The organism is Paraburkholderia saeva, assembly GCF_907164555.1.
Lineage (GTDB): Bacteria > Pseudomonadota > Gammaproteobacteria > Burkholderiales > Burkholderiaceae > Paraburkholderia > Paraburkholderia saeva.
This window is the reverse complement of the sequence record NZ_CAJQZC010000001.1, coordinates 630,468-687,622: the sequence shown is the minus strand read 5'-3', so window position 1 is coordinate 687,622 and position 57,155 is coordinate 630,468. Positions and strand designations below refer to the sequence as shown.

Here is a 57,155-nt window from a genome sequence, read left to right as displayed (position 1 = left end):
GCAGCATGTGATATTGCGCGAACACATCGGCGAGATGCCAGCGCGAGACGAGGTCCGGATGCGTTGCCATCCAGCCCGCGTCCTCGTTCGCCGCGCCTGGGAACAGCATGGCCCACGGCGAGGTGGGGTCGGTCACGCGCCCCCACAGTTCGCCATTGATGAAGTTGCCGAGACGGCCGGCCGCGAGACCCGTCGGCACCATCGGCGCGACGAAATCCGTGACCTGCAGCCACGTGCGCTTGCGCTGCCACGCGAAGAGCGTCATCGCGAGCGTCACGCCGAGAAAGCCGCCGTGAAACGACATGCCGCCTTCCCACACCTTGAAGATGTCGAGCGGATGCGCGAAATACCAGCTTGCCTTGTAGAACAGCACGTAACCCAGCCGGCCGCCAAGAATCGTACCGAGCACGCCGTAAAACAGCATGTCGTCGATGTCCTTCGCGGTCCAGCCCTGCGCCGCGACGTGCGGCAGGCGTAGCCGCAACCGGCCGACGACGATGGCTGCAACGAACGCCACCAGGTACATCAGGCCGTACCAGCGCACCGCGAGCGGTCCCAGGTGAATGGCAACGGGATCGAAATTGGGGTGAATGAGCATGTGTTTTTATAGGTGGTTCAACTGCGGATTCTGTATCAGCGCCTGCGCGCACGGGGTAACACCGGGTCCGCCGGTGCCTGCGGCTCTGCTTTTTGCTTTGCCTGCGGGTTCGATTTCGACTTCGTCAGCGGTTTCGGCTTCGTCCGCTCTGACGCCGCGCAAGCGGCAAGGTTCGCCACATAGGCGCGCACGATGTCGATAAAGCCCGTGAGCACCGGGCTCACCTCGCCCGTGCGCCAGACGAGGCCCGTCTCGATAGCCGGCACCGATTCGCGCAGCGGACGGTACACGACGCCGGTGCGCCGCAGGTTACGCAGCGATTGCGGCACCAGTGCGACACCCATGCCAGCCGAAACGAGGCTGACGATCGTCTGCATCTGGATGGCTTCCTGTCCGATGCGCGGCGTGAGGCCCGCGACGCCGTAGCAATCCATAATGATGTCATAAAAGCCTGGCGCCAGACGCCTTGGGAAAATCACGAGCGGCGCATCGGCGACGTCGCGCAGGCTGACGGGCGCGTCGCGCCAGTCTTCGTCGGGATGTCCGTCGAGGCGCGCCGCGACCTCCGATGACATCGCGATCACAAGCGGCTCACGCGCGATCGGCAGCCACGACAGCTGCGCAAGATGGCGCGGGGGCAAGGGCGCGATCACGAGACCCGCATCGACCCGGCCCGCGACGAGCTCGTCGATCTGCACGTCGCTCGTCGCTTCGGCGAGCTGCAGGCGCACGCGCGGATGGTGCGCGCCGAAATCGCGCAGCAGCTGCGGCAGCAGGCCGTAATCCGCCGTCGAAACAAACGCGAGCGACAGCACGCCCGCCTCGCCGCGCGCGAGGCCCTGCGCGAGCGGCCGCAGCCCTTCCGCGCTCGCCAGCAGCCGGCGCACTTCCGGCAGCAGGTCGGCGCCCACCTGGGTCAGCTCGACCGAGCGCTTCGTGCGCGCGAAAAGCTCGACGCCGAGCGTCTCTTCCAGCGCGCGGATGGCCTGCGAGAGCGGCGGCTGCGTCATCGCAAGGCGAATGGCCGCGCGCCCAAAGTGCTTCTCCTCGGCGACGGCGATAAAGTAGCGCAACTGGCGCAGATCCGGAGTGGCGGCTTGCATCGATTAATACTTTTTTCGACCTTATCCAGCCTGAATAATATATTGGACACGCGCCACGAGAAACTGCATTCTTGCGCCACGTGCTGGAAACATCCGCCCTGCATCTCCCGGACTGCGGATTTCCCCAACAATACACAGCGCCCCGGGCACGATTCCCGGACAAGACAATACGGAGCTCCCCATGTCGTACAACCGTCGTTCGAAGAACATCACCCAGGGCGTCGCGCGCGCGCCAAACCGGTCGATGTATTACGCGCTCGGCTACGAGAAGGCCGATTTCGACAAGCCGATGATCGGCATTGCAAACGGCCACTCGACCATCACGCCGTGCAATTCCGGCCTGCAGCGTCTCGCCGACGCCGCGGTGGAAGCGGTCAAGCTGTCCGACGCGAACCCGCAGATCTTCGGCACGCCGACCATTTCGGACGGCATGTCGATGGGCACCGAGGGCATGAAGTACTCGCTCGTGTCGCGCGAAGTGATCGCCGACTGTATCGAGACCTGCGTGCAGGGCCAGTGGATGGACGGCGTGGTCGTGATCGGCGGCTGCGACAAGAACATGCCGGGCGGCATGATCGCGCTCGCGCGGCTCAACGTGCCGGGCATCTACGTCTATGGCGGCACGATCCGCCCAGGCAACTGGAAGGGCAAGGACCTGACGATCGTCTCGTCGTTCGAAGCCGTGGGCGAATTCACGGCCGGCCGCATGTCGCAGGAAGATTTCGACGGCATCGAGAAGAACGCGTGCCCGTCGTCGGGTTCGTGCGGCGGCATGTACACCGCCAACACGATGAGCTCGTCGTTCGAGGCGCTCGGCATGTCGTTGCTGTATTCGTCCACGATGGCGAATCCTGACGACGAAAAGGTCGACTCGGCCGCTGAATCGGCACGCGTGCTGGTCGAAGCGGTGAAGAAGGACCTGAAGCCGCGCGACATCATCACGAAGAAGTCGATCGAAAACGCCGTCGCCGTGCTCATGGCAACAGGCGGTTCGACGAACGCTGTGCTGCACTTCCTCGCAATCGCGCACGCCGCCGAAGTGGAATGGACCATCGACGACTTCGAGCGCATGCGCAAGAAAGTGCCGGTGATCTGCAACCTGAAGCCGTCGGGCCAGTATGTGGCGACGGATCTGCACAAGGCCGGCGGCATTCCGCAGGTCATGAAGATCCTGCTGGACGCGGGTCTGCTGCACGGCGACTGCATGACGATCACGGGCAAGACGATCGCCGAGGAACTGAAGGACGTGCCGTCGAAGCCGCGCGCGGACCAGGACGTGATCTTCCCGATCGACAAGGCACTCTACAAGGAAGGCCACCTCGCGATCCTGAAGGGCAACCTCGCACCGGAAGGCGCGGTCGCGAAGATCACCGGCCTGAAGAACCCGGTAATCACGGGCCCGGCACGCGTGTTCGACGACGAGCAGAGCGCGATGGAAGCGATTCTCGCCGACAAAATCAAGGCCGGCGACGTCGTGGTGCTGCGATATCTCGGGCCGAAGGGCGGACCGGGCATGCCGGAAATGCTGGCGCCCACGTCCGCGATCATCGGCAAGGGCCTCGGCGAATCCGTTGGCCTCATCACGGATGGCCGCTTCTCGGGCGGCACGTGGGGCATGGTGGTCGGCCACGTCGCGCCGGAAGCGTTCGCGGGCGGCACGATCGCCCTCGTGCAGGAAGGCGACTCGATCACGATCGACGCGCACAAGCTGCTGCTCGAACTGAACATCGACGCGGCCGAACTGGAACGCCGTCGCGCGGCATGGCAGCAACCGAAGCCGCGTTACACGCGCGGCGTGCTGGCCAAATTCGCTGCACTTGCGCTGCCGGCCAACAAGGGCGCGATTACAGGCTGATGCGGGAACGCAGGCGGGCGGCATGCCGCCCGCCTGCTGGAAAGGCTTCACGCAGCATAAAGGGGCACACGACGGGTCGTGTGCCCCTTTGCTTTTATAATGCGTCGACAAGAAGTCAAACCAGAGTCCGGCATACGTACCGGCGGAGACCAGAATGAATCGGAAGTCGTTTGCATCAATGGCGCTCGCGGGCGCAATGGCAGCCGGCGGAACGGCACATGCACAGGAACCGCCGGGCGATGGGCTCGCCCTCGCGAAGGCGCAGAACTGCATGAGCTGCCACTCGGTGAACCGTCCGTTCATGGGGCCATCGCTGCACGACGTGGCGGCCCGCTACGCGACGCGCAGCAATGCGGCGACCTATCTGTCGCACAAGATCATCGAAGGCAGCACCGGCGTATGGGGACCGGTGCCGATGCCTGCCAATACGCAGCTTTCGCCCGATCAGGCCGTCGCGCTCGCGACCTGGATCCTTTCGCTGAAGTAAATCGGCCGCGCGGCACGTCCAGCACCTGGGCAGGCGGTGACGCCGGCCACGCTCAGGACTGGCGTTTGCGCTCTGCTTCCACCGCTTCGCGCACCCAGTTGCTCATCTGCGCTTCGAGCACCGCGCCCACTTCCTTCGCGATCTGGCCGACGAGCCACGTCGCGTGGACCTGCATCGCCGCGCGACAGCGTTCCTCGATCACTTCCTGTCCCGGTCCACGCAGGTAGGCCGTGAACTTTCCGCGCAGGTGCTCAGTGAGGGCGTCGGGGTTGAGGGTGGCTGGATCCGGCGCATGCGCCGGCGCTGACGGCGTTGAAGCCGCCGCCGCGGCCATAGTGAACGGTGCGGAAACCGTTTCGACTGGTTTGACGGCCTCCGCGGCCGGAGCAGCCGCTTCCACCTGCACGTGAGCAGCGTGCCGGATGGGCGCCGATACGGCAGGCGCCTCCGCTACCGGCTCGTGCCCGATGGGCGTGGACGATTCGACATCGGCTGGCACGGCTGGCTCTTCTTCAGGCACATGCAAATGCGGCGCCGGCTTTGACGGCGGCACTTCGAATACGTCATCGAGCACCGGTACATCGTCGTCGGCTTCGTGCGCGTGCGCTGGCGCCGTGGCTTTCGACGCGGGCACTTCAAATACGTCTTCCAGCACGGGCACGTCGTCGAGCGTATCGACCGGCGCGGCCGGTGCCGGTACGTGATGGCTGCGCGTGGGACTGCCGGTGGCGAGCACTTCGGTCAGAAGCGGAATCGCCTCGTCGGGGCTGTCTTTGCTGTCGCTGGAATGGGACACGAATACACTCCGTCGCTGGATCGGACGAGCCGATATGGGTCGAAGTCGAGGCGCCGCGGGCCTGCGTCGAACACAGAACTCAGGCGCCCTGCTTGTAGTTGTTCAGAGGATAGCCGCGATCGCGGTAAAAGCGATAGCGTTCCCGACCGGCCGCCAGTTCATCGGGCTCGTTGCCGATCACTTCGAGCAGCCGTTCGAACCGCGCGAACTGCGCCGGCACGCCGGCGCCCAGGTTCAGCAGCACCTGATGATGCGGCGCAAGGTCGAGGTCCGTGGTGAGCACGATCGGCGTCGTGGCAGCGAGCGTGCTGTCGGCCATGCAGTGCGGCACGAAGTCGAGCGGCGAGAACGTCCACAGCAGCTCGTCGAAAACGCGCAGCCGCGCGGCATCCGCCAGCACGACCGTCGGCTGGCCCGCCTGATACGCCTTGCGCAGCAGGCGGCACGCATACAGCAGCGCGTCGCCGACGTTCGAGTGGAAGTCGATCCGCGTCATGCCCGGCTCCATGCCACCACGCCTGTACTTACGCCCGTGCTGCGACGCGTCATTGCGCCGCGCGGTCGATCAGGAACTGCGCGAGAAGCGGCACCGGACGGCCCGTCGCACCCTTCGCCGCACCGCTCTTCCATGCCGTGCCGGCGATGTCGAGGTGCGCCCACGGATAGCCGTCGGTGAAACGCGACAGGAAGCACGCCGCTGTCACGCTGCCCGCCGGACGGCCGCCGATGTTCGCGATGTCCGCGAAATTCGACTTCAGCTGATCCTGATACTCGTCGTCGAGCGGCAGACGCCACGCCGGGTCGGACGCTTCCTTCGATGCGTCCAGCAGTTCGCCCGCGAGCGCGTCGTCCTTCGAGAAGAGACCGCTGTTGTGATGGCCGAGCGCGATGATGCAGGCGCCCGTCAGCGTGGCGATGTCGATCACGGCTGCCGGCTTGAAGCGCTTCGCGTACGTGAGCGCGTCGCACAGGATGAGGCGGCCTTCGGCGTCCGTGTTCAGCACTTCGATCGTGAGCCCGGCCATGCTGGTGACGATGTCGCCCGGCTTCGTTGCAGTCGCCGACGGCATGTTCTCGACCGCCGGAATGATACCGACGACGTTGATCTTCAGGCCCATTTCCGCGACCGCACGCATCGTGCCCAGCACCGAACCGGCGCCGCACATGTCGTACTTCATTTCGTCCATGCCTTCGCCCGGCTTCAGCGAAATGCCACCCGTATCGAACGTGACGCCCTTGCCGACCAGCACCACCGGCGCGGCTTTCGCGGCGCCGCCCTGGTACTGCAGCACGATGAACTGCGCCGGTTCGACGGAACCCGCCGTGACCGACAGGAAGGAACCCATCTTCAGCGCTTCGCATTGCTTTTCGCCGAGCACTTCGACCTTCAGCTTCCAGTCTTTTGCGAGCTTCTTCGCCGTGTTCGCGAGGTAGGTCGGCGTGCAGACGTTGCTCGGCAGGTTGCCGAGGTCGCGCGTGAGGTCCATGCCGTTGGCGAGCGCGGCGCCCTGCTTCGCGGCGAGTTTCGCGGCCTTTTCATCGACGGTATCGACGCTGAAGACGATGCGCTTGAGAGCCCGCACGCTGGTGTCGGGCTTGCTTTTCATCTGGGTGAAGCGGTAGGTCTGTTCGCGCAGCGCGAGGATCGCGGCGCGTACGTTCCAGTCGCTCGTGCGTTCCTGCACCGGCAGTTGCGCGAGCGTGAACGTGACCTGCGTGACCTTCGTGGTGAGAAGTGCGCGCCATGCGGCGCGCACAGCGTCGCCGTAGGCTTTCTGCGAGAACGCATCCTGTTTGCCAAGACCGACGAGCAGCACGCGCGAGGCGCCGATGCCGGAAACTTCGTGCAGGAACAGCGTGGTACCGCTCTTGCCGTCCATATCGCCCGCCTTGATGATGCGGGTGAGGAGGCCCTTGGTTGCCGCGTCGATTTCGAGTGCGGCCCCTGAAAGCGTTTGCGACTCGAACACGCCGAGTACGATGCAATCGGATTTTCCGGTCAGGAAGCCGTTTGACGAGCCTTTGCTCCAATCACAGGCTTTTATGCTAAAGTCCATCGCGCTTGTCCTCGGATAAAATCTGGGCTTAGGATGAAAGCCGCAATTATCCGCTATTTTTCCTGCGGCGGCTGCAAGGAAGGCGTTACGGCACACAACCCGGGCGACTTCCCGGGCACGCCCTCTCTTCATCAACAATGATCTTCGAACGCTCCCTCCAGCGCGAACTCGCGTATACGGCTGGTGCCGTGTTCATGGTTCTGCTGACGCTAGTGCTGACGACGATGATGATCCGCATCGTCGGCTTTGCCGCGTCGGGCGAGATCGATCCGCGCGACGTCCTGGTCCTGATCGGCCTCACCGTGATCGGCTATCTGGCGATCATGCTCGTCGCCACGCTCTTCGTGTCGATCCTGTTCGTCCTTACGCGCTGGTACAAAGATTCCGAAATGGTGGTGTGGCACGCGTCCGGCGTGAGCCTCACGCGCCTCATCAAGCCGATCGCCGTGTTTTCGACGCCGATCGTGATTCTCATCATGTTCTTCGTCTTCGTCGGCTGGCCGTGGTCGAACCAGCAGAGCAAGCTGATCCGCGCGCGTTTCCAGCAGCGCGATGAAGTGTCGATGCTCGCGCCGGGCCAGTTCCGCGAATCGCCGGCAAGCCACCGCGTGTTCTTCATCGAGAAGATGTCGCCCGATCAGGGTCACGTCGAGAATGTGTTTGTGACGAGCACCGAAAACGGCAAGGTCAACGTGATCGTGTCGAAGAACGGCCACACTGAAACGCAAAAGAATGGCGACCGCTTTGTCGTGCTTGAAAACGGCCGGCGATACGACGGCGAACCGGGGCATCCGGATTTCCGCATCATGGAATTCGAGCGTTACGGCGTGAAGATCCAGAGCCAGCCCGTGGTAAACACACCGACGACCACCGGCACGCCGACGCTCGACCTGTTCCGCAATCCGACGAATGAAAACCTGGCGGAATTCGCGTGGCGCGCCGGCTTGCCGCTGATCGCGATCAACCTGATGCTGCTGGCGATTCCACTGGCGCACCAGAATCCGCGACGCAGCCGCACGATCAATCTGGTGATGGCAGTGCTGATTTATCTGACGTATTCGAATCTGTTGAACGTGGTGCAATCCTGGATCGAGCAGGGCAAGCTCTCGTTTGGGGTCGGCATTATCGGGCTGCATATCATCGTGGCAGGGATTGTCGGCTTCCTGTTCTGGCTGCGCGTGCGCAACCGTCCACTGTTCACGCGGGCGATGTTCCAGCGTCCGTCGCAGGGGGCCTGACCGATGCGTATTTATGAGCGGTACTTCGCGCGGCAGATCTATCTCACGTTCATTTTCATTCTGTTCGCGTTTTCGGGCCTGTTCTTCTTTTTCGACCTGATCAACGAACTGAATTCGGTCGGCCACGGCAACTACAAGTTCAGCTACGCGGTGCTGCGCGTTGCGCTGCAGACGCCTTCCCGATTCTACGAAATCATCCCCGTCGCCGCGTTGATCAGCGCGATCTATGTGTTTGCGCAGATGGCGGCGAATTCCGAGTACACGATTTTCCGTGTCTCCGGCCTCGCGACGAATCAGGCGCTGCGTTCGCTGATGAAGATCGGCATTCCGCTGGTGTTTCTGACCTACCTGATCGGCGAAGTCGTGGGTCCGTACACGGATCAGCTGTCGGAGCGCGTGCGCCTCGAGGCCCTGGGTTCCGCGGTGTCGAGTAATTTCGAATCGGGCGTGTGGGTGAAGGACACGTTGACTGCGCGCACGGATGGCGAGCAGGTCACGCGTTTTGTGAATGTCGGCGAATTGCGGCCGGACGCGACGATCAGCAACGTGCGCATTTACGAATTCGATTCGCAGTTTCGTCTGGCCAATGTGCGGATTGCGAAGACGGGCAAATACGCGCCGCCGGGGCACTGGCAGTTGACGGACGTCACCGATACCCAGCTGATCGACGTCGTCCCGGGCGGTGCGAAGCCCACCGATGCGTTGAACCCTGTGTATCGTGCGAAGCAGGTGACGTTGCCTGAGTATTCGCTGCGTTCCGAACTGACGCCGCAGATTCTTTCGGTGCTGCTGGTTTCGCCGGAGCGGATGTCGATGTTCAATCTATTCCGTTACATCCAGCATTTGACGGAGAATCATCAGGACACGCAGCGGTACCAGATTGCGTTGTGGCGCAAGCTGCTGTATCCGTTTGCGGTGTTCGTGATGCTGGTGCTTTCGCTACCGTTTGCGTATCTGCACACACGTGCCGGCGTGGTGGGTGTGAAGGTGTTTGGCGGAATTATGCTGGGGATGAGCTTCCAGCTCTTCAACACGCTGTTCTCGCACATTGGCACGTTGAATACGTGGCCGGCGCCGTTGACGGCGGCGACACCTGGGTTGATTTATCTTGTGCTGGGGTTGGTCGGATTGAAGTGGGTTGATCGACACTAGCGTGGTGGTTTTTGCCGGAAACTGCACGATGGCACTGCACGGTATTGTTCTCTTCGGGCATGGCGCGCGCGACCCGCGATGGGGCGAGCCTTTTGAACGCCTTGCGGCGAAGTTGTCTGCTTTGCATGGGGATGCCGGGCCTGTTGCGCTGGCCTTTCTTGAGTTGATGTCGCCGGATTTGCCTTCTGCTGTTGCTGCGCAGGTTGCTGCAGGGTGTGAGGTGATTACTGTCGTGCCTGTGTTTTTTGGGCAAGGTGGGCATGTCAGGCGGGATCTGCCTTCTATTGTTGACCGCTGTCGCGGTGAGTTTCCCTCTGTTGTTATTCGCTGTTCCGCAGCGGTTGGGGAGGACGATGCTGTCCTCGATGCTGTTGTTGGGTTTTGCCTTCGGCAGGTTTTTTAGTTTTTCTGTTTTTTCTTTTTTTCTGGTTTGTCTTTTCTTTGGCCTTTTCCTGGCCGAATGCAGTTTTCTTTCGCTTTTCGCCTTTGATCTTTCGCCTTTGATCTTTGGCCTTTCCTTGTATTCGCGTCGGTCTATTTGTGTTGCCCCTGTGCGGGGCGGCACCTACTTTTCTTTGTCTTCCAAAGAAAAGTAGGCAAAAGAAAGGCGCTTCGAAAACTTGTCTCTTCCCGGTGTGTCACTCGCGGGGAATGGCAACCCATGAAGTGTCACCCCCTCACCCCGCACGCTATAGGTCCCCGCGCGATCGCTTCCCTCACGCATTCCGCGTTCGTGACAAGGCAGTCATCCACGCCGCTTCGCACTGCGTGCGTCGCGGTTGGGGCAAACACGGGGGAGGTGGGGCAGTGGATGGCGGGTGGCGGGTGTTGGCTGCTACGCCGGTCGGCGACGCGAAGCGGAGACGGGTGGATGAGTGCTTTGTCACGGGCGGTGTTGTGCGAGGAACGAAATCGCGCGGGGACCCATGCACCATGATGTGTGGGGGCGACACTTCATGGGTTGCCATTCCCCAGAGATGATGCGCCTTGAAGAAATGAGTTATCGAAGCGACTTTCTTTTGCCTACTTTTCTTTGGCAAGACGCCCCGAAGGAAGTCCCCTTGGGGGACAAAGAAAAGTAGGTGCCGCCCCGCACAGGGGCGACGCTAATAGACCGACATGAACACAAGGAAAGGCCAAAGCAAAAAAACTAGGCCGCATGCAATGCAGAAGAAGAAGAAAGAACCACATCGCGCGGCAACAAGCGCCGCTCAGCAAAGGCCTCGCCGATCATAAGAAGACTCGGCTGACCTTCATCAAGCCACTGCTGAGCATCACCAGCAGCAAGCGCCTCAAGGGTCAACGTCAACGACCTCTCCCGCACCGTGCTGCAAGCTTCAACAATAGCAACAGGCGTAGACCCGACGCGCCCAGCGTCAATCAACCGTTGGGCAATTTCAGGTGCACTATCCCGCCCCATGTAGAACACCAGCGAATCCGCCTTCACCTGCTCGCGAATTTCGTCAGTATCCGCCGCGCGACTATGCGTCGCCAGCGCAACACTGCGCGACACCCCACGCAGTGTCAACGAGCGCTTCAACGTCGAAGCGCCGGCAAGCGCAGCCGTAATCCCCGGCACCACCTCGTACTCGATGCCCGCCGCCTCCAGCGCCCGCATCTCCTCATCGGCACGACCAAAGAGCATCGGGTCGCCACCCTTCAGACGCACCACCACATCGTGCTCCAAAGCCGCATCCACAATCTGCTTGTTGATGAAGTGCTGCGCCGTCGAACGCTGGCCACAACGCTTGCCCACAGCAACCCGGCGGGCCTGTACCGGCGCGTAATCCAGCATCGAAGGCTCAACCAGCGCGTCGTGCAGCACGACATCAGCCATGCCCAGCAAGCGGGCGCCGCGCACCGTGATAAGGTCCGCCGCTCCCGGTCCTGCACCAATCAGATACACCTTGCCCATTTGCTTCAATCCCGTTCGTTCAGTTCGTGCCAGTACGACCGCGCTCAAACGCGTTCACTCAAGCACTAAATGCACGAATCATGCCGGCCGCGACCGTGTGATGCGTCGCCTCGTCAATCAGCACGAATGCCCCCGTTCCCGGATGCGAATCGTAGGCGTCAGCCACGATCGGTTTTTGCAGCGTCAGCGACACGCGGCCAATATCGTTCATCGTCAGATCATGACGGTCCGTAGCATGCGACAGCGTATGCACGTCCAGCACTTCCTTGATCGCACCAATACGCGCGAACACCGTGTTCGTGGTCTGCTTCAGCAGATACTTGCGCTGCGTCGACAGCGGCGTCTCGTCAAACCAGCACAGGTCGGCTTCAACTTTCTTCGCCGGCGCAGGCGCCGCTTCGCGCAGCACAAACGTATCACCACGTGATACGTCGACATCTTCCGCGAGGCGGATCGTCACGGTCTGCCCCGCGAACGCGCGATCGACCTGCGCAGTGCCGCCCGGCACCGGCGCGATGATCTCCGCGACGGTCGCTTCACGGTTCGCCGGCAGCACGACGATCGTATCGCCCAGCTTCACTTCGCCTGCCTCCACACGGCCCATGTAGCCGCGGAAATCGTCGGCCTGGCTGCCGTCCTGGCGCGCCACCCATTGCACCGGGAAACGCAGCGCCTGACCCGTCGGAATCTCCACCGGCAGTGCTTCGAGCACGTCCAGCAGCGGCTCGCCGGCATACCACGGCATACGCTCGCTGGCGGTCACGATGTTGTCGCCCTTCAGCGCCGACACCGGCACGAAGCGCACATCGGTAAGGCCCAGTTGACGCGCGAGTTCGACGTACGCATCGCGGATCTCGTTGAAGCGCGTTTCGCTGTAGTCGACCAGATCCATTTTGTTGATCGCAACGATCGCATGCTGCAAGCCCAGCAGCTTCACGATCGCGCTGTGACGCTTGGTCTGCGGCAACAGTTGCGCCACGCCGTCCACGAACGTGACGCGCGTCGCGTCAACGAGAATGATCGCGGCATGCGCGGTCGACGCGCCCGTCACCATGTTGCGCGTGTACTGCTCGTGGCCCGGCGTATCGGCGATGATGAACTTGCGCTTTGCAGTCGCGAAGTAGCGGTACGCGACGTCGATCGTGATGCCCTGCTCGCGTTCGGCTTCGAGACCGTCGGTCAAAAGCGACAGGTCGATTTCGTCGCCCACGGTGCGCTTGTTCTTCGCACGCGACAGCGCCGAAAGCTGGTCCGACAGCACAGCCTTGCTGTCGTACAGCAGGCGCCCGATCAGCGTGCTCTTGCCGTCATCGACACTACCTGCAGTAATGAAACGCAGCACGCCGAGGTCTTCTGGTTGATGAATACTCATGATTGCATTGCCCTCGTGTGCCTTAGAAATAACCTTGCTTCTTGCGTGTTTCCATCGCGGCTTCCGATGCCTGGTCGTCCATCCGCGTCGCACCGCGCTCCGTGATTTCGGTCACGGCCGTTTCAGCGATGATCTTCTCCAGATCGTCGGCGTCGCTTTCCACCGGGCACGTGCAGCTGATGTCGCCTACGGTACGGAAACGCACGAGCGCGGTTTCGCTCGTTTCGCCTTCGCGCATCGGCGTAAGCGGCGTCACCGGCACGAGCAGCCCGTTACGGCGCACGATTTCACGATGATGCGCATAGTAGATCGACGGCAGTTCGAGCTTTTCGCGCGCAATGTATTGCCACACGTCGAGTTCGGTCCAGTTCGAGATCGGGAACACGCGCAGATGTTCGCCGTTGTGCAGACGCGCGTTAAAGAGGCTCCACAGTTCCGGACGCTGCGCCTTCGGGTCCCACTGGCCGAATTCGTCGCGAAACGAGAAGATGCGCTCTTTGGCGCGGGCCTTTTCTTCGTCACGACGCGCGCCGCCAATCATCGCGGTGTAGCCGTATTGCTCGATCGTTTCGAGCAGCGTCACCGCCTGGGCGGCGTTGCGCGAATCAAGCTCGCGGCGCAGACGCACTGTGCCGCGTTTGATCGAATCCTCGACATGCCCCACCACCAGTTGCGCGCCGATTTCCTTCGCGCGACGGTCACGGAAGTCGATCACTTCTTCATAGTTGTGGCCGGTGTCGATGTGCACGAGCGGGAACGGCAGCACGGTCTTGCGGCTGGCGCCAAGGCCAAACGCCTTCAGTGCCAGATGCAGCACGACGACCGAATCCTTGCCGCCCGAGAACAGCAGCGCGGGGTTGCTGCATTCGGCAACCAGTTCACGCAGGATGTGAATCGACTCGGCTTCGAGCCAGTCGAGGTGATCCATCCGGTTCGCGGTGTTGGCGAGCGGAGCGTTCAGTGCGGGATCGAGCGTCGTGCTCATGGTGTGTCCTTCCTTTGTTCCCGTCACAAGTGGTGCTTGCGACGCGGTATTCAATCGTTCAATTGATCTGTTTCTGCTGCCCGGGCCGCGCTTCAGATGGCGGAGCTTTGCCCGCTGACGACTGCAACCGGAATCGTCGTGATGTGCAGGCCGCATTCCTTCGTATCGCACGACTCCCACCACCAGCGCCCTGCCCGGCTGTCTTCACCGGGACGGATCGCGCGTGTGCAAGGTTCGCAGCCGATGCTCGGATAGCCGCGCGCATGCAACGGATTGACCGGCACGTCGAACGCCTTGAGGTACGCCCACACATCGGCTTCGGTCCAGTCCGCGAGCGGATTGAACTTGGCGATGTTGCGTGCGCCATCGTGTTCTTCCTCATGCAGTTCGGCACGCGTCACCGACTGCTCGCGACGCTGGCCCGTTACCCAGGCGCTCACGTCCGACAGCGCGCGGTTAAGCGGCTCGACCTTGCGGATTTCGCAGCAACGCTTGCGCAGATCGATGCTTTCGTAAAACGCGTTCAGACCATGCTGCGCGATGTATTCATCGACCGCGTCTGTCTGCGGGTGAAACTGTTCGATGTCGTAGCCGTAGCGCTCTTTCACGCGATCGAGCATGCCCAGCGTTTCCGCATGCAGCCGTCCCGTGTTGAGCGAGAAGATGCCGATCTTCACGTTGCGCGACAGGATCGCGTGCGTGAGCAGCATGTCTTCCGCGGCGAGACTGCTGGCAAGCTTGACGTTCGCGTGACGCGCGCCGATCGAATCGAGCAGCGTATCCAGCCGCTCGATCTTCGCTGCGAGTTCTGGCGTCACTGAGACAGTGGCGTCGCTCATGCCGAAGCCTTCTGTGCGGCCGCAGCTTCGCGACGACGGAAGAGCGGCAGCGGATCGTCGACTGCACCCTGATACTGCACGGTGAAATCGTCAAATGCCTTCATGGCGTCGCTGATGTCGCGGTCTTCGCGCACCGCAAATGCGTCAAAACCGCAGCGGTACATGAGACGAACCTGGTCGCGCAGCACGTCGCCGATCGCGCGAATTTCGCCCTTGTAGCCATAGCGTTCGCGCAAGAGGCGCGCAATGCTGTAACCACGGCCGTCGCGGAATACCGGGAAATCGATCGCGATCAGCGCGACCTTTTCGAAGTCGCCGACGATGTCCGCCGGATCGCTATCCGGCTCAAGCCATACAGCGATTTCACCGGCGTTACGCGACGCAGTGAGGGCATCGCGCGAAGCCGTCCACAATGCGAACGGCACGATCACCTTGCCGGCCGGCAGTGCTTCCACTGCGGGCAAGGTGCCGTCTTCCGCTGCACGCACAACCGTCCAGTCATCGCTAACGATCGCGCGGTTCTTGATAATCGAAGCCATCTGCAGAATCCTTTAAGCCTGTATCGCGGGTTAAGCGTGAGCCGGTTGGCGCGATGCGTACACGCGCTCCTTGAACGGCGTCATACCAATGCGGTTGTACGTGTCGATGAAACGCTCGCCGTCGATGCGGTTTTCCACGAACGTATCGATCACTTTCGACACCACGTCCGGCATTTCTTCCGCCGAGAACGACGGGCCGATCACGCGACCCAGATGCGCACCCGTTGCACCCGAGCTCTGCTCGCCGCCGAGCGTCACCTGGTACCACTCCGAGCCATCCTTGTCGACGCCAAGCACGCCGATGTTGCCGATGTGGTGGTGACCGCACGCGTTGATACAACCCGAGATGTTCAGCGACACGTCGCCGAGATCGTAGACAAAGTCGAGGTCGTTGAAGCGTTCCTGAATCGCCAGCGCAATCGGAATCGACTTCGCGTTCGCGAGCGAGCAGAAATCGCCGCCTGGGCATGCAATGATGTCCGTCAGCAAGCCGATGTTCGGCGTGGCGAAACCTTGTGCCCTGGCCTGTTCCCACAACTCGAACAGATCGCGCTTCTTCACGTTCGCCAGAATCAGGTTCTGTTCGTGCGACACGCGAATTTCGCCGAGCGAATACGTGTCGGCCCAGTCAGCCACCGCTTCCATCTGCGCATCCGTGGCATCGCCCGGGGCGATTGTCGTCGGCTTCAGTGAGAGCGTGACCGATGCGTAGCCCGACACCTTGTGCGGGCGAACGTTGCGCTCGACCCACCGCGCAAACGCACGGCTTTCGAGCAGATGGTTTTCGAACGAAGCGTCGGTGTCCGGCAGCTTTTCATAAACCGGCGGCGCGAAGTACTGCGACACGCGGTCGAGTTCAGCCTGCGTGAGCGTCGAAGGACCATCCTTCAGATGCTGCCATTCTTCCTCGACCTGCTTTGCGAACTTCTCCGGGCTCAGCGCCTTCACGAGAATCTTGATGCGCGCCTTGTATATGTTGTCGCGGCGGCCGTAGCGGTTATACACGCGCAGAACGGCTTCGCAGTACGTCAGCAGATGCTGCCACGGCAGGTCTTCGCGGATGACGGCACCTACGATCGGCGTGCGACCGAGGCCACCACCGGCCAGAATGCTCGCGACCACTTCACCTTGCGCATTCTTCTTCAGATACACGCCAAGGTCATGCACCTGCACGGCGGCACGGTCTTCCGTCGAACCCGAGACGGCGATCTTGAACTTGCGCGGCAGCCACGCAAATTCCGGGTGGAACGTCGACCACTGACGCAGGATTTCAGCCCACGGACGCGGATCGACGATTTCGTCAGGCGCGACGCCAGCGAACTGGTCAGCCGTGATGTTGCGGATACAGTTACCCGAGGTCTGGATGCCGTGCATCTGGACCGATGCGAGCTTCGCGAGAATTTCCGGCGTTTCCTCAAGCTTGATCCAGTTGTACTGGATGTTCGAGCGCGTCGAAAAGTGACCGTAGCCACGGTCGTGTTCGCGTGCGATGCGCGCCAGCATGCGCATCTGGTCGCTGCGCAGATTGCCGTAAGGAATCGCGATGCGGTGCATGTACGCGTGGCGCTGCATGTAGAGGCCGTTCTGCAGACGCAGGGGACGGAACTCTTCTTCGCTCAATTCGCCCGACAGCCGGCGACGAACCTGATCGGCGTATTGCGCGACGCGTTCGTCAACGATGGTCTGGTCGTACTGATCGTATTGGTACATTCGGGGACCCCATTTTTTTCGTTACCGCACAGCGCTCCGGTTGCGCCGCGCCCTGTCTACCGGTATCTGTCAGGGCAAATGGAAGAAGGTTTTAGACGCATCCTTCATTTGCTTATGACAAATACAGATATCCATATTGGAAAAGTTGGGGGAATCGTAATAAACTCCCCTTATATTTCAAACGACTTAAAAATTGTTTTCATATGCGAAGAGGTTATAAATGAACCTGCACCAGTTTCGCTTCGTGCGCGAGGCGGTCCGGCAGAACTTCAACCTCACGGAAGCCGCCAAGGCCTTGTTTACGAGCCAGCCAGGCGTCTCGAAGGCCATCATCGAGCTGGAGGACGAGCTGGGCGTCGAAATCTTCACACGGCACGGCAAACGCGTCCGCTCGCTGACCGAACCGGGCCGGATCATTCTTCAGTCGGTTGAAAAGATCCTGCAGGAAGTGGAGAGTCTGAAGCGGGTCGGTAAAGATTACGCGGCGCAGGATCAGGGCAATCTCGTCATCGCCGCCACGCACACGCAGGCGCGCTACTCACTTCCGGCCGCGATCGCCGAATTCAAGAAGCGCTTTCCCAAGGTTCACCTTTCGATTCTGCAAGGCAGCCCGACGCAGGTCGCCGAAATGGTCATCCACGACCAGGCGGACCTCGCGATCGCCACCGAGGCAATCGCCAACTATAAGGAACTGGTCTCGCTGCCCTGCTTTTCGTGGCATCACATCGCCGTCATGCAGCCGGATCACCCGTTGCTGGACCGCAAGCAGCTTTCCCTCGACGACCTCACGCAATATCCGCTGATTACCTACGACAACGCGTTCGCGGGCCGCACGAAGATCAACGAGGCGTTCCGTCTGCGCGGGCTGCATCCGGATATCGTGCTCGAGGCGATCGACGCCGACGTGATCAAGACCTACGTCGAGTTGGGTCTCGGCGTCGGCATCATGGCGGATATCGCGTTCAACGCGGAGCGCGACCGTCATCTGCGTGCGATGCCTGTCGGCCACCTGTTCGGCAGCAACGTGACGCGCGTGGCGCTCAAACATGGCGCGTATCTGCGCAGTTATGTGTACACGCTTGTCGAGCTGCTCTCGCCGAGCCTGAACCGCCGGCTGATCGAGCAGGCGCTGAAGGGCGAGCACGAGTCGTACGAACTCTGAAGTGCCCCTCTGTCCTGTTTAAAACAATTGCCGCTTGAATTCCGCCATGGAGACCCCATCGATGAGCCTCATGTCGTACAAAAAGAACCTGCGTTGCGTCACCACTGTTGCAGCACTCGCAATCAGCACGGTCGCCCACGCCGACATCAAGGTCGGCATTGATCTGTCGAGTACCGGCCCCGCCGCTACCATCGGCATCACCAGCAAGAACGCGATGCTGATGTGGCCGAAGACGATTGCCGGCCAGAAAGCCGAATACATCATCCTCGACGATGGCTCCGATCCGGGTGCCGCTGTACGCAACATTCGCAAGCTCATCAACGAAGACCATGTCGACGTGATCGTCGGCCCGAACGTCACACCCGCGGCGCTCGCCGCGCTCGATCCGGTCGCCGAAAACCAGACACCGATGATCACGCTGATCGGCTCGGCAAGCGTCGTCGAACCGCAGGAAGGCAAGCGCGTGTGGGCCTTCAAGATGGCGCAGACCGACAGCGCGATGGCCGACGTGATGACGCGCTACATGTCGAACCACAACGTGAAGACGGTGGGTTTCATCGGCTTCGCGGACAGTTACGGCGACAGCTGGCTCAACGAATTCACGAAGTTCGCAACGCTGCGGCACATTCAGGTCGTCGCAATGGAGCGGTTCAACCGGACGGACGCGAGCGTCACCGGTCAGGTGCTGAAGCTGATGGCAGCGAAGCCCGACGCGATTCTGGTGGCGGGCGCAGGCACGCCGACCGTGCTGCCGCAACGCACGCTCGTCGAGCGCGGCTTCAAGGGGCCGATCTACCAGACCCACGGCATCGCCACGCCGGAATTCATCAAGCTGGGCGGCAAGGATGTCGAAGGCACGCTGTTCCCCACGCAACCGGTTGTCGTCGCGCGTACGTTGCCGGCGGATCATCCGGCGAAAAAGGCCGCCATGGCGTTTGTCACCGCTTATGAAGCGCAGTACGGCCCGAACAGCGTCACGCAGTTCGCGGGCGATGCGGCGGGCGTCTATCCGCGCCTTTCGGATGCCGTGGCGCGCGCGCTGAAAACGGCGCAGCCGGGCACGCCGGAGTTTCGTGCTGCGCTGCGTGTTGAACTCGAGCACGCGCATGAACTCGTCGTGCCGAACGGCGTGGTCAATACCAGCGCAAAGGATCACGTGGGCCTCGATCAGCGCGCGAGCGTGATGGGCATCATCAAGGATGGCAAATTCACGTATCTGAGCCAGTAAGGCTGGATGGCGGGCGGTGCGCATCGTTCACACCGCCCGCCGGACGCGTTGCTGATACAGTGAGCGTCTTCACTCCGTATCGAAATCATGCGCACCACACGAGCCATCCACGCCGTCGAGCGGTTGAAAACCCGCACCGGCAATCCGCAATTCGCGGCGATCAGCCTCTCCGGCGGCCTCTTCTATCTCGTCGACAAATCGTCGGGCAGCGACAAGAAAGTCTCCGATCCGCTGACGCTCGACGACTTCGTCAAGTTCGTCGACGCATTCGGCCCGCAAAAGCCGCGCAAGGCGAGCAAGCTCGATCTCGCGTTCGAAGAGCAGATCAGGAACAGCAAGCGTTAAGGCGCAACAGCGCCGCGATGCAGTGCATCGTTTTCGATGATCGTCACGCCTTGCCTGTCATCTGACGCCGCAGCAACGAGCGCGCGCGCGACGTCATCGGCGGCAATCGAGCGCCATTTGAGCGGCAGGATCACTCCCAGGCGACGCGCGATGCTCTCCAGCGGCCGGCTTTCCGCACGCTCGCCCATCAGAAAAGACGGCCGCACAATCGTGACTGCCGGAAAGCCCAGACCCAGTACGGCTGCTTCGACTTCACCCTTCACCTGGCTATAGAAGGTGCGCGCATGCGGGCTCGCACCAATTGCGCTGACGAGCGCATAGCGCGACGCGCCATGCCGGCGCGCAAGCGCACCAACCCGCAACGGATACTCGTAGTCGACCTTGCGAAACGCGGCCCGCGTGCCGGCGGTGCGGATTGTCGTGCCTAACGCGCAGATCACGGCGTCGACGGCAAAGCGTTCGTCGATGCCGGGCGTGCTGTCGAGCCGGTCGAAATCGACGACGTGCTCGATTACACGATTCGCGTGGCCGACGATCCCCGCGACTCCCGCTCCCGATGAGCGCCGTACGAGCAGGCGCACTTCGCCAACGCGCGGATCGCGCGCCAGCAGCTTCAGGCACGCACCGCCGACGAGCCCCGTTGCGCCGACCAGCAGCACGGTGCGCTTGCGCGATGCGGAACTCACGGCAGAATCGACGGATGCAAAGTTAGCCGGCATGCACGAACCCATGGAAAGACGAGGTGCTGCATCTTACCGTGCGTTCATGGCAGATGGACGAAGCCTTCAGCCGTTCCCGATTTCCTGATACTGCGCATTCATCCCGCTGCTCCTGAGCACCGTCTCGATGAAGCGCATGCCTTCGACACCATCGTCGACTGTGGTCAGCAAGCGGCTTTCAGGCGGCACCGGTTTGCCCGCATCGAGCGCCTCGATCTGCAACGCTGCATCGAGATACAACTGCGCGAACGCTTCGAGATAGCCTTCCGGATGGCCCGGCGGCACGCGCGTCGCGTGCGCGGCAATTGCGCTCTTGACGCGCCCGCGTGTCAGCCGTTCAGAAGCGCCGCCCAGCGGCGTGAACCACAGATCGTTCGGATACTCCTGATCGAACGCGAGCCCTGCCTTCGTGCCGTACACGCGCAGGCGCAGTGCGTTCTCCGCGCCGCTCGCCACCTGGCTCGCCCACAGCATGCCGCGCGCGCCGTTCGCATAACGCAGCATCACCTGAACGTGATCGTCGAGCTTTCTGCCCGGCACGAACGTGTGCACTTCCGCTGACAGTTCCTTCGGAAGCATCCCCGTCACGAACGCAGCGAGGTGGTACGCGTGCGTGCCGATATCGCCAAGACACCCCGCCGGACCCGATTGCGCCGGGTCGGTGCGCCAGCCCGCCTGCTTGTTCGTGCCCGTGTTTTCGATCGGCTCGGCCAGCCAGTCCTGCGCGTACTCGACCTGCACGACGCGGATATCGCCCAGTTCACCTGCATCGACGAGTTCGCGTGCGTGCCGCACCATTGGATAACCCGAGTAGGTGTGCGTCAGCGCGAACAGCTTTTTCTTCTCGCGTGCGAGCTTTGCGAGCGCCTCGGCTTCCGCCAGCGAAATCGCAAGCGGCTTGTCGCAGATCACATGAATGCCCGCTTCGAGAAACGCTGTCGCGACCGGCGCATGCAGATGATTCGGCGTGACGATCGCGACGGCATCGATGCCGTCGTCGCGGGCCGCTTCGGCCCTTGCCATCTCGCGCCAGTCCGGATAGCTGCGCGTAATGCCCACTTCCGCGGCGCTTGCCTGCGCGCGCGCCGCATCGGACGAAAGCGCGCCCGCCACGAGTTCGAACCGGTCGTCGAGGCGCGCGGCGATCCGGTGCACGGCGCCGATGAACGCACCCTGCCCGCCGCCAACCATGCCCAACCGCAATTTACGTGTCATCGGATGCTCCTTAACGCGTGACGGGCGCTGCGCTCATAGCCCCAGCACCTTTTTGATCTGCGCCTGATCGACGCCGCTGCCAGCGAAATCGTCGAACGATTTTTCGGCGACGCGAATGATGTGCCGCCGGATGAACTCCGCGCCTTCGCGTGCGCCATCTTCCGGATGCTTCAGCGCGCACTCCCATTCAAGAACCGCCCAGCCAGGATAGTCGTATTGCGCCATCTTCGAGAAGATCGCGCCGAAGTCGATCTGCCCGTCGCCAAGCGAACGAAAGCGCCCCGGCCGTTCCGTCCAGCCGCTATAGCTTCCATACACGCCGGCCCTGCCCGTCGGACGAAACTCCGCATCCTTCACGTGAAAGACCTTGATGCGCTCGTGATAGATATCGATGAACGACAGGTAATCGAGCTGCTGCAACACGTAATGGCTCGGGTCGAACAGGATGTTCGCGCGGCTATGTCCGTCCACGCGCTCCAGAAACCGTTCGAACGTCACGCCATCGTGGAGATCCTCGCCGGGGTGCAGTTCGTACGCGACATCGACGCCGACTTCGTCGAACGCGTCGAGAATCGGCCGCCAGCGCCGCGCGAGTTCATCGAACGCGGCCTCGACGAGACCCGCCGGACGCTGTGGCCACGGATACACATACGGCCACGCAAGCGCGCCCGAAAACGACACGTGCGTGTCGAGCCCGAGACGGCGCGACGCCTGCGCCGCGAGTTTCAACTGCTGGATCGCCCATTCGGTGCGCGCCGCCGGATTACCGCGCACATTCGGCGCGGCGAAACCGTCGAACAGTTCGTCGTACGCGGGATGCACGGCTACCAGTTGCCCTTGCAGATGCGTCGCGAGTTCGGTGATTTCGACACCGGCGTCCGCCACCGTGCCCAGCAGTTCATCGCAGTACGTCTGGCTCGATGCCGCTTTTTCGAGGTCGATCAACCGCGAATCGACGGGCACCTGGATACCTTTGTAGCCGAGCTTCGCGGCCCACGTCGCGAGATTGTCGAGGTTATCGAAGGGCGCCTTGTCGCCCAGGAACTGGGCCAGATAGATCGCCGGCCCTTTGATGGTTTTCATCGTGCGGCTCCTCGGGAAATGGATACAGCGTTCGACATCCAGTGCGCCGCGTCACTGCGATGCGCCCAAAGCGCCGTCGCAGTGACGCGGCAAGATGCAACCCGTCAGAACGGCGATTCAGGGAAGTAGTAGTCTTTCGCGTTCGCTTTCGTGACGAGCACCGAAGGCACGATCGTCGTCGCCGGCAGCTTTTCGCCCTTCAGGCGCGCTTCGGCAGTGAGCTTGATCGCGTCGTAGATGAACTTCGGCGAGTACGTGACGTCTGCGTTGATGATCTTGTCGCCATCCATCACGCGCTTGATCATTTCCTTCGAACCGGCGCCGCCCAGCACTTCCTTGATGTCGGTGCGCTTCGCCTGATCGATGGCCTTCAGCACGCCGACGGACATGTCGTCGTCGGCCGACCACACGGCGTCGATGTGCTTGAAGCGCGTGAGGTAATCCTGCATCACCTTGAACGCGTCGTCGCGATTCCAGTTCGCGTACTTCGCGTCGAGCACCTTCACGCCCGGACATGCCGACAACGCCTTCGTGAACGCGTTATAGCGTTCGTTATCGAGCGTGGTCGGAATGCCGCGCAGCGCGACGATGTCGCCCTTGCCGTTCAGCGATTTGCAGAAGTATTCGCCCGCGAGCCGGCCGAACGCCGTGTTGTCGCCCGCGACGTACGCATCCTGCGCGCTGGTGTCGGTCAGGCCGCGATCGACGACCGTCACATAGACGCCCTTCTTCTTCACCTGCGCGACTGGCTGCGTGAGCGAAGCGGATTCATGCGGGAAGATCACGAGCGCATTGATCTTGTTGACGGTCACCAGATCCTGCAACTGGTTCGCCTGCTCCGGCGCGCTCGCCGACGACTTCAGGATCACCTTCAGATCCGGATGCGCCTTCTCCATGTCCTCTTTCGCCTTGTTTGCCCACCAGACGATGCCGCCCGTGAAGCCGTGATCGGCGGTCGGAATTGCGACGCCCAATATGACCTTTTCATCTGCGCGTGCCGCGCCCGCCGTACCGAGAATGCCCAACGCCAGCACGCCGGCACTGATCGCCCGAATGACCTGCTTCATGTTGTGTCTCCTGTCGTAGGGCGCGTCGCGCGCCCGGTTTTTGAGGTGCCGGCAATGCGCCGGGTACTGCGGATCAAACGTTGCTGTTCTGCTTTCTTTCGATGAAATCAGCGTCGCCCGCGCTGCAGGAACGCGACGATGATGATGACGACGCCCTGCACCGCCGCGTTCAGGTACACGCTGATGATGCTCGTGAGATTCAGGATGTTCGCGATCACAGATAGCAACACCGCGCCGATCACCGTGCCGACTACGCGACCCTCGCCACCCTTCAATGCGGTACCGCCAACGACAACCGAAGCGATCGCCTCCAGTTCCCACAAAAGGCCTGTGGTTGGCGTGGCGGAGCCGAGGCGCGGCACGTATAGCACCGTCGCCACGCCTACGCAGATGCCGAGCAGCATGTACGTGATGATCTTCACACGATCCACTCGAATCGCCGCATAGCGCGCAACCTGTTCGTTCGAGCCGATCGCCTGTACATGCCGGCCGAACGCGGTGCGGTTCAATATCAATGCGCCGCCCGCCGCGACGATCAGGAACACCCAGATTGGAATGGGCACACCGAATACGCTTGCGTAATACACGGGACCGTACAGATCGGAAAGCGCGTTGTTGAGCGTGAGCGCGCCGCCGTCCGCGAGCCACGTCAGCACCGCGCGAAAGATGCCGAGCGTGCCGAGCGTCACGATGAACGGCTCGATGCGGCCTTTGGTGATCAGGAGGCCGTGAGCAATGCCGAACGCCGCGCCCAGCACGAACGCGAGCGCGATGCCGATGATCACGATCGACAGCGGCGCGAACGTGTGTCCCCCGAGTCCGCTGGAAAGCGCGTTCATCGTGTAGATCATGCTGCCCGCGATCAGCGCGGCCATCGATCCGACGGACAGATCGATGCCGCCCGAAATGATCACGAATGTCATGCCGACCGCGATGATCCCGATGAACGACGTGCGCGTCAGCACGTTGGTGAGATTGTCGACGGTCGCGAAGTCGTGGTTGAGCAGTTGGCCTCCCACGCACAGGACGATCAGCCCAAGCAGCGGACCAAGCCCATGCAGCCGGTGCGCGAGGCGCATCGCACGGCCCGGTTGCCCTGGTTCAGTGTGTGCCGGTTGCATGAGCAATCAACTCCTCTTCGGTTAGCTGGTCGAGCGTGAGCGTGGTTTGAAGCCGGCCCGTGCGCATCACGGCGACGCGATGGCACAGGCCGATCAACTCGATCAGCTCGGACGAGATCACGATCACGGCGCGCCCCTGTGCGGCGAGCCGGTGAACCAGAAAGTAGATGTCGCGTTTCGCGCCGACGTCGACGCCGCGCGTCGGTTCGTCGAGCACGATGACGTTCGGATCCGGATGCAGGAACTTCGCAAGCGCGAGCTTCTGCTGATTGCCGCCGGACAGCATGCGCGCCTTGATCGACGGGTCGCCGGTGCGAATACCGAATTCGGCGATACCCGCTTTTAGCGCCGCGCGTTCTGCTTTCACGTCGAGGAGCGGATGCGTGTAGCGATCGAGCGTCATCAGCGTCAGGTTGTCCTGCAGGTTCAGGTTGACGTGCAGCGCCTTGTTCTTGCGGTCTTCGCTCAGATAGGTGAGACCGTGGCGCATCGCGTCGAGCGGATTGTGAATGTCGACTGCGCGACCCGCGAGTTCGATGCGACCTGCGGTGCGCTTGCGCAGGCCCAGAATCGCCTCGAACGCTTCGGTGCGGCCCGCGCCGACCAGACCTGCAAAGCCCAGCACCTCGCCCGCACGCACCTCGAACGAAAGCGACTCGACCCAACCCGGCACGACGAGCCCATCGACACGCATCGCAATCGGCGCGTTGGGCGCGGGCGGCGTCTTGTCGGGGAACATGTCGGAGACGTCGCGCCCCACCATCAGGTTCGCCATCTGCTGCCGCGCGAGGCTCGACGTTTCGCCGCGCGCGACGAAGCGGCCGTCGCGCATCACGATCACCTCGTCGGTGATGTGCTCGACTTCGTCGAGCTTGTGCGAGATGTAGACGATCGTCACGCCATCGGCCTTCAGCTTCAGCATCAGCGTGAAGAGCCGCTCGGTCTCCGATGGCGTGAGCGTCGCGGTTGGTTCGTCCATGATGAGAAAACGCGCGCGACGCGACAGCGCCTTCGCGATCTCCACCATCTGCTTTTCCGCGACGATCAGGTTGCGCACCTGCGTATCGGGCGATTTCTTCAGGCCGACCTGCTCGAGATAGCGCGCAGCCTCTTTTCTCATCGCGCCTTCGTCGAGCAGCCAGCCGCGCTTTTTCTCGTGCCCAAGGTACATGTTCTCGACGATCGACAGATGATCGGCGAGATTGAATTCCTGATGGATCAGCACAATGCCCGCGGCTTCCGCATCGCGCGAACTGGTGAAATGCTGCGCCGTGCCATCGACGGAGAGCGTGCCTTCGGTCGCGCTTTCGTAGCCCGCGAGGATTTTCATCAGCGTCGATTTACCGGCGCCGTTCTCGCCGAGGAGACCATAGATGCGCCCGGGCGCAAGGTCGAACGACACGCCGTGCAGCACGCGCACCGGGCCGAAATCCTTGCGGATGTCGTCGAAGCGGATCGAGAGACTCATCGCGCGCTTTGCTCCTTCATGTGGTCACCCGTCACGCGCTTAGCCGCACCACGAGCCGGTGCGGTAACAGAACGCCCGGCACGCTGGCCGCCGGGTCCGCGAGACGTTTCAGCAGCAGCCGCGCGGCCGTCTCGCCGAGTTCGCGCATCGGCTGCGCGATCGTCGTGAGCGGTGGATCGATCTGCGCGGCCACGGAGATGTCATCGAAGCCAACGACCGCGACGTCAGCCGGCGTGCGTTTGCCGACGCTACGCAAGCCGTTGATCGCGCCGATCGCGAGCGTGTCCGATACGGCGAAAATCGCGTCCGGCGCGTTCTCGCCGGATTGCTGCACGAGTTCGGCGGCGGCCGTGGCGGCGGCTTCGTAATCGAGGCTGTAGACGTTGCGACGCCATGCGGATAACGGGGTGACGCCGGCGTCGCGCAACGCGTCGAGATAGCCTTCCTGACGCTGACGTGCATACAGGTAACCGTCATCCGAATTGATGAGCCCAATGCGGCGGCGCCCGCGTGACAGCAGATGCCGCACTGCATCACCGGCTGCACGATAGTTGTCGATGCCGACCCACGGTACGCCCATATCCGTATCGAACTCGCAGCACGCGACCCAGGGCAGCGTGCCGGAGTCTTCAGCGAGTGCGTGCTGAACCGTGTCAGGGTCGAGGCAGATCGCGCCGTCCGCGCGGTGACGGCGCAGCATGTCGAAGTAGCTGCGTTCGCGGCCGGGATCGGCGCCGGTATCGCACAGCAACATGAAGTAGCCATGCTGACGCGCGACTGCATCGATGCCGCGCACCACTTCCGCGTAAAAGGGATTGCCGAAGTCGGGCACCATCGTGAGTAGCAGGTGGCTTTCGGCGGTGCGCAGGTTGCGGGCGAGTTCGTTGACGCGATAGCCGCTCGTCTGCACGGCCGCGAGCACGCGATCGCGCGTTTCGGGCCTGACGTTCGAGTGACCGTTAAGCACGCGCGAAACCGTGGCGACCGACACGCCAGCCTGCTCGGCCACGCCGGCAATCGACATGCCGTCGGACGATCGAAGCGATGCAACGTCGCGCTGACGCGGTCTCGACACGGGTGTTAGCCCCCGAAAATGTAATCGATTACATTTTTGGTCGAGACCATGCGGAATCTCAAGGTCGAATGTGTAGGGATTTATACGGAGGGTGGTGGCGCCATCCCCTGCCCGCCTCCGCACGGAACCCGCCCCCGGTTTGGTACAATCCCGCAGTTCCCCACACCTTCCGGCTGCATTTCAACCGTCGAAAACAATCATGAATATCGAGCAAGCGCGTTTCAACATGATCGAACAGCAGATTCGTCCCTGGGAAGTGCTGGACCAGGACGTGCTGAACCTGCTCTCGATCGTCAAGCGTGAAAACTTCGTCCCGAAGGCCTACGCGAACATGGCGTTCGTCGACTTCGAAGTGCCGCTGCCCGCCGGCCAGCACATGCTGGCGCCGCGCGTCGAGGCACGCGTGCTGCAGGAACTGGCTGTCCGGAAACACGAAAGCGTGCTGGAAATCGGCGCGGGCGCGGGCTTCATGGCCGCCCTGCTCGCACACCGCGCGCAGCACGTGCTGACCGTCGACATCGAGCCGGAACTCGCCGAACTCGCCCGCACGAATCTCGCGAACAACGGCGTGCTGAACGTCGAAGTCGCCACCGGCGACGCATCGCGCGGCTGGGCAGGTGCAGCGCCTTACGACGTGATCTGCGTGTCGGGCGGCCTGCCGGTTCTGCCGCAGGAGATCCTCGACCAGCTGAAAGTAGGCGGCCGCCTGGCTGCGTTCGTCGGCACGGCGCCCGTCATGAAGGCGCAGATCATCACGCGCATCGACGAAAAGCAGTACCGCGTCGCCGACGTGTTCGAAACGTATGTGGAACCGCTGATCAACGCCGTGCAGCCGCCGCGTTTCAAGTTCTGAGCACTACTGCCCGTACCCTTGTCGACGTAACGGATTATTCCTCTGATGCAAAACCTGACTGCTTCCGCGCTCGCCGAATGGCTCGCTGACACTTCGCGCGCCGCGCCCGTCCTGCTCGACGTGCGCGAGCCCTGGGAAATCGAAACCGCAAAGATCGCCGGCAGCATGTCGATCCCGATGCGCGAAATCCCGGCTCGCAGCGAAGAACTCGAAGACGACGCGGAGATTGTCTGCGTATGCCACCACGGCGCACGCAGCGCACAGGTCGCGATGTTCCTCGAATCGCGCGGCCACACGAAGGTGTTCAACCTGCAAGGCGGCATCGACGCCTGGTCGCGTCAGGTCGACCCATCGGTGCCGACTTACTGAGTCGTCACCCGCGCCGCATGTCAAAACGGGCGTCTCCTTAACGGAGACGCCCGTTTTTCGTTGCAGACCCGCAACCACGCTGTTAGTCAGTCTCGCTCAACACTACCGCTACCGTGCCGAAGATCTCGCCGATCTGCGCTTCGCGGATGGTGAGCGGCGACGAGAACGCCAGCATGTCGCCCGTATAGCGCGTCAGCACGCCCTTCTGGAAACACCGCGCAAATACGTCGTGCGCCAGGCGCACCGTCGCGCGGCTTCAACTCCACGCCGCCGACAAGCCCGGGAGTGCGCACGTCGATCACATGGCGCTCACCCAGTAACTTGTGGATCGCCTTATCGAAGACGGGCGCCATCTGCGTCGCCCTTCCAATCCTTCTTCCAACGGTTCTCCCCGCAGCTCTTGCAATGCGGGCATCCGCGGCTGCATGCACAACGGCGCAGCGCCGATGCACCGCCGCCGCCCGCACCCAGGGCAATGCGCGCGGTTGCAGCGCGGCACGCACCGTCGCGATGCGCGGCGTCTGGTCGTGCACCACTTTCGCTCCCAAGCCGCATAACGCCACGAAATGCCTGACCGCATTGCGCCGGGCTTGCAGCCCGGTAATGAAGGATTTACCGCTTGGCATATGCCTTGCAGTAGAAGTCGGGCACCAGGCACTTAAAAACCGTCAGAGCAATACCGACGCCCATATCAGTCACCATCCAGTTGGCAAGGGGAAGCACAAATGAAACGTCGCAGTCTGCTGAAACTCGGTTCGATGTCGGGCGCGCTCGCGCTCGCGGGCCAAAGTCCTTTCGCAAACGCCCAGAGCAGCGGTCCGATCAAGGTCGGCATCCTGCACTCGCTGTCGGGCACGATGGCAATCTCGGAGACCTCACTGAAAGACACCGCGCTGATGACCATCGCGGACATCAACAAGAACGGCGGCGTGATGGGCCGCCAGCTGGAGCCGGTCATCGTCGACCCGGCGTCGAACTGGCCGCTCTTTGCTGAAAAGGCGCGCCAGCTGATCACGCAGGACAAGTGTGCCGTGGTGTTCGGCTGCTGGACGTCGGTATCGCGCAAATCGGTGCTGCCGGTGTTCGAGGAACTGAACGGGCTGCTCTTCTATCCGGTGCAGTACGAAGGCGAAGAAATGTCGCGCAACGTGTTCTATACGGGCGCAGCGCCGAACCAGCAGGCCATCCCGGCCACCGAATACCTGATGAGCGCGGAAGGCGGCGGTGCGAAGCGCTTTTTCCTGCTCGGCACCGACTACGTGTACCCGCGTACGACGAACAAGATCCTGCGTGCGTTCCTGAAGTCGAAAGGCGTGCAGGAAACCGACATCCAGGAGGTCTACACGCCGTTCGGCCACAGCGACTATCAGACCATCGTCGCGAACATCAAGACGTTCTCGCAGGGCGGCAAGACGGCGGTGATCTCGACCGTCAACGGCGACTCGAACGTGCCGTTCTACAAGGAACTGGGGAACCAGGGTCTCAAGGCGACGGACGTGCCGGTCGTGGCGTTCTCGGTGGGTGAGGAAGAACTGCGCGGTATCGACACGAAGCCGCTCGTCGGCAATCTGGCTGCGTGGAACTACTTCATGTCGGTGAAGAGCCCGGCCAACACGAAGTTCAAGGAACAGTGGGCCGAGTGGGTCAAGTCGCAGAACCTGCCGGGTGGCACGAAGCGCGTGACCAACGACCCGATGGAAGCGACGTTCGTCGGTATCCATATGTGGAAGCAGGCTGTCGAGAAGGCGAAGAGCACGGATGTCGACAAGGTGCGCGTCGCGATGATCGGCCAGAAGGTGGCGGCGCCGTCGGGCTTCACGCTCGAAATGGACGGCAACCACCATCTGCACAAGCCGGTGATGATCGGTGAAGTGCGCGCGGACGGCCAGTTCAACGTCGTGTGGAAGACGAAGACCGCCGTACGTGCGCAGCCGTGGAGCCCGTACATCGCGGGCAACGCCGGCAAGCCGGACGTCGTCACGTCGATCCCGGCGTTCCTGCGCCGCTCGCGCGTGGCCTAAGCGCCAGACGGGTTTCGGGGTAGCACTGCTGTAGCGCTGTAACGACGGCGCGGCATCGTTTCTCGTTCGATGTCGCGCCGCCCTGCCGTTTCATCTTCAAAGGTCACCATGGCGTTTCATACTTTCAGGTCCGCAGGGCGCGCATGCGTCGGCCTCGCGCTCATCGCGCTGATGCCGCTCTCCGCCCACGCGCTGAGCGCGGCGGATGTCGCGCCGCTTGCCGGCGACGACTTCGATGCCAAATCCGCCGCCATCGACAGGCTGATTGCCAGCCACGACGCACCATCGCTCGCGCTCCTGAAGGCGCTTTCCGAAGACAACGCGCTCGCGACCGATTCCGGCGAGTTGCTGATCCAGGACAACGACACCGCTCGCGATGCCGTGACGGGCAAGACCGTCGCCGCTGATGGCGCGCAGCCGGTCACGCTGAACAATATCCTGCGCTCGAAGGTTTCGGGCGCCGTGTCGGGCCTCGCGCTCGACGCCACCGATCCGGCCGCGCGCAGCGCCGCGATCGATGCATTGCTGAAGAACCCCGATGCCGCGATGAAGCCGATGATCGACCGGGCGCGCGCGAAGGAGACCGACCCTACGCTCAAGAAGCGTCTCGATACGCTCTGGGCGATGACCGCGCTGCACGACAGCGACGCGGCGAAGCGACTCGAAGCCGTGCAGCTCGTCGCCGCGCGGCACGACCTCGACATGAACGAACTGCTGCGGCCGCTTGTCGCGAAGAAGCCCGATGGCACATTCGTCGAAAGCGACGAGCGCGTGCGCGCGGCCGCGCAGGTCGGCATCGACGAACTCGATTCGATCCAGCGACGCAGCCAGATTGCGGGCACGCTGTTCGCCGGCCTTTCGCTTGGCAGCGTGCTGTTGCTCGCGGCGCTGGGGCTTGCGATCACGTACGGCCTGATTGGCGTGATCAACATGGCGCACGGCGAATTCCTGATGATCGGTGCCTACGCAACGTATGTCGTGCAGAACCTCGTGCAGCATTACGCACCGCGCGCATTCGACTGGTATCCGCTGTTTGCGATTCCCGCTTCGTTCGCTGCGGCGGCGCTCGTCGGCATCGTGCTGGAGCGTCTCGTGCTGAAGCATCTGTATGGACGTCCGCTCGAAACGCTGCTCACGACGTTCGGTATCAGCCTGATCCTGATTCAGGCGACGCGCATGCTCTTCGGCGCGCAGAACGTGCAGGTCGTGAATCCTTCGTGGATGAGCGGCGGCGTCACGGTTTTGCCGAGTCTGATCCTGCCGTATAACCGGCTGGCGATCCTGGCGTTCTCGATGATCGTCGTCGGCATTGCGTGGGCCGTGTTGACGAAAACGCGTCTCGGCCTCTTCGTGCGCGCCGTCACGCAGAACCGTCGCATGGCGGCGTGCGTCGGCGTGAAGACCGCGCGCGTCGATTCGTATGCGTTCGCGTTCGGCGCCGGCATCGCGGGGCTCGGCGGGTGCGCGCTTTCGCAGATCGGCAACGTCGGTCCTGATCTCGGGCAGAGCTACATCATCGATTCGTTCATGGCGGTTGTGCTGGGCGGCGTCGGGCAACTTGCCGGCACTGTCATTGGCGGCTTCGGGCTGGGTCTGGTCAGCAAGGCGATCGAGCCGTTCTGGGGTGCCGTGCTCGCGAAGATCGCCGTGCTCGTGCTGATCGTGCTGTTCATCCAGAAGCGTCCTCAGGGCATGTTTGCCTTGAAGGGCCGCAGCGCGGAGGCATGAGATGACATCGGTGACTTCTTCCGCTCCGGTTTCGCCGGCGGGTTCGGACTCGCCCGACGCACGCGCCGCGCTGTCCGGCTTCGCGCTCGGCCTGCCGCCGCGCCCTGCGCTGCTGTCGCGCCGTGCGTGGCAGGCGCTGATCGCGCTCATCATCGTCATCGGGCTGGGCGTGCCGTTCACGGCGCTCGTGCTGCCGGAATCAAGCGCGTTCCATCTGTCCGCGTATGCGATGACGCTGGCCGGCAAGTTCATGTGCTATGCGATCGCAGCGCTTGCGCTCGATCTTGTCTGGGGCTACTGCGGCATTCTGAGTCTCGGGCACGCGCTCTTCTTTGCGCTGGGGGGTTACGCGATCGGTATGTATCTGATGCGCGCGATTGGCCACGAGGGTAAATACGGCAGCGACCTGCCTGACTTCATGGTGTTTCTCGACTGGCACGCGTTGCCCTGGTACTGGGAAGGCACGCAGCACTTCTGGTACGCGCTGCTGCTGGTCGTGCTCGTGCCGGCGGTGATTGCGTGGGTGTTTGGCTTCTTCACGTTCCGCTCGCGGGTCAAGGGCGTGTATCTGTCGATCATCACGCAGGCGATGACGTTTGCGGCGATGCTGCTGTTCTACCGCAATGAAACCGGTTTTGGCGGCAACAACGGCTTCACCGATTTCAAGCGCATTGCAGGCTTTCCGATTACGCATCCGGGTACGCGCACTGCCCTCTTGCTGATCACGTTTGCGGTGCTCGTGCTGTCGTTCATTGGTGCGCGGGCGATCGTGACGTCGAAGCTTGGCCGCGTCGTTACCGCGGTGCGCGATGGCGAAACGCGACTGATGTTCCTGGGTTACAGCCCGCTTGCGTACAAGCTTTTCGTGTGGACCATTTCGGCCGTGCTCTGCGGGATTGCGGGTGCGTTGTATGTGCCGCAGGTCGGCATCATCAACCCGGGCGAGATGTCGCCGGGCAATTCGATCGAGATGGCGATCTGGGTGGCGGTGGGCGGACGCGGCACGTTGATTGGACCGATCATTGGCGCGTTTGCGGTGAATGGTGCGAAGAGTTTTTTCACAGCGAACTTCGCCGAATACTGGCTGTTCTTTCTGGGCGCGATATTCGTGCTCGTGCCGCTCTTTTTGCCGAATGGAATCATGGGACTGATTGAACTCGCCACACGGCGGAGGAAGCCGTGATGAACGAAAACCCGATGGTGCCCGATCTTGCTGTGCCTGACGAGTTCGATGGTGGTCGCACGTTGAGCGGCGTTGCTTCGACGGGGAGGGTCGTCACGCCTGGGGAGATCGACGTATCTCACGGCGCGATTCTCTATCTGGAAGACGTCACGGTGAGCTTCGACGGCTTTCGCGCGTTGAATGCGTTGTCGCTGTCGATCGATGTGGGCGAACTGCGCTGCATTATCGGGCCGAACGGCGCGGGCAAGACGACGATGATGGACGTCATCACCGGCAAGACCGCGCCCGATTCCGGCAAGGTGTTTCTCGGGCAGACGATCGACCTGACGCGGATGAATGAGCCGTCGATTGCGCGCGCCGGGATTGGGCGCAAATTCCAGAAGCCGACGGTGTTCGAGCAGCATCCCGTGTGGGAGAACCTCGAACTGGCGATGAAGGCCGACAAGGGCTGGTGGGCGACGTTACGGGCGCGGCTGGATGGCGCGGCGCAGGCAAGGATTGAGGAAACGCTGGCGCTTATCCGGCTGGAGAGTGAGGCGCGCAGGCTGGCCGGGGAGTTGTCACATGGGCAGAAGCAGCGGCTCGAGATCGGGATGTTGCTGATGCAGCAGCCGGCTCTTTTATTGCTCGATGAGCCTGCGGCGGGGATGACCGATGACGAGACGATGGAGCTGGCTGTTTTGCTTAACAAGTTGCGTGGGACGTGTTCCATGATGGTTGTTGAGCATGATATGGAGTTTGTTGCGGCGCTTTCTGGTGATACCGGGCGGGTTACTGTTATGGCTGAAGGACGTGTTCTTGCTCATGGGTCGCTTGATGAGGTCAAGCGGGAGGACGCTGTTATTGAGTCTTACCTTGGGCGGTAAGGGGCCTTTTTGTTTTTTTCTGGATTTGTTTGGTCTTTCCTTGTTGTCGTGTCGGTCTATTTATGTTGCCCCTTTTGTGGGGCGCGCATTTTGGGGTTTTCGTGCCGAGGCTGGGTCTCTGCTTTGGCCTTTCCTTGTTGTCGCGTCGGTCTATTTGTGTTGCCCCTGTGCGGGGCGGCACCTACTTTTCTTTGTCTTCCAAAGAAAAGTAGGCAAAAGAAAGGCGCTTCGAAAACTTGTCTCCTCCCGGTGTGTCACTCGCGGGGAATGGCAACCCATGAAGTGTCACCCCCGCACCTCGCACGCTATAGGTCCCCGCGCGATCGCTCCCCGCGCGCATTCCGCGTTCGTGACAAGGCAGTCATCCACGCCGCTTCGCACTGCGTGCGTCGCGGTTGGGGCAAACCGGGAGGAGGTGGGCAGTGGGCAGTGGGCAATGGATAGCGGATAGCGGATAGCGGATAGCGGGTGGCGGGTGTTGGCTGCTACGCCGGTCGGCGACGCGAAGCGGAGACGGGTGGATGAGTGCTTTGTCACGGGCGGTGCTGTGCGAGGAACGAAATCGCGCGGGGACCCATGCACCATGATGTGTGGGGGCGACACTTCATGGGTTGCCATTCCCCAGAGATGATGCGCCTTGAAGAAATGAGTTATCGAAGCGACTTTCTTTTGCCTACTTTTCTTTGGCAAGACGCCCCGAAGGAAGTCCCCTTGGGGGACAAAGAAAAGTAGGTGCCGCCCCGCACAGGGGCGACGCTAATAGACCGACACCAATACAAGGAAAGGCCAAAGCAATTCAACCGCTGTGGCAAAAAGAACCCCATTAGAGGCAAACCCGAAATGCTAGAAGTAACAGGACTCAACCAGTACTACGGCGGCAGCCACATCCTCCGGGATGTAAAACTCACCGTGCCGGACGGCAAACTCACTGTGCTGTTAGGCCGCAATGGCGTCGGCAAAACGACGCTGCTCAGATGCCTCATGGGCACGGTCCAGGCAAAAAGCGGCTCCATCGCCTGGCGCGACACGCCCCTCACAAAACTTCCGACCTACGCGCGCGTCGCGCAAGGCCTCGCCTATGTGCCGCAAGGCCGCGACATCTTCCCGCGCCTCACCGTCGAAGAAAACCTCCTCGTCGGCGCCGCCAGCAAAAAAGCCCCGTCAAAGATCCCCGACAAAATCTATGAACTCTTCCCGGTCCTCAAAGACATGCGCGCGCGCCGCGGCGGCGACCTCTCCGGCGGTCAGCAGCAACAGCTTGCCATCGGGCGCGCCCTCATGAGCGACCCGCAACTCCTCATCCTCGATGAACCCACCGAAGGTATCCAGCCCTCCATCATCCAGGATATCGGCCGCACCCTGCGCCAGCTCGTCGAAGAAATGGGCCTCACCGTGCTCCTCGTCGAGCAGTATTACGACTTCGCCAAAGCCATCGCGGACAGCTACTGGGTCATGAGTCGCGGCGAGATCATCGCCGGCGGCGAAGGCGCCAATATGGACGCAGACGGCGTCCGCACACTCATCGCTGTCTGACACACGCAACCGGCGCCAACCTGCGATCGATACCGCTGCCCGCATTTCCGCGCGCCTGCATGCCGGTAACGCGGTGAATGGCACGTCGTCAACGTCACGTCGTTGCGCCCGGGCGGCAGTACAATCCGTCGACAAGCCGCCGCCCCACGCGGTCACGTCGCCATCCACTTCGAACCCCCGCCCGATGTCGCTTCACGAAAATCACGCTGCCCTCGCCAGCGCGCAACCCGTCGCTCATCGCGAATGGCGCGCGCGGCTCGAACTCGGCTTCACGCGACACAGCGAACGCACCACGCTCTCGCATCGCCTTCACGACGGTCCGTTGCGCGTGCAACGTCCTCTCTATCCGGAAGATCCAGCGGTCTGTCACGCCGTCATTGTGCATCCGCCCGGCGGCGTCGCCGGCGGCGACCGGCTCGATATCGACGTATCACTCGATGCCGGCACGCACGCTGTCCTCACGACGCCCGGTGCCACCAAGTGGTACAAGTCGAATGGACGCACGGCGCAGCAACGTATCGCGATCCGCGTCGGCGAAAACGCACGGCTCGACTGGCTCCCGCAAAACAACATCGTGTTCGACCACGCACACGCAAACCTGGACTTCTCGCTGACGCTCGCACAGGGCGCCACTGCCCTCGGCTGGGACGCGACGCAGCTCGGCCGGCAGGCCGCCGGCGAACGATGGTCGGCCGGCACGCTGCGCGCAGTGTCGCGTATCACCGGCAGCGACGGAAAACTACTATGGCTGGAGCGCGCGCAGCTCACCGCCACCGATCCGCTGCGCGATTCCGCGCAAGGCCTCGACGGCTTCCCCGCTTACGGCACGCTGTGGGCCGTCGGCCCCGCATGCAACGATGTACTCGCCGAAACGCTCACCGCGCAACTCCCGTTCGACGACACCCTGCGCGCCGCCGCCTCGTGCGTCAGCGAAAACGTGCTGCTGGTGCGCGCGGTGTCGCGATCGATGGAAACGCTGCAGCATGCATTGACCCAGTGCTGGCTGCACCTGCGACCCATCGTCCACGGCGTCGAAGCTGTACCGCTGCGAATCTGGACAACCTGAACAAACGGAATGGCGCGCCGCCCTCGCGGCGACGCAGCCGATCGCTTGCAGGTTCAGTGCAACAAGGCGCGCCCGATCGCACGTTAGCGACCCAGCCACCCGCACCTCGCTCCGCGCGCATTGCATCCGTTAGCAACGATGCACGGCGCCGCTCCACCGCGGCACGCGACCGCTTGCGCAAGACGCACCAAACCGGCGCATCACACCCCACAAACGCGCCCAGTTCTGGTGCCACCCTACACCGACCTTACCGCCCGCCCTTGCTGCACCGTCATGGCACACGGCTTGCTCCGGTTAGCGCCTCGACTTGCCGCATCTTCGACGGCAATGAACCGGTTCGCCGGACTACACGCCCATGAAAAACAACATGACCCAACCGATCGTCCGCCGTTCGCGCCGCGCATGGCTTGCTGCGCTGCTGGTTTCGCCTGCCCTCGCCTGCTTCGCCGGCGCCGCTCACGCCGATGCGCTCGACACCATCACGAAGTCCGGCACGCTCAAGGTCGCCGTGCCGGAAGACTATCCGCCGTTCGGTTCGGTCGGTCCCGACATGAAGCCGCAAGGCTATGACATCGACACCGCCGCGCTGCTCGCGAAATCGATGAACGTGAAGCTCGAACTGGTGCCTGTGAACAGCGCGAACCGCATTCCCTATCTGCAGACGAACAAGGTCGATCTCGTGATCTCGTCGCTCGGCAAGACGCCGGATCGCGAGAAGGTCATCGATTTCTCGACGGCCTACGCGCCGTACTACCAGGGCGTGTTCGGCCCGGCCGACATCAAGGTCAGCGGTCCAGCCGATCTCACGGGCAAGACGGTGGGCGCGACACGCGGCGCGCTCGAAGAAGTCGCCCTCTCGCAGATGGCGCCGAACGCGACGATCAAACGCTTCGAAGACAACAACGCGACGATCGCTGCGTTCCTCTCGGGCCAGGTGCAGCTGATCGCCGCGGGCAACATCGTCGCGGCTTCGATCCTCGCGAAGAATCCGCCGCGCCGTCCGGAGCCGAAGTTCGTCATCAAGAATTCGCCGTGCTTCGTCGGACTGAACAAGGGCGAAACGCGTCTGCAACAAAAGGTTGATGCCGCCATTGCCACCGCTAAACAGGACGGCACACTTAACACAATGTCGAAAAAGTGGTTTGGCGCCGCACTACCTGCCGATCTGTAAGCCGCGCGTTAGTTCGGCTTGTTAAGTTGCGCGATTGGGCGTTACTGTGCGGCATGCGATGTGTCGCCAGCGCTGCATGCGCAGCACGACACAGCGTAAGACAACGCTGACCGACCAACAGAGCCTGCGTCATGGCGCAGGCTCGCTCTCTAACTATCCGATGAAGCTGACACCTCGCGAAAAGGACAAGCTCCTGATCTTCACCGCAGCGCTTCTCGCCGAACGGCGTCGCGCACGCGGCCTGAAACTGAACTATCCGGAAGCCATCGCGTTCATTTCGGCGGCGCTGATGGAAGCGGCGCGAGACGGCAAGACCGTCGCCGAAGTGATGCACTACGGCACGACGCTCCTCACGCGCGACGACGTCATGGAAGGCGTGCCGGAGATGATTCCCGATATCCAGGTCGAAGCAACGTTCCCCGACGGCACGAAACTCGTGACCGTCCACCATCCGATTCCGTGAAGGAGCCCGCATGATCCCCGGCGAATTGTTCATCGACGACGGTGAACACGAACTGAACGCGGGCCGCGCGACGATCTCCGTCACGGTGTCGAATACCGGCGACCGTCCGGTGCAGATCGGCTCGCACTACCATTTCTATGAGGTCAACGCGGCGCTCGCGTTCGATCGCGAAGCGGCGCGCGGCTTTCGCCTGAACATCGCAGCGGGCACTGCCGTGCGCTTCGAGCCCGGCCAGGAACGCACCGTGGAACTGGTCGAACTGGCGGGCGAGCGCGTCGTCTACGGTTTCAACGGCAAGGTGATGGGCAAGCTTTAAGCGCCACATTCCGCGCTATCGAAACTAATGCCCATCGCACCGCCCATTTCCGGACTCACACAATGACACTACGCATTGGCCGCCGCGCATACGCAGAGATGTTCGGCCCCACGACCGGCGACCGCATCCGCCTCGCCGATACCGAACTGCTGATCGAAGTCGAACGCGATTTCACGACCTACGGCGAAGAAGTGAAATTCGGCGGCGGCAAGGTGATTCGCGACGGCATGGGTCAGTCGCAACGCGTGCACGCCGACGTCGTCGATACGGTCGTCACGAACGCCGTGATCCTCGATCACTGGGGCATCGTGAAAGCCGATATCGGCATCAAGGACGGTCGCATCGCGGCCATCGGCAAGGCAGGCAATCCAGACATCCAGCCGGGCGTGACGATTGCGATTGGCGCATCCACCGAAGTAATCGCGGGCGAAAGCCTGATCGTGACGGCGGGCGGCATCGACACGCACATTCACTTCATCAGCCCGCAGCAGATCGAGGAAGCACTCGCGAGCGGCGTCACGACGATGCTCGGCGGCGGCACGGGTCCGGCAACGGGCACCAACGCCACGACATGTACGCCTGGGCCCTGGCATCTCGAACGCATGTTGCAGGCCGCCGACGGCTATCCGATGAACCTCGGATTTCTCGGCAAGGGCAACGTGAGCCAGCCGGCGCCCGCGCTCGAGCAGATCGCAGCCGGTGCAATCGGCCTGAAGCTGCACGAAGACTGGGGCACGACGCCTGCCGCGATCGACAACTGCCTTTCTGTCGCCGACGACACCGACACACAGGTCGCGATCCACACGGATACGCTGAACGAAGCGGGCTTTGTCGAGGCGACCGTCGCGGCGTTCAAGGGCCGCACGATCCACACGTATCACACCGAAGGCGCGGGCGGCGGTCACGCACCGGACATCATCAAGGTCTGCGGCGAGGCGAACGTGCTGCCGTCGTCGACGAATCCGACACGCCCGTACACCGTCAATACGCTCGAAGAACATCTCGACATGCTGATGGTGTGCCATCACCTGGACCCGTCGATCGCGGAAGACATCGCGTTCGCCGAATCGCGCATCCGTCGCGAGACAATCGCGGCCGAAGATATCCTGCACGACCTCGGCGCGCTGTCGATGCTGTCGTCGGACTCACAGGCGATGGGCCGTGTTGGCGAAGTGATCATCCGCACGTGGCAGACCGCGCACAAGATGAAGGTGCAACGCGGCGCGCTCGCTGGCGACACCGCGCGCAACGACAACTTCCGCGCAAAACGCTACGTCGCGAAGTACACGATCAACCCGGCGATCACGCACGGCATCGCACATGAAGTGGGTTCGATCGAACCAGGCAAGTGGGCCGATCTGGTGTTCTGGGAACCGGCGTTTTTCGGCATCAAGCCTTCGCTGATCCTGAAGGGCGGCATGATCGCGATGGCGCAGATGGGCGACCCGAACGCGTCGATTCCGACGCCGCAGCCGGTGCATTACCGCGAAATGTTCGCGACGCGCGGCGGCGCATTGGGGCGCACGTCGCTCACGTTCGTGTCGCAGATGGCGGCGGATGCCGGCGTCGCTGAACGTTATGGTTTGAGCAAACGCGTGGTCGCCGTCAAAAACTGCCGCAACATCACGAAGGCCGACATGGTCCACAATGCGTGGAGGCCGGCGATCACGGTCGATCCGGAAACCTATGAAGTCATCGCGGACGGCCAGTTGCTGACCTGCGAACCGGCTACCGTGCTGCCGATGGCACAACGTTACTTCCTGTTTTAAAGCTCCCATGCGCACGATCGACAAACGCATCGAACCGCACATCAAGCTCGCCGCCGTGCTCGTCAGACGCGCACCGACCTTGACACTCGCGTTCGATGCACGCTGTAAAAGCCGCCTCGCGGCAACGCTCGACAACGGCGAAGAGGTCGCGCTGCTGATGCCGCGCGGTACGGTCCTGCGCGACGGCGACGTGGTCGTCGCGCAGGACGGCGCGCTGGTGCGCGTCGTCGCGGCCGCCGAAGCAGTGCTCTACGTACGCGCGCCGGACCGCGTCACGCTCACGCGCGCCGCGTATCACCTCGGCAACCGTCACACGCCGGTCGAAATCGGTGACGATTTTCTGAAGCTCGAATTCGATCCTGTGCTCGCCGATATGCTGAAGCGCCTCGGCGCGACAGTCGAGCAGGTTTCGATGCCGTTCCAGCCGGAAACCGGTGCGTACGGCGGCGGCCACAAGCATGGTCACGACGAGACGTTCGCCGAAGACTATGCAATCGCCCAGCAGGTGTTCGACGAACATCACGGGCATGATCACGCGCATGGTCATTCGCACGACCACGACCACGATCACGCACACGACGACGGCCACGACCACAGCAACTGCGGTCACGCGCATCATCACCATGCGCATCGCTGAACTCACTGCGCTGCTGCATCTCGCGTCACCGGCGCTGCCGATCGGCGCATTCAGCTATTCGCAGGGGCTCGAAGCCGCGATCGAAGCGCAACGCGTCACCGACGCAAACAGCGCGCGCGACTGGATTGCAAGCGGCCTCACGACCGTGCTCGCGCGCGGCGAGTTGCCGTTTCTCGCGCATCAGATCGAGCGCTGGCGCACGCACGACGCCGCCGCGCTGGCCGTTGCGAACGAAGCATTTCTCGCGAGCCGCGAATCGGCGGAATTGCGTCGCGAAACGGAACAGATGGGCTGGTCGCTGCGTCAGCTGTGTGCATCGCTCGAATGGGGGGACGCCGCGCGCCGCACGACGCTCGCCGCGATGACGCCCGTCGCGCAACCCACGGCATTCGCGTACGCCGCGTGGGCGCACGACGCCGCCACCGACGCCGCCCTCGCCGCCTACGCGTTCAGCTGGGTCGAGAACCAGGCCGCTGCCGCGTTGAAGGCGGTGCCACTCGGCCAGCTCGCGGGGCAACGCATCATCGTGGCCCTGCGCGATCTCATCGACGAAGCCGTGGCACAGGCGCTCGCCACGTCGCCCGACAACATCAACACCTTCGCGCCGCAACTCGGCATTCTGTCGGCGCGTCACGAGTCGCAGTATTCGCGGCTTTTCCGCTCATAAGCTCACCGATCATGAACGCACCTCATCCTCTCCAACGTACGAAGAAACTGCCTCCGCTGCGCGTGGGCGTCGGTGGCCCGGTTGGCTCCGGCAAGACCACGCTGCTCGAAATGCTCTGCAAGGCGATGCGCGAGCGCTACGACCTCGTCGCCATCACGAACGACATTTACACGAAGGAAGACCAGCGGCTGTTGACCGTCGCGGGCGCGCTGCCGGCCGAGCGCATCATGGGCGTCGAAACCGGCGGCTGCCCGCACACGGCGATCCGCGAAGACGCGTCGATCAACCTCGAAGCCGTCGACCGTATGCTCACGCGCTTTCCCGACGCCGACATCGTCTTCATCGAATCCGGCGGCGACAACCTGGCCGCCACCTTCAGCCCGGAACTCTCGGACCTGACGATCTACGTGATCGACGTAGCCGGAGGCGAGAAGATTCCGCGCAAGGGCGGCCCGGGCATCACGAAGTCCGACCTGCTCGTGATCAACAAGACCGACCTCGCACCGATGGTCGGCGCGAATCTCGACGTGATGGCCTCCGATGCGAAGAAGATGCGCGGCGAACGGCCGTTCGTGATGTGCAACCTCAAGGCGCTCGATGGTCTGGCCGACATCGTCGCTTTTATCGAGAAGAAGGGGCTGCTGACGGTGTAGCCAGCCGTAAGGACCGTAAGAAAAGGCGGCTGTCTCGAAAATGTTAGAATATCGCCTGGCTTTCGTTCGCCACGGGGCAATTGGCGGATCGTGTTCGGGAGCCTCTTCGCGACGCCTATAACGTAGCCGCCTTTCCCCAGAGACAAGATGATCCCTCGGAATCCGGACGCGAAAGATCTGATTTCGCTCGTCGTGCCTTTTTATAACGAGTCGGAGGTCGCCGACGAATTTTTTCGTGAAGTAAGTCTGGTTTTGCGCAATATTGCGCAGGCTGACTACGAAATCGTCTGCGTCAATGACGGCAGTACCGATGCGACACTTGATCACCTGCTCGCGGCATGTGCTGCCGATCCGCGCGTCAAGGTCATCGACCTGTCCCGCAATTTCGGCAAGGAAGCGGCCATGACGGCAGGAATCGACGCCGCGATGGGCGACGCGGTGATCCCGTTCGATGCAGACCTGCAGGATCCGCCGGAAGCGATTCCCGCGATGATCGAAAAATGGCGCGAGGGCTTCGATGTCGTCCTCGGGAAGCGCGCCGAGCGGCAAACCGACACGTACGCAAAACGCAGCACCGCCGCGCTCTTCTATCGCGTGCATAACGCGATCTCCGACATCAAGATTCCGGTGAATGCGGGCGACTTCCGGCTGATGTCGCGGTCCGCCGTCGACGCCCTCAAGCAGTTGCCGGAAAACCGGCGCTTCATGAAGGGCCTCTTCGCGTGGATCGGCTTCCGGACCACGGAGATCGAATATTCGCGCCGCCCGCGCGCAGCGGGCAAGACGAAGTTCTCGGGCTGGAAGCTCTGGAACTTCGCGCTCGAAGGCATGACGAGTTTCAGCACGCTACCGCTGCGCATCTGGACGTACGTCGGTGGCGTGATTGCGGCTTTCGCGATGCTCTATTCGGCATATCTGATCCTGCGCACGCTGATTCGCGGCGTGGACATTCCCGGTTATGCCTCGATCATTACCGCCGTGCTGTTTCTGGGTGGGGTGCAACTGATCGGCATTGGTGTGATCGGCGAATACATCGGCCGGATGTACGTGGAGGCGAAGCGCCGCCCTGTCTACATCATCCGGAAGATCTATCAGAAGGACGATTTGTGACGCAGCGCAGATGGCTCAGGTTCTGCGCGTATGCGTGTGTCGGTGCGACGGGCACGGGTGCGCAGTTTGCCGTGCTGTACGCACTCGTCTCGACGAAGATGCTCGGCGCAGTCGCCGCATCGTGCATCGGCGCGGTGTTTGGCGCGATCGTGAACTACGTCCTGAACTACCACCTGACGTTCAGAAGTACCGGCCGGCACGCGCATGTGGCGCCCCGGTTTTTCGCTGTGGCTGCGACGGGCATTGCAGTGAACAGCGTATGCATGTTCCTGCTCGCAACCTGGCTGCACGTGCCGTATCTGATCGCGCAATGCGCGGCGACCGCGTGCGTCCTCGTGACCACCTACATCGCAAACTCGATATGGGCGTTCAAAACACATACGGCGTGATGTTAAACGCGCAGCTTTTCCCCCGGATTTCCCATGGCCGAACTCTTCGCTTCTTCTAACCCGACATCGGGTCGTTCTCACCTCACCGCGACGCAATCCAGCAACCTCCGCTTCCTGTCGCTGCTTTTCGTGCACGCGATCGTGTGGACGTTCGCCGCGTGGCTCTCGCGCGGCAATCTCGACTTCCAGGGCGACATGGTCGAGAACTACGCGTGGGGGATCGAATGGCAGGCAGGCTATGCGAAGCATCCGCCGCTCTTTGCGTGGATCACGGCGGCGTGGTTCAGCATCGCGCCGCATACTGATTTCGCGTACTTCGGGCTCTCGGCGCTCAACGCGCTGGTCGGGCTGCTCGGTATCGTCGCGCTGGCACGGCGCTTTCTGCCCTGGCGGCTTGCGATCATCGCCGGTCTTGCGATGGCTGTCTCGCCGCTCTATACGAATCTTGCGATCAAGTTCAACGCGAACGCAGTGCTGCTTTCCGTGTGGCCGTGGACGGCGTATTTCTTCGTGCGCTTCATGCAGTCGGGCGCGCGGCGCTGGGCGTTCGCGCTCGGCGTCTTCGCGGGGCTCGCGGTGCTCGGCAAGTACTTCTCGATCGTGCTGCTCGTGGCACTCGCCGGCGCCGCGCTCGCGCGGCCGGCGTGGCGGGCACGGACGTTCAGCTGGAATTCGCTGTGGGTCGTCGCAGGTGGCGTGCTGGCGGTGTTCGCGCACGTCCGGTGGCTCGTGGTGAATCACTTTCCGACGTTCGGCTACGCGTCGGAGCGTACCGGCGGCATGCTGCTCGACGCAGTCAGCCGCTTTGGCGTCTATACGCTCGCGCAGATCGGCTACCTCGTGCTGAGTTTTGGCTTTGTGGTGCTCATGGTTCGCGGCGAGCGCCGGCGCGCCGCAAAGCTGATGGCGCAGGCGGTCGTCAAGCCGTCGCTGCATCCGGAGTTGTGGGCGCTCGCGATGGGCCCGTGGATCGTCGTCGGCGTGATGGCGGTGCTCGCGAAAACGCAGATGTCTTCCGTGTGGGGCATGGCGCAGTGGTTTGCGATCGTTCCGCTGTGGCTTGCGGTGCTCGATCGCGCGGGGATTCAGTTCAAGCCGGTGCGTGCGGTACGCGCGCTCTGCATCTACTGGGTGCTGGTGCTGGTTGCATCGGGCACAGTCGGCTATCTCGACGCCCGAAAGCACGGCGACAGCGCCGTCGACCCGCGTGCCGAACTCGCGCACGTCGTTCACGACGAATGGCGCGAACGCACGGGCCAGGATCTGCCGATCGTCGGTGGCTCGGTGCATGAGGCGCAGTCGATTGCGTTCTACAGCGATGGCCATACGCGCTTCTGGGACATCGAAGAGCCGCGCACCACGCCCTGGCTCAAGTCTTCCGATCTGGCGAGCCGCGGCGCACTGCTGGTGTGCGAAGAAGGCGATACCGCATGCCAGCACGAATCGGGCGAGCTGACCGGCGCCGAACCGCTCGCCGTGCGGGTCCACAAGCGCGCATGGGGCATGTCGATGCCCGAGCACACCTATCAGATCTTCATGATGCTGCCGCACTAGCCGAAGCTGGCGGCGCTGACGACACTCAGCCGCGCGGACGTTCGTGCGGCAGCAGCGTCGTCAGCACATCGACGGTCCGCGCCGTCGCGCCGCGATGGCGCGCGGCAAACGCCGACGCCGCGCCGCCCATTGCGATGCGTCGCGAGCGGTCTTCGAAGAGTTCGCGCAACGCCCGCGCGAGGTCAGCCGGATCCTGCACCTGCACCGCCGCGCCTGCGGCGACCGCATCGGCCGTTGCCTGCGTGAAGTTGAACACGTGCGGGCCGATCAGCACTGGCACCCCCATCGCACACGCCTCGATCAGATTCTGCCCGCCTAACGGCAACAGGCTGCCGCCGATAAACGCCAGATCGGCAGCGGCGTAGTAAGCGCCCAGTTCGCCCATCGAATCGCCAAGCAGCACCCTCACGTCCTGCGGTAGCGCCGCGATGGGCTCCGTTGAAGCCACCGGATTCGACGCCGCGCCGGCGGGCGCCCACTTCGAACGGCGCTCGAGACGCAGGCCGGTTTTCTCGACGTACGCCGCGACTTCGTCGAAGCGTTGCGGATGCCGCGGCACGAGAATCAGGAGCGCATCTTCGACGCCGAGCGCCGCGAACGCCTGCAGCACGAGCGCCTCTTCGCCTTCACGCGTGCTTGCCGCAACCCACACGGCCCGCATGCCGATCGCCGCGCGCCACGCGCGGCCGCGTGCCGCGAGTTCAGGCGGCGTCGCCATATCGAACTTCAGGTTACCCAGCACGGCCACATTGCGCGCGCCCAATGCGGTCAGCCGCTCGGCGTCGGACGGACTTTGCGCAAGCACGCGCGCAAAACCGCCAAACACCTCACGCGTCGCCTTGCCGAACTTCGCCGCGCGCCGGTACGAACGCGCCGACATCCGTGCATTCGTGAGCACGAGCGGCACATCGGCGCGACGGCATTCGTCGATGAGCGTCGGCCATACTTCGGTTTCCATCACCACGCCGATCGTCGGTCGCCACGCGCGCAGAAAACGCCGCACCGCATGCGGCATGTCATACGGCAGATACGTGCGCAGCACGCGATCGCCGAAAATCTGCTCGCCGGTTGCGCGGCCGCTCGGCGTCATGTGCGTGAGCAGGATGCGCGCGTCCGGACGCGCCTCGATCAGCGCTTCGATGAGCGGCTGCGCGGCGCGCGTCTCGCCAACGGACACCGCATGCACCCAGATCAGCGGCGCGTCGTCGTCGGGAAGGCGTCCACGCGTGTGGCCAAAACGCTCGGCGATATGCTCGCGATAACCGCGCTCGCGACGCGACCGCACATAAAGACGGATCACGGCAACGGGCGCGACGATCCACCAGAGCGCGTTATAGATGACTCTCAGCATCGCGCCTCCGCCAGCGCAGCAGGGATACGGCGGGCCGTGATGCCATCACCACAGAAACAGCGGCAAAATGCCGGGCGCAAATCCAGGCGCCATGCGCGAAGGGCCGCGCTCAAACCAGGGCCCTGCCCTTCAGGCGTTCGAGGATGCCAAGCGGCGCGCATTCCGGCTGCACCATGGACTTCACCGGCAGGAAGAACGTCTGCTCCAGCATGAACTGGCCGGACATCACCGCGTGCGACGTCTGATCGGAAAAGCACACCCAGACGCTGCCCGGCGGAAACGGCATGGTCTCCTGCGGGCTTGCCTTCTGGTAGTCGAGATCCGCTTTCATGCCGTCGTGCAGGTTCAGCATCAGATGGTCGTACTCGCTGCGCTTCGATTTCGTGATGTGCAGCAGATGCTGCAGCCAGGCCGAACCGGGCATCTGCGGCTTGATCCTGGGCAGGAAGCGCTTAGCCATGTCCTCGAACGGTTCGCCGACCCGCCATACGCGCGGTGCCCCGTTCGGGTTCACGTTCGTGAAGACGCGCAAAATCCGCTCGCCGTAATTGGGCCGCGACGGGAACGCGTCGACGTGCAGACGGCTGTCGTCCTTGCGCCAGGATGTCTGGCGCGTTTCGACCTGATGCAGACGCAGGCTCGTTGGCGCGACACGCAGCTTGCCGTCGTATTCGGGAAAGAGGCCATCGACCAGCGAGCGCGCGCTCGCCTGGTATCGCGCGATCAACGCACGCACGGCCGACTGCGTGACTGCGTCGCCGAGCACGCCGAAGAGCGCGCCACCGTTCGGTTCGAGGCTGATGTTCTTGCGCTTCGGATCGGCGATGGCCGGGTCGAGCAGCGCCTGCTCGCCGCCTTCGATCGCAAAACGCAGGTTCGGAAAATACAGCACCTTGCCGCGCTCGACGCCGGCGAGCAGCGTCTCGCGCGCGATGGACAGGTTCGTTCCCTGCCAGTCGGCGGATGCGACTTCGATGATCTGGGATTCGTTCATGGTCGCCCTTATTGAAGCGGATGGAGCGCAGTGTGTTCGTAGCCTGTTACGCGACGGCCGGTGCGGCTGGCGGGCCCCCGTCAGGGAACGACAGGCATCGCGGCCCTGGCATTCCCTGAAGCAGCCCGCCCCTGCGGTCACAACAGGCCGAAGCCGGCCAGTGCGGCCTTCACCTGCTGGAGCGTCGGCGGCTGGCCGGCCGTGCCGAGGTTGACCACGTTCGGCGACCAGTAGCCGCCCGTGCGCCATGCGGTCGCGAAATTGTACAACTCGACTGTCGGCCGTTTCAGGGCCGCCGCGATGTGAACAAGACCTGTGTCAACGCCAACCGTCGCCGCCGCGCCATCGATCAGGCCCACCACCGCCGGCAGCGAGAGCTTTGGCGGCACGACCGCCGCCGCGCCGAATTCGCGCGCGAGCCGCTCGCTCGTCTCGCGTTCGCTGTCGCTCCCCCACGGCAGCACGAGCGAGACGCCGCGCCGCACCAGCGCCTGACCGAGCTCGATCCACGCGGCCTCTGGCCACTGCTTGTCGGCGCGCGACGTGGCATGCACGAAGACCACATACGGCACCGGCAGGTTCAGCCCGAGCGCAGACAGCGCCAGCGCGGCCTGGCGCGTGTCGATGCCGAAGTCGATGTCGTCGGTGGGTTGCGGCGCGGGTTCGCCGAGCGCGGCCGCCACCAGCTGGCGCGTGCGCTCGACTACATGGGTACGCGGCGCGATCGGCACGCGCCGGTCATAAAAGAAGCGCACCGGCCATTCGAAGCCCGCGCCATCGGTACGGTTCGCGAGGCCCGTCAGCGGCCCGCGTGCCCAGCTCGCGACCCACGCGGTCTTGATGAGCCCCTGGCAGTCGATCACGAGATCGTATTTCTCGGCGGCGAGCGCGCGGCGGAAGGCGCCGATCTCGCGCCAGTTGTCGAGCGAAAACAGCCGCTTGCGCCAGCGACGCAGCGAAAACGGAATCGCACGACGCACGCCGTGGACGAGCTGCACCAGCTCGATAAAGCTTTCTTCGACGAGCCAGTCGATCTGCGCCGCGGGATGCCGGCGCAGAATATCGGCAATCACCGGCATGTTGTGGACGACGTCGCCCAGCGACGACACCCGCACGATCAGGATCTTTTGTACGCTCAAGTGGGAATTGCCGGCAAACCGGCTCGAAGATGCGTGAATGGGACGGCAATTCTATCGCGACCGGTGCCATTTTCGGGACAAGTCGCGGGATAAGTCCCGTGCGAATGTCCGGGCATGCGCGGGCCTACGCCGGCAGAACACATAAAAACGCGGCGCAATGGCTCCCGCCACGCGCCGCGTCCGACGGCGGTGTCATTGCGGGAGGGGTGCAACCCAACCGCAATGCCGCCCGTCTGACCGTTAGAACGGCAATTTTGCGTCCGGCTTCGCCGCAAGGATCACGCGCCGGAAATCTTCCTGAATCCGCTTCAATGCCGCATCGTTATCCGCCTCGAAACGCATCACGACGACAGGCGTCGTATTCGACGAGCGCGCGAGACCGAAACCGTCCGGGTATTCGACGCGCAGGCCGTCGATCTTAACGACGTCATCTGCGCCCGTGAACTGCGCGGTTTCCTGCAGACGCCCGATGAGTTCGAAGTTTTCGCCTTCTTCCAGCTTCAGTTGCAGTTCCGGCGTGGAGTGCGAGTTCGGCAGGCTGTTCAGCAGCTTGCTCGGGTCCTTCACGCGCGAGAGGATTTCGAGCAGACGTGCGCCCGTGTACAGGCCGTCGTCGAAACCGTACCAGCGGTCCTTGAAAAACACGTGGCCGCTCATTTCGCCCGCGAGCGGCGCGCCGGTCTCGCGCAGCTTCGCCTTCACGAGCGAGTGGCCCGTCTTCCACATCAGCGGCTCGCCGCCCTTCTCGCGCACCCACTTCGCGAGGTTACGCGTGCACTTCACGTCATAGATGATCTGCGCGCCCTTGTTGCGCGACAGGACTTCCTCGGCGAACAGCATCAGTTGACGGTCCGGATAGATGATCTCGCCGTCTTTCGTCACGACGCCGAGACGGTCGCCGTCGCCATCGAACGCGAAGCCGATTTCCGCATCCGTTTCCTTCAATGCGCGGATCACGTCCTGCAGGTTTTCCGGGTGCGCCGGGTCCGGGTGATGGTTCGGGAAGTTGCCGTCGATCTCCGTGAACAGTTCCACGAGTTCGCAGCCGAGCTTCCTGAAGAGCTTCGGCGCGAGACCGCCCGCGACGCCGTTACCGGTATCGACGACGATCTTCAGCGGGCGCGCGAGCTTGATGTCGCTGACGATCCGCTCGAGATACGCGTCGGCGATGTCGTATTCGGTGTAGGTGCCGCTGCCATCGGCAAAGTTCTCGTCGACGATGCGCTGGTGCAGCGCGAGAATCTGCTCGCCATAGATCGCCGCGCCGCGCAGCACCATCTTGAAGCCGTTGTAGTCGGGCGGATTGTGGCTGCCGGTCACGACGATGCACGAATCGACGCGACGCTCGCCGCCCGCGAGCTTGAGCGGCACGCTGGCCGCGAAGTAGCCGACGGGTGTCGGCACCATGCCGACGTTCACGACGTCGACGCCGGCCGCACGCAGGCCGTCCGAGAGTGCCGCGATGAGATCCGGGCCCGACAGGCGTCCGTCACGCGCAACCACGACGGCATCGCCGCCCTGCGCACGCACTTCGCTGCCGAATGCGCGGCCGATCGAGCGGGCTGCGTCGGTATCGAGCGTCTTGCCGATCACGCCGCGAATGTCATAGGCCTTGAAAATCGATTTGGAGATCATGAATGGCTCACTTGCGTGCAATGGAGAAATTTGACTGGCTCAATTCACTCACCACGAAGCGTTCCATGATGAGCGCATTGCGCCCTTGCCGGAAGCGGTCCGGTTCCAACTTATAATTGCGGTTTTTCAAACACGCCTTCTGGCGCCTATTCTAATGCTTAGACGCGTCTCCCTCATAAAGTTGCCACAGCGTGCGACGAGGCGGGCATGCGCTCATCGACCGGTTTCCCTCTTCACCGGAGCAGGCACGGCGCATGCTGAACGGGCTGCCCGGGGCGCGTTGCAGGCATCCTCGCAGGCACCGTCGGGCGGCGGATGCTGACGCTCAGGCGCTTCGCCAGCCCGGACGTCACCCGGGCGTTCGCCAATATCGTCTGGCTGGGCCTCGAACGGCTGACGCAGATCGCCGTCGCGATTGCGATAAGCGGCCTGCTGGCGCGTTATTTCGGCCCCGACACGTTTGGCAAATGGCAGTACGCCAACACGCTCCTTCTTGTGCTTTCGCCTGTTACCTGGGTGTGCGGCGCGGAAATTCTCGTGCCGACCATCGTTCATCGTCCGCCTGAGCAGCTCGGCACCGTGCTTGGCAGCGCGTTCGTGCTGCGCATCGCCGTTTCGGGCGTCGCCCTGCTGCTCACGTGGGCCGGCATTGCTGCGGGCCTGACCGATCCGCTCGTCGGCGCGATGCTCGCCGGGCTCGCGGTCACGATGCTGTTTCGCGAGCCGTTTGTCGGCGTGATCAACGCGTGGCTGCAAAGCATGACGTACAGCAAGCCGCAGTTGCTCACCAGCATGACGACGGCCATCTTCAAGGCCGCGCTCGTCTGGGTGCTGGTGCGCGCGGCCACGGCGCCAGCGCACTTCGGCTGGCTGTGGGCGCTGGAATCCGCGGTGATTGGTGCTGTGCTGCTGATGTATTACATACGCAGGCATGGCGGGCGTCTGGGCTGGCACCTCGACCGGTCGCTCTTTCGCCACTTCGCGACGGCGGGCACGGTGTTCTGGCTCGGCCTCATCTGCATGTACCTGTTTCTGAAGCTCGACCGGTTGATGCTGGAGCGCACGATCTCGTTTGCCGATCTGGGTCGCTATTCCGCCGCGCAGCAGCTGAACGAAAACTGGATCACGCTGGCGCTGATGCTCGCGCAGACGCTTGCGCCCGCCTTTGTCTATCGCGTGCAGGACGCCGTCCGGCTGCGCCGCAACATGCTCCGGCTAATGGGCATGACAGCGCTATTGATGGTGGGTGGGGCGATCGTGCTCGATCTGCTCGCCGGCTTCATCATCAGCCGGGTGTTCGGGCCTTCGTATGAAGGGGCAATCGGGATTTTCCGCTGGGCCGTGTGGCTTTCCGTGCCGGCGGGTATCGAGGCGATCGGCAATCTCGTCGTGCTGAAATATCAGGCGAAATTCGTCTTGCTGTCGAAGTGGCTGCTCGCGCTTGCCGTGGCGTTCGTCGTCAATCTGCTGATGATTCCGCGGCTTGGCGCGTATGGCGCGCTGGTCGGTCTCGCGGCCGGCTATCTGGCCGCAGCCGCGGTCAACTTCTACTACATCGGTTTCAAGCTGCGTTCATGAGTGCTTCCGTGCCGTTATCCGCCGATCTGACCGGTGCGTCTCGCGTGGGCGCGCTTCGCGACGTCGCGATCCTGATGCCCGCCTACAACGGCCAGGCCGACGTGGAGCGCACGCTCGCCTCGTTCAGCGAGGACGCGCCCGTCTATGCGCTCATCGTCGACGATGGCAGCACGCCGCCGATCGTCGCGCCCGCGATTGCGAACATGTCGATCGAAGTGCTGCGCATGCCGCAGAACGGCGGCATCGAGCGCGCGCTGCAAACCGGCATCGATGCGCTCGCCGAGCGCGGCTTTCGCTACGCCGCGCGCATCGACGCGGGCGATCTGACGGTGCCGCACCGGCTCGCGAAACAGCGCGCGCATCTCGAAGCGCATCCACAGGTAGCCGGCCTCGGCATGTGGACGCAGGTGGTCACACGCGACGGCACGCCGGTTTTCATGCTGAGCCCGCCTGCCGATCCGCAGGCGATCCGTCGCATCCGCTTTTTGCGCGGCTGCTTCGTGCATCCTTCGATGATGCTGCGTATCGACGCCGTGCGCGCCGTCGGCAACTATCGCGCGGCGTATCGTTCGGCGGAAGATCTCGACCTGTTCCTGCGCCTGATGGAACGCTACGAGTGCGCGAATCTCGCCGAACTGGGCCTTTACTACGAGCTGAACGAAGGCGGTATCAGCGCGACGAAGCGCCATCAGCAGATCGCCTCGACGCTCAAGCTGCAACTGCATTATTTCAATGCGGCCAACGTGTACGACTGGCTCGGGCTCGCCAAAAACCTGCTGCATTTCCTGATGCCCTACAGCGTGTTGCAGCGGATCAAGCGCACGCTGTTCGCCGCGCGCGCGCATGGCTGAACCGCTTTCTTTAGCCACATTCCACGACATCCATACCGCGAACGTTGCATGAACCCTTCCCGACCGTCACGTAGCCCGCTGCACATCAGCCTTGTCTGTAACACGGCGTGGGCGATCTATACCTATCGTCAGGGATTGATCCGCATGCTCGTGAGCCGGGGCGTCGACGTGACCGTGATCGCGCCGAGCGACCGCACGTTCGACCTGCTGACGCAGATGGGATGTTGCTGCATCGATCTGCCGGTGGCGTCAAAAGGGACGAGCCCCCGGGACGATCTGCGCACGCTCTGGGCGCTCTTCCGGCACTACCGGACGATTCGCCCGGATGTTGTGTTCCACTACACGATCAAGCCAAATATCTACGGGTCGATCGCGGCGAAACTGGCCGGCGTGGCGTCCGTTGCGGTGACAACCGGCCTTGGCTACGTTTTCATTCAGCAAAGCCGCGCGGCGCAGGTCGCCAAAAAGCTGTACCGTTTCGCTTTCCGCTTCCCGCGCGAAATCTGGTTTCTCAACCGCGACGACGAAGCCGCGTTTCTCGACCAGAAGCTGCTGGTGCATCCTGAGCGTGCGCGTCTGCTGCACGGCGAAGGCGTCGATCTCGACCAGTTCGCGTTCGCTCCGCTGCCAGACCGCGCGCATTTCACGTTCGTGCTGATCGGGCGGCTCTTGTGGGACAAGGGCGTGGGCGAATACGTCGAAGCCGCGCGAGCGCTGCGTGCGCGCTACCCGCATGCGCGCTTTGTGCTGCTCGGGCCGGTTGGCGTCGATAATCCCAGTGCGATCACGCAGGCGGAAGTCGACGCCTGGCAGCGCGAAGGGGTGATCACGTACGCGGGCGAAGCGCACGATGTGCGGCCTTTTATTGTCGATGCTGACTGTGTCGTTTTGCCGTCGTATCGTGAGGGGGTGCCGCGCACGCTGATGGAAGCCTCGGCGATGGGCCGGCCGATCGTCGCGACCGACGTGCCAGGTTGCCGCGAAGTGGTCGCCGATGGCGTGAATGGATTGCTGTGCGAAGTGAAGAGCGCGCAGAGTCTGACCGCGAAACTCGCGCAGATGCTCGACATGAGCGGCGAGGAACGCCGCGCGATGGGAGAACGCGGCCGCAAGAAAGTCGCGTCGGAATTCGACGAGCGGGTTGTCGTCGAACGATATAAAGACCTGTTGCATACCTTGACGGGCGTTTCACTTTAACGGAGTAAAGCATGTCTGCAACAAACGCGAAGGGCACGATCCTGGTGACAGGCGGAGCGGGTTTCATCGGCTCCCATACGTGCGTCGAATTGTTGAACGGCGGCTATGACGTGGTGGTCATCGACAACCTCGTGAACAGTAATTCCGAGTCGCTTAAACGCGTCGAGAAAATTACGGGCAAAAAGCTCGCATTCTACGAAGCCGATGCGCGCGATGAAGCGGCATTGAAGGCCATTTTCGATGCGCACCCGGTCACCGGGGCGATCCACTTTGCGGCGCTCAAGGCGGTAGGCGAATCGGTGGCGAAGCCGATCCAGTACTACCGCAACAACGTCGACAGTCTGCTTGTGCTGCTCGACGTGATGCGCCAGCGCGACGTGAAGCAGTTTGTGTTCAGCTCGTCGGCGACCGTGTATGGCGTGCCGGAAAGCTCGCCGATCGACGAATCATTTCCGCTTTCCGCGACGAATCCATATGGACAATCGAAGCTCATTGCCGAGCAGGTGCTGCGCGATCTTGAGGTTTCGGATCCGACGTGGCGCATCGCGACCCTGCGCTATTTCAATCCAGTGGGGGCGCACGAAAGCGGCTTGATCGGTGAAGATCCTTCTGGCATTCCGAATAACCTGATGCCTTATGTCGCGCAGGTTGCGGTCGGCAAGCTGGAAAAGCTGCGCGTGTTTGGCGGCGATTACGACACGCCCGACGGCACCGGCGTGCGTGACTATATTCACGTGGTCGATCTCGCACGCGGGCATCTTGCGGCACTCGATGCCTTAGTGAAGCACGATGCGAGTTTTGTCGTGAATCTGGGTACAGGCCAGGGATATAGCGTGCTGGACGTGGTGCGCTCGTTTGAAAAGGCATCGGGCAAGCCCGTGCCTTATGAAATCGTCGCGCGCCGGCCCGGCGACGTCGCACAATGCTTCGCTAATCCGGCTGCTGCGGAAAAGCTGCTCGGATGGCGCGCGCAGTTCGGCATCGAGCGCATGTGTGCGGACCACTGGCGCTGGCAGTCGATGAATCCGAAGGGGTTCGGCGCAGCATAGCGCCAGGCGAGCCGGGGCATTCAGGCTCCTGTGCGACTTCAAAGCCGGTCGGGGTTTCGCGAGTGGCGACGTCGCACTTGAACTTACGGCGCGTTTCAGGCACTTCAGGCACCAGAAGCTACTCGCTTCATGGCGCGCGGACGCGCGCCCGCACCGCGTTCCAGAACTGCAGCCTCGGCGGTCATACCCGCCGGGATCCCAAGGCTTTTTTCGCCTCCTCGCCACCCGCATGCGCGATTGCTTTTCTTTTCGCGTTCCTACGTGCTGTTTCCGCGCGGGCCTCACCCCAAACCCAGCAAGCAGAACGAACCTGTCCAGTTCAACGGATCCCCAGTTCAACCCTTCCCATTCGGTCCTCTTCATCAACAGCAAGCCCTCAGGCAACGCGCGGCTTGCCGGGCTCCTCTTCCTGCTGACGCGTCATTACCTCGGCTCCCTCGCCAACTGAAATCGGCATGGCAGGTCCATGCCCCGGGGCTGTGTTCGCGCGTTCCGCCTGCGCGTACGCGTGTGGATTGGCGAACCTTGATCGGGGAACATACAGATGGGCCATGCTGGCAGATGCAATTCACGAACTGGCGCTCGTTCGCGAGCAGCTTGGGGAAAGCTTTGAGCACCGGGAACACCGGCGACAGCTGGTTACGCCGCTCCTTCGTTTTACGAGGACCGTTGGCGCTTTGACACGATCGCTCGCTGAGATGCCCGTCTGGGTCATTCACGCGTATGCCGCCTGTTGAGTGGCGCAGGGCATGGAGGCGGTGTGGCGTTTTTCTTGAGGACCGCTCCTGATCCCCGATCACAGAAGAGCTTATCCGGCCGCGGCGTGCCACCAAAACTTTCCAGGCGCAAAGGACTGCGTAAAATTATACCCTATAATTATATGACGAGGTATAAATTGACGGGCTTCGATTTATACCTCATTATTGTAATTAACGGTATAAATTAACCCGCACATGGTGAACTTTCACAACGACGCGTTGCAGACGCTATATTCGTCCGTCACCGAACGTACTGGCGCGCAGACGCACATTCCGCTGCACTCTCCTGGCTCTGCTGCCCGGAAGACGGTCGACGGGAAAACATACATCTACTGGCGGATATATCTGGCGTCAGGCAAGCACAAAGAGACGTCGCTGGGTCGTGCGGGTGAACCTTCCACTGACGCCGCGCTCGACGCGAAATTGCTGGAGAGCGGGGAGATGCGCGCGATTGCTGCCGAGGTTCAGCTCTTGCGGAAGGCCGGCTTCGCCGCCGCGGACAACTCGTCGGCGCTCACCATCGCCACGCTGTTTAACGCCGGCATTTTCGGCCATGGTGGTGTACTCGTCGGCTCTCACGCCTTCGGTGCGCTTCTGAACAGCTTGGGCGTTCGCCTGCCAGCGAACTACAGGACTGAGGATATCGATATTGGCAGCGCTGGATCTATTTCAGTCGCCATCCCGGAAAATCGTACGTTCCTCGACATTCTGCGTGACAGTGGAATTCCCTTTCTCGAGGTGCCTGATCTGGACTCCCGAAAGCCCGCAACTTCGTTCAAGGCACGCGGCCAGCCACTGAAAGTCGACCTGCTCGTACCGGGTACCGATGCGTACGAGACAAAATCGCTGCCGCAGTTGCGCGCGCACGCGACGGGACTTCCCTACTTCAGGTACCTGGTTTCCAACCCGACGCGCGGGTTCATCCTCGGCAAGGAGCATGTCGTTCCAGTCCTGCTGCCCGACCCCGCGCGGTTCGCACTTCACAAATTGATTGTCAGCACGCTCCGCGACCCGTCACGCGCCCTCAAGGCGGACAAAGACCGTCGCCAGGCAACCGTGTTGATCGACGCCCTGATGGAAAGATTCCCAGACTGGTTACAGACCGCAGCCAGCGAGCTTGAAGAAG

General features: G+C 62.7%; 53 protein-coding genes and 1 pseudogene (2 of these 54 cut by a window edge). 31 read left to right on the top strand and 23 right to left on the bottom strand.

Going from position 1 to position 57,155, the window contains the following annotated elements; genetic code table 11:
- Positions 1-598: the 5' portion of a prolipoprotein diacylglyceryl transferase gene (gene lgt / locus LPA36_RS03080; RefSeq protein ID WP_228874669.1), read on the bottom strand. Its footprint begins 308 nt before the window's first position; the window shows 598 of its 906 coding nt (coding positions 1-598); the start codon lies at positions 596-598; its stop codon lies beyond the left edge, outside the window.
- 35 nt (positions 599-633) lie between these two features.
- Positions 634-1,701, bottom strand: a complete 1,068-nt coding sequence (locus LPA36_RS03075) for a LysR family transcriptional regulator (protein WP_228874668.1) — start codon at positions 1,699-1,701, stop codon at positions 634-636.
- Between the two features lie 181 nt (positions 1,702-1,882).
- On the opposite strand from LPA36_RS03075, the gene ilvD reads away from it, so the two are divergent.
- Positions 1,883-3,556 carry a dihydroxy-acid dehydratase gene (gene ilvD / locus LPA36_RS03070; RefSeq protein WP_228874667.1) on the top strand — a complete coding sequence of 558 codons (1,674 nt, stop codon included), beginning with the start codon at positions 1,883-1,885 and terminating at the stop codon, positions 3,554-3,556.
- A 154-nt stretch (positions 3,557-3,710) separates the two neighbouring features.
- The gene (locus tag LPA36_RS03065; protein WP_228874666.1) at positions 3,711-4,043 is read left to right on the top strand and encodes a c-type cytochrome; all 333 of its coding nucleotides are present in this window, start codon (positions 3,711-3,713) and stop codon (positions 4,041-4,043) included.
- Positions 4,044-4,095: 52 nt separating this feature from the next.
- On the opposite strand, the gene LPA36_RS03060 is transcribed toward LPA36_RS03065, so the two are convergent.
- From LPA36_RS03060 to LPA36_RS03050, 3 genes are all read right to left on the bottom strand, one after another.
- Positions 4,096-4,839: a DUF2486 family protein gene (locus tag LPA36_RS03060; protein ID WP_228874665.1), complete on the bottom strand. Its 744-nt coding sequence runs from the start codon at positions 4,837-4,839 to the stop codon at positions 4,096-4,098.
- Between the two features lie 79 nt (positions 4,840-4,918).
- Positions 4,919-5,335 (bottom strand): DNA polymerase III subunit chi, encoded by a 417-nt coding sequence (locus LPA36_RS03055; protein WP_228874664.1) that lies wholly within the window; start codon positions 5,333-5,335, stop codon positions 4,919-4,921.
- A gap of 49 nt (positions 5,336-5,384) precedes the next feature.
- Positions 5,385-6,896: a leucyl aminopeptidase gene (locus tag LPA36_RS03050; protein WP_228874663.1), complete on the bottom strand. Its 1,512-nt coding sequence runs from the start codon at positions 6,894-6,896 to the stop codon at positions 5,385-5,387.
- A 137-nt stretch (positions 6,897-7,033) separates the two neighbouring features.
- Here LPA36_RS03050 and lptF point away from each other — a divergent pair, with 137 nt between their 5' ends.
- From lptF to LPA36_RS03035, 3 genes are read left to right on the top strand one after another with little or no spacing between them, the layout of a single operon-like run.
- Complete coding sequence (gene lptF, locus LPA36_RS03045; protein ID WP_228874662.1) at positions 7,034-8,134, top strand: LPS export ABC transporter permease LptF; 1,101 nt, start codon at positions 7,034-7,036, stop codon at positions 8,132-8,134.
- Between the two features lie 3 nt (positions 8,135-8,137).
- Complete coding sequence (gene lptG / locus LPA36_RS03040) at positions 8,138-9,286, top strand: LPS export ABC transporter permease LptG (RefSeq protein ID WP_228874661.1); 1,149 nt, start codon at positions 8,138-8,140, stop codon at positions 9,284-9,286.
- A 28-nt stretch (positions 9,287-9,314) separates the two neighbouring features.
- A complete protein-coding gene (locus LPA36_RS03035) occupies positions 9,315-9,689 on the top strand; it encodes a sirohydrochlorin chelatase (RefSeq protein ID WP_228874660.1) in 375 nt (124 codons plus the stop codon).
- 747 nt (positions 9,690-10,436) lie between these two features.
- Here LPA36_RS03035 and cobA read toward each other — a convergent pair.
- The 6 genes from cobA to LPA36_RS03005 all read right to left on the bottom strand — a co-directional run bounded on the left by cobA (position 10,437) and on the right by LPA36_RS03005 (position 16,646).
- A complete protein-coding gene (cobA, locus tag LPA36_RS03030; RefSeq protein WP_228874879.1) occupies positions 10,437-11,201 on the bottom strand; it encodes a uroporphyrinogen-III C-methyltransferase in 765 nt (254 codons plus the stop codon).
- Between the two features lie 58 nt (positions 11,202-11,259).
- Positions 11,260-12,573, bottom strand: coding sequence for a sulfate adenylyltransferase subunit 1 (locus LPA36_RS03025; protein ID WP_228874659.1), 1,314 nt, complete (start codon positions 12,571-12,573; stop codon positions 11,260-11,262).
- Positions 12,574-12,595: 22 nt separating this feature from the next.
- A complete protein-coding gene (gene cysD, locus LPA36_RS03020; protein WP_228874658.1) occupies positions 12,596-13,558 on the bottom strand; it encodes a sulfate adenylyltransferase subunit CysD in 963 nt (320 codons plus the stop codon).
- 92 nt (positions 13,559-13,650) lie between these two features.
- Positions 13,651-14,397 carry a phosphoadenylyl-sulfate reductase gene (locus tag LPA36_RS03015; RefSeq protein ID WP_228874657.1) on the bottom strand — a complete coding sequence of 249 codons (747 nt, stop codon included), beginning with the start codon at positions 14,395-14,397 and terminating at the stop codon, positions 13,651-13,653.
- On the bottom strand, positions 14,394-14,936 hold the full coding sequence (locus tag LPA36_RS03010; protein WP_228874656.1) for a DUF934 domain-containing protein: 543 nt from the start codon (positions 14,934-14,936) through the stop codon (positions 14,394-14,396). Before LPA36_RS03010 ends, LPA36_RS03015 begins: the two co-directional genes overlap by 4 nt.
- Before the next feature lie 30 nt (positions 14,937-14,966).
- Entirely contained in the window at positions 14,967-16,646 is a 1,680-nt protein-coding gene (locus LPA36_RS03005) for a nitrite/sulfite reductase (RefSeq protein ID WP_228874655.1), read from the bottom strand.
- A 220-nt stretch (positions 16,647-16,866) separates the two neighbouring features.
- Between LPA36_RS03005 and LPA36_RS03000 the strand changes: the two genes are divergently transcribed.
- The 3 genes from LPA36_RS03000 to LPA36_RS02990 all read left to right on the top strand — a co-directional run bounded on the left by LPA36_RS03000 (position 16,867) and on the right by LPA36_RS02990 (position 19,381).
- Positions 16,867-17,808 carry a CysB family HTH-type transcriptional regulator gene (locus tag LPA36_RS03000; RefSeq protein ID WP_228874654.1) on the top strand — a complete coding sequence of 314 codons (942 nt, stop codon included), beginning with the start codon at positions 16,867-16,869 and terminating at the stop codon, positions 17,806-17,808.
- A 70-nt stretch (positions 17,809-17,878) separates the two neighbouring features.
- Positions 17,879-19,036 carry an ABC transporter substrate-binding protein gene (locus LPA36_RS02995; RefSeq protein WP_407674210.1) on the top strand — a complete coding sequence of 386 codons (1,158 nt, stop codon included), beginning with the start codon at positions 17,879-17,881 and terminating at the stop codon, positions 19,034-19,036.
- Positions 19,037-19,123: 87 nt separating this feature from the next.
- A complete protein-coding gene (locus LPA36_RS02990) occupies positions 19,124-19,381 on the top strand; it encodes a hypothetical protein (RefSeq protein WP_228874652.1) in 258 nt (85 codons plus the stop codon).
- Here LPA36_RS02990 and LPA36_RS02985 read toward each other — a convergent pair.
- The 7 genes from LPA36_RS02985 to LPA36_RS02955 form a co-directional block, all read right to left on the bottom strand.
- Positions 19,378-20,067, bottom strand: a complete 690-nt coding sequence (locus LPA36_RS02985; protein WP_228874651.1) for an NAD(P)H-binding protein — start codon at positions 20,065-20,067, stop codon at positions 19,378-19,380. The two genes, LPA36_RS02990 and LPA36_RS02985, sit on opposite strands and share 4 nt — an antisense overlap.
- Positions 20,068-20,166: 99 nt before the next feature.
- Positions 20,167-21,315: a Gfo/Idh/MocA family protein gene (locus LPA36_RS02980; protein WP_228874650.1), complete on the bottom strand. Its 1,149-nt coding sequence runs from the start codon at positions 21,313-21,315 to the stop codon at positions 20,167-20,169.
- A 33-nt stretch (positions 21,316-21,348) separates the two neighbouring features.
- Entirely contained in the window at positions 21,349-22,398 is a 1,050-nt protein-coding gene (locus tag LPA36_RS02975) for a sugar phosphate isomerase/epimerase family protein (RefSeq protein WP_228874649.1), read from the bottom strand.
- A 104-nt stretch (positions 22,399-22,502) separates the two neighbouring features.
- Positions 22,503-23,465 carry a substrate-binding domain-containing protein gene (locus LPA36_RS02970; RefSeq protein WP_228874648.1) on the bottom strand — a complete coding sequence of 321 codons (963 nt, stop codon included), beginning with the start codon at positions 23,463-23,465 and terminating at the stop codon, positions 22,503-22,505.
- 107 nt (positions 23,466-23,572) lie between these two features.
- The gene (locus LPA36_RS02965; RefSeq protein ID WP_228874647.1) at positions 23,573-24,586 is read right to left on the bottom strand and encodes an ABC transporter permease; all 1,014 of its coding nucleotides are present in this window, start codon (positions 24,584-24,586) and stop codon (positions 23,573-23,575) included.
- The gene (locus tag LPA36_RS02960) at positions 24,567-26,054 is read right to left on the bottom strand and encodes a sugar ABC transporter ATP-binding protein (protein WP_228874646.1); all 1,488 of its coding nucleotides are present in this window, start codon (positions 26,052-26,054) and stop codon (positions 24,567-24,569) included. The genes LPA36_RS02965 and LPA36_RS02960 overlap by 20 nt, the downstream gene beginning before the upstream one ends.
- 31 nt (positions 26,055-26,085) lie before the next feature.
- Positions 26,086-27,129 carry a LacI family DNA-binding transcriptional regulator gene (locus tag LPA36_RS02955; RefSeq protein WP_267478594.1) on the bottom strand — a complete coding sequence of 348 codons (1,044 nt, stop codon included), beginning with the start codon at positions 27,127-27,129 and terminating at the stop codon, positions 26,086-26,088.
- Positions 27,130-27,328: 199 nt separating this feature from the next.
- On the opposite strand from LPA36_RS02955, the gene LPA36_RS02950 reads away from it, so the two are divergent.
- Together LPA36_RS02950 and LPA36_RS02945 are read left to right on the top strand one after the other, a co-directional pair.
- Entirely contained in the window at positions 27,329-27,982 is a 654-nt protein-coding gene (locus tag LPA36_RS02950) for a protein-L-isoaspartate O-methyltransferase family protein (RefSeq protein ID WP_228874645.1), read from the top strand.
- 45 nt (positions 27,983-28,027) lie between these two features.
- Positions 28,028-28,351, top strand: a complete 324-nt coding sequence (locus LPA36_RS02945; RefSeq protein WP_228874644.1) for a rhodanese-like domain-containing protein — start codon at positions 28,028-28,030, stop codon at positions 28,349-28,351.
- Positions 28,352-28,433: 82 nt separating this feature from the next.
- Here LPA36_RS02945 and LPA36_RS02940 read toward each other — a convergent pair.
- Positions 28,434-28,716 (bottom strand): annotated as a pseudogene (locus tag LPA36_RS02940) (aspartate aminotransferase family protein); the annotation flags it as partial.
- 360 nt (positions 28,717-29,076) lie between these two features.
- Between LPA36_RS02940 and urtA the strand changes: the two are divergent.
- The 16 genes from urtA to LPA36_RS02860 all read left to right on the top strand — a co-directional run bounded on the left by urtA (position 29,077) and on the right by LPA36_RS02860 (position 45,477).
- Positions 29,077-30,372: an urea ABC transporter substrate-binding protein gene (urtA, locus tag LPA36_RS02935; protein WP_228874643.1), complete on the top strand. Its 1,296-nt coding sequence runs from the start codon at positions 29,077-29,079 to the stop codon at positions 30,370-30,372.
- 108 nt (positions 30,373-30,480) lie between these two features.
- Positions 30,481-32,100 carry an urea ABC transporter permease subunit UrtB gene (gene urtB, locus LPA36_RS02930; protein WP_228874642.1) on the top strand — a complete coding sequence of 540 codons (1,620 nt, stop codon included), beginning with the start codon at positions 30,481-30,483 and terminating at the stop codon, positions 32,098-32,100.
- Between the two features lies 1 nt (position 32,101).
- Positions 32,102-33,283 (top strand): urea ABC transporter permease subunit UrtC, encoded by a 1,182-nt coding sequence (gene urtC, locus LPA36_RS02925; protein WP_228874641.1) that lies wholly within the window; start codon positions 32,102-32,104, stop codon positions 33,281-33,283.
- Positions 33,283-34,149, top strand: a complete 867-nt coding sequence (gene urtD / locus LPA36_RS02920) for an urea ABC transporter ATP-binding protein UrtD (protein WP_228874640.1) — start codon at positions 33,283-33,285, stop codon at positions 34,147-34,149. Before urtC ends, urtD begins: the two co-directional genes overlap by 1 nt.
- An 840-nt stretch (positions 34,150-34,989) precedes the next feature.
- Entirely contained in the window at positions 34,990-35,682 is a 693-nt protein-coding gene (gene urtE / locus LPA36_RS02915; RefSeq protein ID WP_228874639.1) for an urea ABC transporter ATP-binding subunit UrtE, read from the top strand.
- 184 nt (positions 35,683-35,866) lie between these two features.
- Complete coding sequence (locus tag LPA36_RS02910) at positions 35,867-36,748, top strand: urease accessory protein UreD (protein WP_228874638.1); 882 nt, start codon at positions 35,867-35,869, stop codon at positions 36,746-36,748.
- Between the two features lie 367 nt (positions 36,749-37,115).
- On the top strand, positions 37,116-37,919 hold the full coding sequence (locus LPA36_RS02905; protein ID WP_228874637.1) for a transporter substrate-binding domain-containing protein: 804 nt from the start codon (positions 37,116-37,118) through the stop codon (positions 37,917-37,919).
- A 160-nt stretch (positions 37,920-38,079) separates the two neighbouring features.
- Positions 38,080-38,382, top strand: coding sequence for an urease subunit gamma (gene ureA / locus LPA36_RS02900; protein ID WP_074266173.1), 303 nt, complete (start codon positions 38,080-38,082; stop codon positions 38,380-38,382).
- 10 nt (positions 38,383-38,392) lie between these two features.
- A complete protein-coding gene (locus LPA36_RS02895) occupies positions 38,393-38,698 on the top strand; it encodes an urease subunit beta (RefSeq protein WP_228874636.1) in 306 nt (101 codons plus the stop codon).
- Between the two features lie 62 nt (positions 38,699-38,760).
- Positions 38,761-40,467: an urease subunit alpha gene (ureC, locus tag LPA36_RS02890; protein WP_228874635.1), complete on the top strand. Its 1,707-nt coding sequence runs from the start codon at positions 38,761-38,763 to the stop codon at positions 40,465-40,467.
- Between the two features lie 7 nt (positions 40,468-40,474).
- Positions 40,475-41,104, top strand: coding sequence for an urease accessory protein UreE (gene ureE, locus LPA36_RS02885; protein ID WP_228874634.1), 630 nt, complete (start codon positions 40,475-40,477; stop codon positions 41,102-41,104).
- Positions 41,091-41,771: an urease accessory protein UreF gene (locus LPA36_RS02880; protein ID WP_228874877.1), complete on the top strand. Its 681-nt coding sequence runs from the start codon at positions 41,091-41,093 to the stop codon at positions 41,769-41,771. The genes ureE and LPA36_RS02880 overlap by 14 nt, the downstream gene beginning before the upstream one ends.
- Positions 41,772-41,782: 11 nt before the next feature.
- Positions 41,783-42,424, top strand: a complete 642-nt coding sequence (ureG, locus tag LPA36_RS02875) for an urease accessory protein UreG (protein WP_228874633.1) — start codon at positions 41,783-41,785, stop codon at positions 42,422-42,424.
- Positions 42,425-42,571: 147 nt separating this feature from the next.
- Positions 42,572-43,534, top strand: a complete 963-nt coding sequence (locus tag LPA36_RS02870) for a glycosyltransferase family 2 protein (RefSeq protein WP_228874632.1) — start codon at positions 42,572-42,574, stop codon at positions 43,532-43,534.
- Complete coding sequence (locus LPA36_RS02865) at positions 43,531-43,923, top strand: GtrA family protein (RefSeq protein WP_228874631.1); 393 nt, start codon at positions 43,531-43,533, stop codon at positions 43,921-43,923. Before LPA36_RS02870 ends, LPA36_RS02865 begins: the two co-directional genes overlap by 4 nt.
- A 33-nt stretch (positions 43,924-43,956) precedes the next feature.
- Positions 43,957-45,477: a glycosyltransferase family 39 protein gene (locus tag LPA36_RS02860; RefSeq protein WP_228874630.1), complete on the top strand. Its 1,521-nt coding sequence runs from the start codon at positions 43,957-43,959 to the stop codon at positions 45,475-45,477.
- A 25-nt stretch (positions 45,478-45,502) separates the two neighbouring features.
- Here LPA36_RS02860 and waaA read toward each other — a convergent pair whose 3' ends face one another.
- The 4 genes from waaA to LPA36_RS02840 all read right to left on the bottom strand — a co-directional run bounded on the left by waaA (position 45,503) and on the right by LPA36_RS02840 (position 50,596).
- Entirely contained in the window at positions 45,503-46,828 is a 1,326-nt protein-coding gene (gene waaA / locus LPA36_RS02855) for a lipid IV(A) 3-deoxy-D-manno-octulosonic acid transferase (protein WP_228874629.1), read from the bottom strand.
- Between the two features lie 109 nt (positions 46,829-46,937).
- Positions 46,938-47,822: a Kdo hydroxylase family protein gene (locus LPA36_RS02850; RefSeq protein WP_228874628.1), complete on the bottom strand. Its 885-nt coding sequence runs from the start codon at positions 47,820-47,822 to the stop codon at positions 46,938-46,940.
- Positions 47,823-47,959: 137 nt separating this feature from the next.
- A complete protein-coding gene (waaC, locus tag LPA36_RS02845; RefSeq protein WP_407674204.1) occupies positions 47,960-48,961 on the bottom strand; it encodes a lipopolysaccharide heptosyltransferase I in 1,002 nt (333 codons plus the stop codon).
- Between the two features lie 240 nt (positions 48,962-49,201).
- Positions 49,202-50,596 carry a phosphomannomutase/phosphoglucomutase gene (locus LPA36_RS02840; protein WP_228874627.1) on the bottom strand — a complete coding sequence of 465 codons (1,395 nt, stop codon included), beginning with the start codon at positions 50,594-50,596 and terminating at the stop codon, positions 49,202-49,204.
- Positions 50,597-50,911: 315 nt separating this feature from the next.
- Here LPA36_RS02840 and LPA36_RS02835 point away from each other — a divergent pair, with 315 nt between their 5' ends.
- From LPA36_RS02835 to LPA36_RS02815, 5 genes are all read left to right on the top strand, one after another.
- Entirely contained in the window at positions 50,912-52,174 is a 1,263-nt protein-coding gene (locus tag LPA36_RS02835; RefSeq protein ID WP_228874626.1) for an oligosaccharide flippase family protein, read from the top strand.
- Positions 52,171-53,025: a glycosyltransferase gene (locus LPA36_RS02830; RefSeq protein ID WP_407674203.1), complete on the top strand. Its 855-nt coding sequence runs from the start codon at positions 52,171-52,173 to the stop codon at positions 53,023-53,025. The genes LPA36_RS02835 and LPA36_RS02830 overlap by 4 nt, the downstream gene beginning before the upstream one ends.
- A 48-nt stretch (positions 53,026-53,073) precedes the next feature.
- The gene (locus LPA36_RS02825) at positions 53,074-54,222 is read left to right on the top strand and encodes a glycosyltransferase family 4 protein (protein WP_228874625.1); all 1,149 of its coding nucleotides are present in this window, start codon (positions 53,074-53,076) and stop codon (positions 54,220-54,222) included.
- 11 nt (positions 54,223-54,233) lie between these two features.
- The gene (galE, locus tag LPA36_RS02820) at positions 54,234-55,271 is read left to right on the top strand and encodes a UDP-glucose 4-epimerase GalE (RefSeq protein WP_228874624.1); all 1,038 of its coding nucleotides are present in this window, start codon (positions 54,234-54,236) and stop codon (positions 55,269-55,271) included.
- A gap of 953 nt (positions 55,272-56,224) precedes the next feature.
- Positions 56,225-57,155, top strand: the 5' portion of a protein-coding gene (locus LPA36_RS02815) for a GSU2403 family nucleotidyltransferase fold protein (protein WP_228874623.1). The gene runs 104 nt beyond the window's last position; the window shows 931 of its 1,035 coding nt (coding positions 1-931); the start codon lies at positions 56,225-56,227; its stop codon lies beyond the right edge, outside the window.

Bases quoted from the DNA above. Each gene is read 5' to 3' on its own strand.
- LPA36_RS03050 (WP_228874663.1), bottom strand. From the start codon at position 6,896: ATGGACTTTAGCATAAAAGCCTGTGATTGGAGCAAAGGCTCGTCAAAC.
- LPA36_RS02970 (WP_228874648.1), bottom strand. From the start codon at position 23,465: ATGAAGCAGGTCATTCGGGCGATCAGTGCCGGCGTGCTGGCGTTGGGC.
- waaA (WP_228874629.1), bottom strand. From the start codon at position 46,828: ATGCTGAGAGTCATCTATAACGCGCTCTGGTGGATCGTCGCGCCCGTT.
- LPA36_RS02980 (WP_228874650.1), bottom strand. From the start codon at position 21,315: ATGACACGTAAATTGCGGTTGGGCATGGTTGGCGGCGGGCAGGGTGCG.
- LPA36_RS03015 (WP_228874657.1), bottom strand. From the start codon at position 14,397: ATGAGCGACGCCACTGTCTCAGTGACGCCAGAACTCGCAGCGAAGATC.
- LPA36_RS02965 (WP_228874647.1), bottom strand. From the start codon at position 24,586: ATGCAACCGGCACACACTGAACCAGGGCAACCGGGCCGTGCGATGCGC.
- LPA36_RS02860 (WP_228874630.1), top strand. From the start codon at position 43,957: ATGGCCGAACTCTTCGCTTCTTCTAACCCGACATCGGGTCGTTCTCAC.
- LPA36_RS03075 (WP_228874668.1), bottom strand. From the start codon at position 1,701: ATGCAAGCCGCCACTCCGGATCTGCGCCAGTTGCGCTACTTTATCGCC.
- ureA (WP_074266173.1), top strand. From the start codon at position 38,080: ATGAAGCTGACACCTCGCGAAAAGGACAAGCTCCTGATCTTCACCGCA.
- LPA36_RS03000 (WP_228874654.1), top strand. From the start codon at position 16,867: ATGAACCTGCACCAGTTTCGCTTCGTGCGCGAGGCGGTCCGGCAGAAC.
- LPA36_RS02840 (WP_228874627.1), bottom strand. From the start codon at position 50,596: ATGATCTCCAAATCGATTTTCAAGGCCTATGACATTCGCGGCGTGATC.
- LPA36_RS02895 (WP_228874636.1), top strand. From the start codon at position 38,393: ATGATCCCCGGCGAATTGTTCATCGACGACGGTGAACACGAACTGAAC.
- LPA36_RS03025 (WP_228874659.1), bottom strand. From the start codon at position 12,573: ATGAGTATTCATCAACCAGAAGACCTCGGCGTGCTGCGTTTCATTACT.
- LPA36_RS02905 (WP_228874637.1), top strand. From the start codon at position 37,116: ATGACCCAACCGATCGTCCGCCGTTCGCGCCGCGCATGGCTTGCTGCG.
- LPA36_RS02950 (WP_228874645.1), top strand. From the start codon at position 27,329: ATGAATATCGAGCAAGCGCGTTTCAACATGATCGAACAGCAGATTCGT.
- ureE (WP_228874634.1), top strand. From the start codon at position 40,475: ATGCGCACGATCGACAAACGCATCGAACCGCACATCAAGCTCGCCGCC.
- LPA36_RS02835 (WP_228874626.1), top strand. From the start codon at position 50,912: ATGCTGACGCTCAGGCGCTTCGCCAGCCCGGACGTCACCCGGGCGTTC.
- LPA36_RS02880 (WP_228874877.1), top strand. From the start codon at position 41,091: ATGCGCATCGCTGAACTCACTGCGCTGCTGCATCTCGCGTCACCGGCG.
- LPA36_RS02960 (WP_228874646.1), bottom strand. From the start codon at position 26,054: ATGAGTCTCTCGATCCGCTTCGACGACATCCGCAAGGATTTCGGCCCG.
- galE (WP_228874624.1), top strand. From the start codon at position 54,234: ATGTCTGCAACAAACGCGAAGGGCACGATCCTGGTGACAGGCGGAGCG.
- ilvD (WP_228874667.1), top strand. From the start codon at position 1,883: ATGTCGTACAACCGTCGTTCGAAGAACATCACCCAGGGCGTCGCGCGC.
- LPA36_RS03005 (WP_228874655.1), bottom strand. From the start codon at position 16,646: ATGTACCAATACGATCAGTACGACCAGACCATCGTTGACGAACGCGTC.
- urtD (WP_228874640.1), top strand. From the start codon at position 33,283: ATGAACGAAAACCCGATGGTGCCCGATCTTGCTGTGCCTGACGAGTTC.
- urtC (WP_228874641.1), top strand. From the start codon at position 32,102: ATGACATCGGTGACTTCTTCCGCTCCGGTTTCGCCGGCGGGTTCGGAC.
- LPA36_RS02850 (WP_228874628.1), bottom strand. From the start codon at position 47,822: ATGAACGAATCCCAGATCATCGAAGTCGCATCCGCCGACTGGCAGGGA.
- LPA36_RS03065 (WP_228874666.1), top strand. From the start codon at position 3,711: ATGAATCGGAAGTCGTTTGCATCAATGGCGCTCGCGGGCGCAATGGCA.
- ureG (WP_228874633.1), top strand. From the start codon at position 41,783: ATGAACGCACCTCATCCTCTCCAACGTACGAAGAAACTGCCTCCGCTG.
- lptG (WP_228874661.1), top strand. From the start codon at position 8,138: ATGCGTATTTATGAGCGGTACTTCGCGCGGCAGATCTATCTCACGTTC.
- ureC (WP_228874635.1), top strand. From the start codon at position 38,761: ATGACACTACGCATTGGCCGCCGCGCATACGCAGAGATGTTCGGCCCC.
- LPA36_RS02995 (WP_407674210.1), top strand. From the start codon at position 17,879: ATGTCGTACAAAAAGAACCTGCGTTGCGTCACCACTGTTGCAGCACTC.
- LPA36_RS03055 (WP_228874664.1), bottom strand. From the start codon at position 5,335: ATGACGCGGATCGACTTCCACTCGAACGTCGGCGACGCGCTGCTGTAT.
- LPA36_RS02870 (WP_228874632.1), top strand. From the start codon at position 42,572: ATGATCCCTCGGAATCCGGACGCGAAAGATCTGATTTCGCTCGTCGTG.
- LPA36_RS02945 (WP_228874644.1), top strand. From the start codon at position 28,028: ATGCAAAACCTGACTGCTTCCGCGCTCGCCGAATGGCTCGCTGACACT.
- LPA36_RS03010 (WP_228874656.1), bottom strand. From the start codon at position 14,936: ATGGCTTCGATTATCAAGAACCGCGCGATCGTTAGCGATGACTGGACG.
- LPA36_RS02910 (WP_228874638.1), top strand. From the start codon at position 35,867: ATGTCGCTTCACGAAAATCACGCTGCCCTCGCCAGCGCGCAACCCGTC.
- LPA36_RS02830 (WP_407674203.1), top strand. From the start codon at position 52,171: ATGAGTGCTTCCGTGCCGTTATCCGCCGATCTGACCGGTGCGTCTCGC.
- urtA (WP_228874643.1), top strand. From the start codon at position 29,077: ATGAAACGTCGCAGTCTGCTGAAACTCGGTTCGATGTCGGGCGCGCTC.
- urtB (WP_228874642.1), top strand. From the start codon at position 30,481: ATGGCGTTTCATACTTTCAGGTCCGCAGGGCGCGCATGCGTCGGCCTC.
- cobA (WP_228874879.1), bottom strand. From the start codon at position 11,201: ATGGGCAAGGTGTATCTGATTGGTGCAGGACCGGGAGCGGCGGACCTT.
- LPA36_RS02825 (WP_228874625.1), top strand. From the start codon at position 53,074: ATGAACCCTTCCCGACCGTCACGTAGCCCGCTGCACATCAGCCTTGTC.
- urtE (WP_228874639.1), top strand. From the start codon at position 34,990: ATGCTAGAAGTAACAGGACTCAACCAGTACTACGGCGGCAGCCACATC.
- lptF (WP_228874662.1), top strand. From the start codon at position 7,034: ATGATCTTCGAACGCTCCCTCCAGCGCGAACTCGCGTATACGGCTGGT.
- LPA36_RS03035 (WP_228874660.1), top strand. From the start codon at position 9,315: ATGGCACTGCACGGTATTGTTCTCTTCGGGCATGGCGCGCGCGACCCG.
- cysD (WP_228874658.1), bottom strand. From the start codon at position 13,558: ATGAGCACGACGCTCGATCCCGCACTGAACGCTCCGCTCGCCAACACC.
- LPA36_RS02990 (WP_228874652.1), top strand. From the start codon at position 19,124: ATGCGCACCACACGAGCCATCCACGCCGTCGAGCGGTTGAAAACCCGC.
- LPA36_RS02975 (WP_228874649.1), bottom strand. From the start codon at position 22,398: ATGAAAACCATCAAAGGGCCGGCGATCTATCTGGCCCAGTTCCTGGGC.